A 43,011-nucleotide genomic window follows, 5' to 3' on the forward strand; every position below is an offset into this window, starting at 1 on the left:
GGGCTGCGCCCCCTGCACCCCCGGTTCGGGGCTCCGCCCCGGACCCCGTATCGCGCCTTAAGGGCGCTCGTCCTCAATCGCCGGACGGGCTGAAGGTGCCCGATACCGGCCAGCACCAAGACATTCGGGGCCGCCTACAGGGGCGCGAGGAACTGCGCGAGCAACCCCACACGGTGCGAGGCGACAGGAGGTCAGGGGCGCGGGGAACTGCGCGAACGGCCCCCGTGGCCCGCAGACGAAAACAGGACCTTGAGGGCGCGGGGAACTGCGCGAGCAACCCCATACGACCACACGATCCGCAGACAAAGGCACGTTCAGGGGCACCAGCCTGCGACACACGCCCGCCTCCGCCGCACCGGGCGTGACCAGCCGCCCACGGCCCGCGGGCGCAAAGGGGGCTGGGGGCGCGGGGAACTGCGCAACAAACCGCGCCCGGCCTGCGGGCAGAAGGGGGTTGGGTGGGGAGGGGGGGGCGGGCCCGGCGCTACGGCTGCTCTGCCGTTAGGTAGCGCTGCACCGTCGGCCCCAGCCAGTCCACGATGTCCTCGCGGGACATCGTGACCGCCGGCGGGAAGCGCAGCACATAGCGGGCTATCGCCATGCCCAGGATCTGCGAGGAGACCAGCGCCGCCCGGCGGGGGGCGTCCTCCGGGTCCGGGCAGATGCCCGCGACGACCGGGACCATCTGCCCCGTGAACACCGCCCGCACCCGCTCCGCCCCGGCCGCGTTCGTGACGCCGACGCGCAGCAGCGCGGTCAGGACGTCGTCGTTCTCCCAGCGGTCCAGGAAGTGCTCGACGAGCGCCGCGCCCATCCCCACGGCAGGCAGCGTTTCCGGCCGCGGAATGCGCAGGTCGATCTCGGAGGCCGCCGCGAACAGCCCCTCCTTGTTGCCGTAGTACCGCATGACCATCGACGGGTCGATCCCCGCGTCCCGGGCGATGGCCCGGATGGTCGCGCGCTCGTAGCCGTCCGCCGCGAAACGCTCGCGAGCGGCGTCGAGGATCGCGGCCTTGGTGGCTCCGGAGGTCCGGCGCGGGCCTCCGGCGGGGGCTTCGGTCGTCATGTCAACGACTGTAGGCCAACAGTTGTTGACATGCCAGTTCCGGCGGTTCTACATTTGCCAACAGGCGTTGACCAACAGGTGTTGACCAACAACTGTTGGCCCACACCCGTTGACCAGCACGCACGGGCATCGAGGAGGCAGCCATGAACCACACCCCGCACGCGTCCGGCTCCACCAGCTCACCCCGCACCCCGGGCTCCGGCCGTGCCGACTCCGGCTCGGCCCGCACCTCGGAGTCCGTTGATCCCGTAGGTCCCACAGACCCCGTAGGCCCCACAGACCCTGTAGGCCCCACAGACTCCGTAGAGCCCGTAGAGCCTGCGGGGTCCTCGCAGCCTGCGGCGCACGCGGAGCACGCCGGATCCATCCGCGCGCCCCATCCCCAGCAGCCATTAACCGCCGGCACCCCTCGCACCACTGACCCCACCGACGCCACTGACCCCACCAACGTCACTGACGCCGCTGACACCCCTGACGTACTCGTCGTCGGTGCCGGTCCGACCGGGCTGCTCCTCGCCGGCGACCTGGCCGCCGCGGGGCTGCGGGTCACCCTCGTCGAGCGTCGGCCGCGCGGCATCAGCAACATGACGCGCGCCTTCGGCGTCCACGCGCGCACCCTGGAGGCGCTCGACGCGCGCGGTCTGGCCGAGGAGTTGATCAAGCGGGGCACGCCGGTCGAGCACATGGACATGTTCGGCCACGTCACCCTCGACATGACCCGGCTGCGCTCGCGCTTCCCGTTCCTGCTCATCAGCCCGCAGTACGAGGTGGAGCAGCTCCTAGAGCAGCGTGCCGTGGCCGAGGGTGTTCAATTCCGTTACGGCGCACGGTTATTGAGCCTTCGTCAGGATGGTTCTGGGGTTACCGCGGAGCTGCGCGAGCGCGATGCCGCCGGCCAGGGCAAAGCTAAAGCCGACGGTGACGGCGAGCGGCACGTCGCGGTCCGGGCCCGTTATCTCGTCGGCGCCGACGGCGTGCACAGCGGCGTCCGCGAGGCGCTCGGGCTGCCGTTTCCCGGCGCGGCCGTGATCCGCTCGATCGTCCTCGCGGACGTACGGCTCGCCACGGAACCGGACGTCATGCTCCAGCTCAGCGGCTCGGGCGACTCGTTCGCCCTCATCGCCCCGTTCGGCGACGGCTACTACCGGGTCATGGGGTGGAACCGGAAGCGCCAGGTCCCCGACACCGAGCCCGTGGACCTCGACGAGTTGCGCACCATCGCCGGGGAGGCGTTCGGCACCGACTACGGGATGCACGACGCCCGTTGGATCTCCCGCTTCCACAGCGACGAACGCCAGACCCCGTCCTACCGGGTCGGCCGGGTCTTCCTCGCCGGGGACGCCGCGCACGTCCACTCCCCCGCGGGCGGCCAGGGCATGAACACCGGCCTCCAGGACGCCGCGAACCTCTCCTGGAAGCTGGCCGCCGCACTGCACGGCCGCGGCGCCGACACCGACGCACTGCTCGACAGCTATCAGGCCGAACGTCATCCGGTCGGCGCGATGGTGCTGCGCAGCAGCGGCGCGCTCGTGCGGCTCGCCATGGCGCACAACCCCCTTCAGCGCGCGGTCCGTTCGCTGGCCGTACGCGTCCTCGACCTCGTACGGCCGGCCTCCGACAAGGCGATGGGGATGATCAGCGGCCTCGACATCGCCTACCGGGCGGAGCGCGGTTCGCATCCGCTCACCGGAAAGCGCGCGATCGACCTGGACCTCGTCGAGGGCCGCCTCTACGAGCTGTTGCGCCGCGGCGAGTTCGTCCTGGTGGCGCCCCGGGACGGCCGGGTCGCGGCGCCGCGCGGGGTGGTGGCCGCGCACTGGCGGAGCGGGCGCGGCAGCACGCTGCTCGTACGGCCCGACGGGTATGTGGCGTGGGCCGCCGAGGGGCCGGACCCGGCCGGGCTGCACGCCGCGCTCGGCCGCTGGACCGGGCACGCGTAACGGCGCATCGGGGCTTCGGGGTAGCCCCGTCTCAACTTCCTTGCGCCGCGCTGCGATTCAGAAGCTGTACGGGTCACCCGTGGCCGGAGCGAGGACCCGGTGCGTGTTGTTCGCCGGGTTACGGTCGTCCTTGCCGCCGTTCCAGGCCGTGTCGATGTCCAGGCCGACCTCGGCCGGCTCGCCGACGACCGCCACGTCCAGAGCGATCCGTACGCCGCTGCCCGCCGCCCGCATCGAGCCGGAGCCGCACTGCACGGTCGCCGCGCCGGTGCGCAGACAGCTGGACGGCAGGGTGGCAGCGGGGTCGAGCGGCACCGAGAAGCGCAGCCGTACGGTGGCCCCGGAGACCGGCGCCGGCCCGTGGTTCGCGGTGGTGAGCCAGACGCCGACCCGGCCGCTCCACAGGGAGACGTGCCCGTGGTACGCCACATCCGCCTCGCCCGTGACACCGCTGCCCATGTCCGCACCCGCACCCGGGACGGAGACGGGGGCCGGAGCGGGTGCCGACGCCGCCGGGCGCAGGCCCTCCTCGCCGGGCCCGCTCGCCCCGCTCGTCCCGCTCGCCCCGCTCGGCGTACCCGTGGCGATCAGCGTCGCCGCGGCCAGTACCGCGACGGCGACGGTCGCCAGGATCCCGCGGGCCCCGGCCTCACGAGCCGCCCTCGCGCCGGCGGGCCGGGCCGGTGCCGGTCCGGCAGAGCCGTTCGACCTGCCCGATCTGTTCATCACACGAACCAACATGAGCGAAAGGTACCTTTCACCCCTTATTTGCCCAGCGCGCCACCCCGAGCGCCCGCCACGAACCCGTGGACGCCGAGCTCCGGCACCCCTCGAACCGAACGGCCGCACCGTCCGGAACGGCCGCGCCGAATGAAACGTCCGCGACCAGCCGGACGTCCACCACCCCCTGCCTCCCCTCGCCTCCCCGCGCAGCCCCATGCCTCCCGGTGCCACCCCGTGCCACCCTGATCCCATGCTCGTCGCACGCTCGGTCCTCCTCTTCGTTCTGGCCGCCCTCTTCGAGATCGGCGGTGCCTGGCTCGTCTGGCAGGGCGTCAGGGAGCACCGGGGCTGGGTGTGGATCGGTGCCGGAGTGCTGGCGCTCGGCGTCTACGGGTTCGTGGCGACGCTTCAACCGGACGCCGAGTTCGGCCGCATCCTCGCCGCGTACGGCGGTGTCTTCGTAGCGGGCTCGATCGCCTGGGGCATGGTCGCGGACGGCTACCGCCCCGACCGCTGGGACGTCACCGGCGCACTGATCTGCCTGGCCGGCATGGCCGTGATCATGTACGCACCGCGCAGCCGCTGAGGACGCCCGCGCCGCCGCGACCGGGCCTGCGTACCCGCCCCACCGGGACCGGGGACGGAGAGCCCGCCCCACCGGGACCGCGGGCGAGCCCGCCCCGCCGAGACCCGGGCCGCAGGGACCGCCCCGGCCGGACGCGTCCGGGCGCGCCTATCCTGGCCGCGTACTCACCACACGCGCGAGGAGCACGACATGACTGCCGCCGGGACCCCGATCGCCGTCGTCACCGGAGCGAGCAGCGGGATCGGTGCCGCCACCGCCCGCGGGCTCGCCGCCGCCGGTTACCGCGTGGTGCTGACCGCCCGCCGCAAGGACCGCATCGAGGCGCTGGCCGCCGAGATCAACGAGGCGGGCCACCAGGCGACGGCGTACCCGCTGGACGTGACCGACCGGGCCGCCGTCGACGAGTTCGCCACCGCCTTCCGCACCATCGGGGTGCTGGTGAACAACGCGGGCGGCGCGCTCGGTGCCGATCCGGTCGCGACCGGCGACCCGGACGACTGGCGGCAGATGTACGAGACGAACGTGATCGGCACGCTCAATGTGACCCAGGCCCTGCTGCCCGCCCTTGAGGCGTCCGGCGACGGTACGGTCGTGATCCTCTCCTCCACGGCGGGCCACGCCACGTACGAGGGCGGCGCCGGCTACGTAGCCGCGAAGAACGGCGCCCGCGTGCTCGCCGAGACGCTCCGCCTGGAGATCCTGGGCCGTCCGGTGCGGGTCGTCGAGATCGCGCCCGGCATGGTCAAGACGGACGAGTTCGCCACGACCCGGTTCCGCGGCGACACCGAGAAGGCCGCCAAGGTCTACGCGGGCGTCGCCGAGCCGCTCACCGCCGACGACGTGGCCGACACCATCACCTGGGCGGTCACCCGTCCCAGCCACGTCAACATCGACCTGCTCGTGGTCCGCCCCCGCGCCCAGGCCTCCAACACCAAGGTCCACCGGGAGTCCTGACCGCCGAAGCCGGGCGGGCGGCCGGGCGGACGGGCGGACGCGTCCGGGGCCTGCCGCGGACGCGTCCGAGGCCTGCCGCCCGTACCGAACAGCCTGCCGCCCGTACCGAACAGCCTGCCGCCAGCGCCGGACGACCTGCGGCCCCACCAGGCCCACCGCCCCGCCAAACCGGCCGCCCCACCGCGCCTACCGCGCCTACCGCGCCTACCGCGCCTACCGCGCCTACCGCAGTTTGGCCCGCAGTATCGGCGTCCGCGGGTGGCGGCGCTCCTCGCCCGCGTGGAAGACCAGGATGATCAGCCGTGCGCCGGGCGCGGCCACCGGCTGGGCGGCGCACATCGTGACCCAGCCGGGGCCGAGGGACGCGTGGTTGAGCGGGCGTTCGTCACCGTCGAGGTGGAGGTAGCCGCTCGGCCGGTTGTAGATCCCGGCGGCGAGCGGGTCCGCCAGGACCTCCTTCTCGATCTGCGCCAGCGTCTGGTCGGTGGGGTCGGCGGCCAGGGCGGCGCGCAGCTGGGGCAGGACCAGGGGCGCCCACGCGTGCTCCCAGTCGGTCAGGGTCTCGCGGGCCACGGGATCGAGCGTCATCCACCGCATGGTGTTCCGCGGTACCCGGCCGCCGGGGAACAGCGCGGCCCAGGGCTGGTTGTGGGCCAGCAGGTTCCAGGAGCGGTCGGTGGCGTACGCCATGTGCTCGATGCCGTCGACGGCCTCCTGCCACACGCCGGGGATCTCCTCGCCGGACTGCGAGTGCAGCGGGAACGGCGGATCCTGTCCCAGGCAGTAACGCCACAACGCCACCCACTCCTGCTCGTTCATGCCGAGCAGCCGGGCCACGTCCTGGAGCAGGTCCGCGGGCGGGTTGGGGTAGCGGCCGGACTCCAGGCGTCCGTAGGTGTCGGGGGCGCGGTGCAGGATCTGGTCGATCTGGGCCTGCGAAAGCCCGGGCGCACGACGCCCCTGCCGGGTCGGTCGGCTCAGCCCGTGGCTCTCGGGTTTGATCAGCGCGCGGCGCTCGCGCAGCAGGGAACGCAGAGCGGACTTGTCCATCTGTGGTTCTCCCCCGGTTACGGGCGGCCGTCGACTGACGCCGTCGGCCGCGCGGTTGGAACAGCCGCTCCCGACCTCGGTCCCGACTCTGCGATCGGCTCCGGGCCGGGTGCTCGGCGTGCACCGGGTGACCGGTGCGCATCCCATCGTCGGCGTACGTTCCATTGTGGGCGCACGTGCCCTGACCGGAGCGGCTGAAATCCTCGCTCCCCCTGGCGACCGCGAGGCGACCGCCGGGTGTGGATCCTCCTGCGGGCCGGTGAGAACCCGGCCGCCGTCCGCACGGACGAATCCGGACGCGGGCGCCGGGGCCGGGACAGCGGCTCGGTGCGGGCGGGGCCCGGGACAGCCGTCGGTGCGGGCGGCCCCCGGGACAGCGGCTCGGTGCGGGCGGGGCCCGGGACAGCCGTCGGTGGCGGCTCGGCCGGGGACGGTGGTCGGCGCGGGCAGGGGCCCATCCGGCCACCTGACCTCGTCTTTACCGTCCGACGGGCCGGATCTTTTCCCATCCCGCTTTTCGGCGGATAAATCTTCAGCGGAAAACTAGCGGCGTTTGTTGCATGCTGAAGGAGGACGATCAACTGCCCTGTGAGGGGCGGGAACCGATCGCCTGACGTCCGCTTTCACGAGGGCGTTGTCCGCGTACGCCAGAACCGGCAGTGCAGGGCATGGGCAGACGATGCCCTGCCGGGCGTCCCGCGGACACCGGGCGGTCTCTGCCACCGCCGCCCGGACAAAGCCGGACCCTCCCCGGTACGTCCTCGTGGTGCGGGCGCAGTGTCCGGCAGCCCTCGGCTCGCCGAAGGCACAGCCGCGCGCCCCTTCTGGCGCTTTCCCGGCATGCGGGCCGGGAAGAGGCGGCGGCCGGGGGCTCACGCCCCCGGCCCGGCCGCGTTCCCCCGAGCCCTGTCGAGCCGGCTCACCCCTTGACGCACACCACCTGCTTCAGCTTCGCCACGACCTCCACCAGGTCGCGCTGCTGGTCCATGACCTTCTCGATCGGCTTGTAGGCGCCCGGGATCTCGTCCACGACCCCCGAGTCCTTGCGGCACTCCACGCCCCGCGTCTGCTCGACCAGGTCCCGCGTCGAGAACGCCCGCTTCGCCGCGCTGCGGCTCATCCTGCGACCGGCGCCGTGCGAGGCCGAGTTGAAGGACGCAGCGTTGCCGAGCCCCTTCACGATGTACGAGCCGGTGCCCATCGAGCCGGGGATGATCCCGAACTCCCCCGCCCCCGCCCGGATCGCCCCCTTGCGGGTGACGAGCAGGTCCATCCCCTCGTACCGCTCCTCCGCCACGTAGTTGTGGTGGCAGGAGATGACCGGCTCGAACGTGACCCGGGCCTTCTTGAACTCCTTGCGGACCACGTCCTGGAAGAGCGCCATCATGATCGCGCGGTTGTACTTCGCGTACTCCTGCGCCCAGAACAGGTCGTTGCGGTAGGCCGCCATCTGCGGGGTGTCCGCGACGAAGACGGCGAGGTCGCGGTCGACCAGGCCCTGGTTGTGCGGCAGCTTCTGCGCCTGCCCGATGTGGAAGTCCGCCAGCTCCTTGCCGATGTTGCGCGAACCGGAGTGCAGCATCAGCCAGACCGAGCCCGACTCGTCCAGGCAGAACTCCACGAAGTGGTTTCCGCTGCCCAGCGTTCCCATCTGCTTGGCGGCCCGCTCCTCACGGAACCGCACCGACTCCGCGATGCCCCCGAACCGCTCCCAGAACCCCTCCCACCCGGAGGTGGGGAAGCCGTGCAGCCTGGACGGGTCCACCGGGTCGCGATGCATGCCGCGGCCCACCGGAATGGCCTGCTCGATCTTCGAGCGGAGCCGGGAGAGGTCGCCCGGCAGGTCGTTGGCGGTCAGCGAGGTCCGCACCGCGGACATGCCGCAGCCGATGTCGACCCCCACCGCGGCCGGGCACACCGCGCCGTGCATCGCGATGACCGAGCCGACCGTGGCGCCCTTGCCGTAGTGCACGTCCGGCATCACGGCGAGGCCCTTGATCCAGGGCAGCGTGGCGACGTTGCGCAGCTGCTGCATCGCTCCGTCGTCGACCGACGCCGGGTCGGTCCACATCCTGATGGGCACCCGCGCGCCGGGCAGCTCCGCGTACGACATGATTCCTCGATCCCCCGAAAACCGAAAACGGCACCAAAGCCGGAAAACGCACGTATGGCAAAAACAGGCACCGAAACCCACAACCAGGACAGTGGACCGGCGTTCACAGGTTCACGTGCGATACACATTGTGTCCGGCCACCGCCCTCGGGCGGCAACTACTTTTCCCCCAGCCGTCCCGCTGAAAGGAGCCCGGAAACCGTGCAGCGAAAGGCGTACGTGCCTGGTCTCGCGCTCCTGGTGGCGCTCGCCTCCGGCTGTTCCGGAGGCTCCGGAGGCGACGGCTCGGCCACCGATTCCAAGGCCGGCGACGCCAAGACGGCCGCGGCGCCCGCCGGTAAGTACCGCACCCTCCCCGAGCCCTGCCGGGCCGTGAGCAAGGGCGTGCTCAAGGACATGCTGCCGGGCGCGGCCGCCCTCGCCGAGGCGGACGCCACGAAGGAGTACGCGGGCAGCGCCGACCTCACCTACGACACCGACCGCCGGGTCGGCTGCCGCTGGAAGGACGAGACGCCCGACGGTGTGCGCAGGCTCACGGTCGACTTCGAACGGGTCGTCTCCTACGACCCCACGATCAGCGACGACGACCAGACCAAGCAGCTCTACGCGAAGAAGGAGACGGCGGCGAACCTGCCCGCCCCGCGGAGCGCCTCGCCCACGCCCGCCGCCTCCAGCACCCCGAGCCCCAGCGGCTCCCCGTCCGCCGGAGCCCCCTCCACGATGGCCGGGCCGCCCACCGGCGCCCCCGTCTCGGCGGGCACGGCGAGCGGCACGGCCACCACCTCGCCGAGCCCCTCGGACAGCACCGGCAAGGACGGCCTCCAGCCGCGCAGGCTCAGCGGGCTAGGCGACGCCGCGTTCCTGAACGACGTATCGTCCCCGTCCGGCACCGGCGGCGCCTCGGCGGCCGGACAACGTACCGTCACTGTGGTGTTCCGTACGTCCAACGTCATCGTGACCATCGAATACACCGACCAGGCCACGGCCACCGCCGCGGCCCCCGACAGCAAGGAGCTGCAAGAGCAGGCCCAGGCCCTGGCCGGCAAGCTCGTCGAGCAGTTCAGCGAATAGCGCGCCAGCGCGAGAGACGAAGAGCGAAGGAAACATGCACCGATCAGCCCCGGCCACCCCCGAAAAGGCGCACGCCCCGGCCCCGCGCATCCGGCTCGCCCGTGTCCTCGCCTGTGCCGCCGTACCTGTGATGCTCGTCGCAGTGGGCTGCTCCTCCGGTTCGGGCGGCGGCGACGCCAAGAAGTCGGACTCGCCGTCGTCGTCGGCGTCCTCCAGCGGTGGCAAGCAGGCCTCCTCCTCGCCCTCGCTCGCACCGGCGAAGTTCACGAAGCTGCCCGACGCGTGCCCGTCGATCAGCGCGAAGTCGATCGACAAGTACGTGCCCAAGGCGAAGACGAAGGCGGGCGAGGTCGGCAAGACCTCCGACCCGCAGTCCCAGGCCAGCTGCACCTGGAACGGCCTGGAGGACAAGGGCGTCGACGGCTCGAACTACCGCTGGCTCGACATCGACTTCAAGCGCTACGACTCCACGCCGGGCCTCGGCAGCGGCGACTCGCTCGCGCAGAAGCAGTTCGACCGGGCGGTCTCGGGGGCCAAGTCGACGGGTGACGCGAAGAACGTGAAGACCTCGCCGGTCTCCGGCCTCGGCGACCAGGCGACGGCCATCACCTTCGACCTGAAGAAGGACGACGCGAACTTCCGTTACGGCGTCGTCGTGGTCCGCACCGCCAACGCCGTGGTCGCCGTCGACTACAACGGCACCGGCTACGAGGGCGCCGACGCCCCCGCGGCAGGCGACGTCCAGGACGGCGCGACCGCCGTCGCCAAGGAAGCCGTCGCGGCCGTGGCCACCGCGAACAACAAGTAACCCCCGCGCGACCGTACGGAGTCCGGCCCTCCCCTGTGGGCCGGACTCCGTACGCATGTGCCAGGCTGTGCCCGCCAGTTGCTTGACAAGGGGAGGGGACGCGGGTGGCCGCGACTCAGCTGACACGGACGCACCGCATTCTGATCGGGGTGGTGGTCGCGGGTGCCGTGGTGATCGCCGGGATCGGTTTCGCGGGTTCGTACGCCGCGGTCCGCGAGCTCGCGCTGCAAAAGGGGTTCGGGAACTTCTCCTACGTCTTCCCGATCGGCGTCGACGCGGGCATCTGTGTGCTGCTCGCCCTCGACCTGCTGCTGACCTGGATGCGCATCCCGTTCCCGCTGCTGCGGCAGACGGCCTGGCTGCTCACGGCCGCGACGATCGCCTTCAACGGCGCCGCCGCCTGGCCCGACCCGCTGGGCGTGGGCATGCACGCGGTGATCCCGGTCCTGTTCGTCGTCTCGGTCGAGGCGGCCCGCCACGCGGTCGGCCGGATCGCGGACATCACCGCCGACAAGCACATGGAGGGCGTCCGCCTCACCCGCTGGCTGCTCTCGCCCATCCCCACCTTCCGCTTGTGGCGCCGCATGAAGCTGTGGGAGCTGCGCAGCTACGAGCAGGTCATCAAGCTCGAACAGGACCGCCTGGTCTACCGCGCCCGCCTCCAGGCCGTCTACGGCCGCGCCTGGCGCCGCAAGGCCCCCATCGAGTCCCTGATGCCGCTGCGCCTGGCCAAGTTCGGCGTGCCGCTCGCCGAGACCGCCCCCGCGGGCCTGGCCGCCGCCGGCATGGAGCCGGTGCTGCTGCCGCCCGCGCCGCCGGCCCCGCGCCCCGAGCCGCAGCCGGAACTCCCGCCCTCGCACACGCACACCCCGCCCGAGGAGCCCCCGCTCCAGGCGCGGACCGAGGCGCGGACGCAAGCCCAGGCCCAACCGCCGTCCCAGGCCCAGGCACAGGCCCAGGCACAGGCACAGGCCGCCCACCCGGGGCAGGAACAGCCGTACGCCGAGCAGGAGCAGCCCACCACGCACGAGAGCCCGTGGTTCGCCGCTCAGCACATCTCGCCCGAGGAGTACGCGGGCACGTACGACCCGGCGTTCGCGGCGGACGAGCTCCAGCCGCAGCCCGAGCAGCAGCCCGAGCCGCAGCAGGAGCCGGTGATGGTCCCGTCCGGCCCCGGCCGCGAACGCCCCCTCGGCGTACCCGGCCCGCGCGCGGCGGGCCCGCAGACCGCGCCCGAACGGCGGCCCGCGCCGGAGCAGGAGCCCTACGCCGAACCCGAGCCGACGGAAGAGGGGTTCACCCAGTTCGCGGAGCTCGCCTACGACGTCTTCCGCCAGCACGTGAACACCGAGGGCGACTACCCCAACGTCGAGACGCTCGACATAAAGCTCACGGACGAGCACGGGGTGCGCTATCCCGGCAGCGCCGCCGTGCTGCGCAAGCTGTACCCGCAGTTCAAGCAGCACTTCGAAACCCAGGCCGTCGAGGACCACATTGCCTGACGGTACGTCAGCAGGCTGAGGGAAAGCCCCACTTGGGGACAACACCGAGGGCCGTCACCCGCTGTGGGTGACGGCCCTCGGTGTGTACGGGGACGGGATCAGGCGCCGAGCAGCTTGCGCACCCGGTCCGCGCCCACGGCGAGCAGCAGCGTGGGCAGGCGCGGGCCCGTCTCGCGGCTCACCAGGAGCTTGTAGAGCAGCGCGAAGAACGAGCGCTGGGCGACCTTCAGCTCGGGCGTCGGCTTGGCGTCCGGCTCCAGGCCCGCCATCACCTTCGGCACGCCGTAGACCAGCGTGGTCAGCCCGTCGAGCGACCAGTGCGAGTCCAGGCCCTCGACGAGGAGCCGCAGCGACTCGCGGCCCTCGGCGTCGAGCGAGCCGAGCAGCTCGGTGTCCGGGGTCTCGCGCACCAGGGTGCGCTGGTCGGCCGGGACCTGGGTGGTGATCCAGTTCTCGGCGCGGTCCAGGCGCGGGCGCACCTGGTCGAGCGAGGTGACCGGGTTCGCCGGGTCCAGCTCGGTCAGGATGCGCAGCGTCTGGTCCTCGTGGCCCGCGGTGACGTCGACCACCGAGGCCAGCGTGCGGTACGGCAGCGGGCGCGGAGTGCGCGGCAGCTCACCGGCCGCGGTGCGGGCGGCCCTGCTGTACGCGGCCGCGTCGGCCGGCAGCACCGAGCCGTCCGCGACCTTCGCCTCCAGCTTGTCCCACTCGTCGTAGAGCCGCTGGATCTCCTGGTCGAAGGCGATCTTGAAGGACTGGTTGGGCTTGCGGCGGGCGTACAGCCAGCGCAGCAGCTGCGGCTCCATGATCTGGAGCGCGTCGGCCGGGGTCGGCACGCCGCCCTTGGACGACGACATCTTGGCCATGCCGCTGATGCCGACGAAGGCGTACATCGGGCCGATCGGCTGGACGCCGTCGAAGATCGACACGATCTGGCCGCCGACCTGGAACGAGGAGCCCGGCGAGGAGTGGTCGACGCCGGACGGCTCGAAGATCACGCCCTCGTAGGCCCAGCGCATCGGCCAGTCGACCTTCCAGACCAGCTTGCCGCGGTTGAACTCGCTGAGCCGGACCGTCTCCGAGAACGCGCACGCGGAGCAGGTGTACGTCAGCTCCGTGGTGTCGTCGTCGTAGGCGGAGACGACCGTGAGGTCCTTGCCGCAGCCGCCGCAGTACGGCTTGTACGGGTAGTAGCCCGTCGAGCCGGTGCCGTCGTCCTCGGCCGCGGCGCCGGAGCCCTCGGCGGCCTCCAGCTCGGCCTCGTCGACCGGCTTCTGCGACTTCTTGCCCGGGGCCTTCTTGGTCCGGTACTGCTCCAGGATCGCGTCGATGTCGCCGCGGTGCTTCATCGCGTGCAGCACCTGGTCGCGGTAGACGCCGCTGGTGTACTGCGCGGTCTGGCTGATGCCGTCGTACTCGACGCCCAGCTCGGCAAGGGCCTCGGTCATCGCGGCCTTGAAGTGCTCGGCCCAGTTCGGGTACGCCGAACCCACGGGCGCCGGGACCGAGGTCAGCGGACGGCCGATGTGCTCGTTCCAGGACTCGTCGACGCCGGCCACGCCCGCGGGCACCTTGCGGTAGCGGTCGTAGTCGTCCCAGGAGATCAGGTGCCGGACCTCGTAGCCGCGGCGGCGCACCTCGTCGGCGACCAGGTGCGGGGTCATGACCTCGCGCAGGTTGCCCAGGTGGATCGGGCCGGAGGGAGAAAGACCGGACGCGACGACGACCGGTTTGCCAGGCGCACGTCGCTCCGACTCGGCGATGACATCGTCCGCGAAACGGGAGACCCAGTCGGTCTCGGTGCTGCTCTGAGCCACGGTCGGCACGTCCTTCTTTCTCGTAATGCCCTCGTCTGCCCTGGAGAGGCCGGCACGCTCATTCTCCCAGACGGAAGGAGCTCCTCCGGGGTTGCCCGCATCTCGGGAGAAAGGCAAGGGGGCCGCGTGGGAGAATCGCAGGGCAATCGTCCTCACTCCCGACAGGAACGGCACCTCATGGCCTCGGTCCATTCCCTCGCTTCCACTGTCCAGCAGCGCCTGGCGGACGCCCTCTCGGCTGCCCTGCCGGAGGCCGGCTCCACCGACCCGCTGCTGCGACGAAGCGACCGGGCCGACTTCCAGGCCAACGGCATCCTGGCGCTCGCGAAGAAGCTCAAGGGCAACCCGCGCGAGCTCGCGACGAAGGTCACCGACGCGCTGGACGCGGGCGACCTCCTGAAGGACGTCGAGGTCTCGGGCCCCGGCTTCCTCAACATCACGCTCACCGACCGGGCGATCATCGAGACCCTCGCCGCGCGCGCCGCGGACGACCGGCTCGGCGTGCCGCTGAAGGAGAACCCGGGCGTCACGGTCATCGACTACGCCCAGCCGAACGTGGCGAAGGAGATGCACGTAGGCCACCTGCGCTCGGCGGTCATCGGCGACGCGCTGCGCGGCATGCTCGACTTCACCGGCGAGAAGACCATCGGCCGTCACCACATCGGCGACTGGGGCACCCAGTTCGGCATGCTCATCCAGTACCTGATCGAGAACCCCGGCGAGCTGGCCCCGGCCGACGCCGTGGACGGCGAGCAGGCCATGAGCAACCTGAACCGGGTCTACAAGGCCTCCCGCGCGGTCTTCGACTCGGACGAGGAGTTCAAGGAGCGCGCCCGCAGGCGGGTCGTCGCCCTCCAGTCCGGCGACAAGGAGACCCTGGAGCTGTGGCAGCAGTTCGTGGACGAGTCGAAGGTCTACTTCTACTCGGTCTTCGAGAAGCTGGACATGGAGGTCCGGGACGACGAGATCGTCGGTGAGTCCGCGTACAACGACCTGATGCCGGAGACCGCCCGCCTCCTTGAGGAGTCCGGCGTCGCCGTGCGCTCCGACGGCGCGCTCGTGGTCTTCTTCGACGAGATCCGGGGCAAGGACGACCAGCCGGTCCCGCTCATCGTGCAGAAGGCCGACGGCGGCTTCGGCTACGCCGCCTCCGACCTCTCGGCGATCCGCAACCGCGTCACCGACCTGGACGCCACGACGCTGATCTACGTCGTGGACGTACGCCAGTCGCTGCACTTCAAGATGGTCTTCGAGACGGCCCGCCGGGCGGGCTGGCTCGGCGACGACGTCACCGCGCACAACATGGGCTACGGCACGGTGCTCGGCGCGGACGGCAAGCCGTTCAAGACCCGTGAGGGCGAGACGGTCAAGCTGGAGGACCTCCTGGACGAGGCCGCCGAGCGGGCCACCGCGGTCGTGCGCGAGAAGGCCGAGAAGGTGGGCCTGAGCGAGGAGGAGATCGTCGAGAACGGCCGGTACGTCGGCATCGGCGCCGTGAAGTACGCGGACCTCTCCACCTCGGCGAACCGGGACTACAAGTTCGACCTGGACCAGATGGTGTCCCTGAACGGTGACACGTCCGTCTACCTCCAGTACGCCTACGCCCGGATCAAGTCGATCCTGCGCAAGGCCGAGGGCGTGGCCCCCACGGCCCACCCGGAGCTCGAACTCGCCCCGGCCGAGCGGGCGTTGGGCCTGCACCTGGACGCGTTCGGCGAGCTCCTCACCGAGGCGACGGCCGAGTACGCCCCGCACAAGCTGGCCGCGTACCTGTACCAACTGGCCTCGCTGTACACGACGTTCTACGACCAGTGCCCGGTCCTGAAGGCCGACACCGAGGCTCAGGTCGAGAACCGCCTGTTCCTCTGCGACCTGACCGCCCGGACGCTCACCCAGGGCATGGCCCTGCTCGGCATCCGGACGCCCGAGCGCCTCTGATCGCGTCAACTCCCGCGCGGGACCGGCTGGTTCACTGCCGGCCGGTTCGCCGCGAGGTTCCCCGGGCGCGGTTCACTGCTCCCGGGCTCAGCGCTCCCGGGTTCAGCGCTCCCGGGTTCACTCGCCTTGGAGGCTCTTCCACGCGTTGTCGATCGTGTCGTACTCGTACAGCGGCCGGCCCTTGACCGCACTGGTGCGGAACGGCTTGCCTCCGTCGTCCACCTTGACCGTGCCGGAGCGCTCCCCGCTGCTCCAGCCGACCTCCAGGTACCAGCTGACGTCGTGCGCCTCGACGTGCACGTCGAGGTCGAAGACCTCCGGGTCGTGCGTGGACACCTTGAACGGGAAGCCCTTGGCCGGCACCACCGAGTCGCCCTGCTTTCCGGCGACCGGCTTGGTGACCGGCTGCGGCGCGTCCAGGTCGACGTCGAAGGTCTGCGGGACGACGCCGCCGCCGCAGCCGCTGCCCATGGAGTACGCCGTCCAGTTCAGCGGCGCCTCGCGCCCCACCACCCGCACGTCGACCCCGGTGATCACCACCGCTTCCTCGCTCTTGCCGGTCGTGGTCAGCTCCAGCTTCAGGTTCCCGCCGTCGACCCCGCCGAGCGCCCGCGCCCAGGAGCGCCGGTCCTGCGCGCTGGGCGGGGGCGGCGGAACGGCGCTGGGCTGCTGGTCGAGCAGGTAGAACTTGCCGCACGGCGTGTCCCAGTCGTACGAGCTGATGCCCGCGCTGATCGGGGTGCCGAGGGCTGCGCCCGGCTTGGCCGACGGCCTCACGTGCGAGGCGGAGGCCGACGGGCTCGCCGAGGCCGATGCCGACGCGCTGGGCGTGGGGCTGGGTGAAGCGCTCGGCGTGGGGCGCCCGGCCGCGCTCTTGGTGGCCGCCGCCCGGCTCTCCTCGGCGTCCGCGACCGTACCGCTGGGCTTGTCGCCGGGACCCGACAGCGCGGCGACGGCCACGGCGGGCACGGCGAGCGCCACGACGGCGGCCCCGATGAGCACGAGCCGCGCCCGCCTGCTGCCGAACCTGCCTGGCCCGGAGGGCCGGCCGGCCGACTCGGACGCGACGACGTACGGCAACTGCCCGGCCGGCCCAGCACCGGACTGCCGCTCGGCGGCCGGGACTTCGACGGGGGCGGTCGGAGTGCCGGCCCCGGAAGCGGTGCCGGGCTCGGAAGCGTTGCCGGGCTCGGGAGCGGGGGCAGGCTCGGAAGCGTTGCCGGGCCCGGGAGCGGGGGCGGCCTCGGCGGATCCGGCCGCAGCGGCACTCGAAGCGGGGGCGGCCTCGGCGGATCCGGTCGCAGCGGCACTCGGAGCCGTACCGGCGGCGGCACTCGCCGGGTTCGCTCCGCGCGAGCGGCGCCGCGCCTCGTCCGCCAGGATCCAGCGCCGGTGCAGTTCGACGGACTCCTCGGGGCTCGCCCCGCACAGCCGCGCGAGCCGCTCGACGGGCGCGTACTCGTTGGGCACGGCGTCACCGTTGCAGTACCGGTGGAGCGTGGACGTACTCATGTGGAGCTTGCCCGCGAGCACTCCGTAGCTGCGCCCCGAGCGGTCCTTCAACTCCCGCAGCAGCGCCGCGAACTGCTCGGACTCCGTTGTCGCCATGCCCCGGTCCCCTCCCCATCCGTCCCAGGAACGCATTCCAGGGACAGGTTGTTTCCCCAGGTCAAAGGGTGTTCCAGCGTTCCAGCTTCCCCTATTGTCCCTTGCTCGTTGCCGGGCCTTCGGACCGGCCCGCAAGGTAGGTGCAGCAAGCAGCCGAACAGCCCGTTCCGGGAGCACACCATGCGAATCCGCATCCGGTTCAACCTCGCGGACTCGGTGGCCGTCGTCGTCCTGGCGGCATCCATCGCGACGCTCATCACGCTTCTCCACCAGTACCGCCGCTGACGCGTCCACTCCACTGGTCGGGTGGCCGGACCCAACGCACCACTCGCGATTCACCCTTCACGATGCACACGGGGAGCACCTTTCACATGCGTACCACCTTCCGTATCGCCGCCGCCGCGACCACCACCCTCGTCGCCGCTCTCGCCCTGACCGCCTGCGGTGGCGGAAGCGGTTCCGGCGACACCAAGGCGGGCGACAAGCCGGCCGCGTCCTCGGTCGTCACCCCGGCGACCGGCGACGGCCAGGCCCCGGCCGCGAACGACTCGGCGGGCGCCACGGCCGGGGACAGCAGGAACTCGGGCTCGGGTACGGGCTCGTCCGGTACCGGCTCGTCCGGTACGGGTTCGTCCGGTACGGGTTCGTCCGGTACGGGTTCGTCCGGTATGGGCTCCGGCAAGCACGCCGGCACCCCCGCCAAAGCGGACGGCAAGCCCACCAAGAAGCCCTCGGCCGGGGGCCGCACCGTCGACACCCCCTGCACCGGGGCCAACGTGAAGCTGACGGCGACCCCGGTGACCCGCCCGATCAACCACATCCTCCTGACGGTCACCAACACCGGCAAGACGCTGTGCAACGCCTACGGCGCCCCCTCCATCTCCTTCTCCAAGGACGCGCAGTCCCCGGTCCAGATCGACCGGGACACCATCCCGCAGGCCGTCGTCACGCTGTCCCCCGGCGCCTCGGCGTACGTGATGGTCCGCACCCTGGGCGAGGACGACGGCGGCAAGGCGTACAACGCCGACCACGTCACCGTGTACTTCCACGGCCGCTCCGGCAACGAGTCCACCGGGCCGTCCGCCTACGCGGCCCTCTCCAAGAGCGTGGCCGTCGTGGACAGCCAGGCCATGGCGACGTACTGGCAGTCGGACCTCTCGACGATCGACGGCTGGTAGCCGACCCCGGGCCGAGCGAGCCTGGGCCCCGGAAGGCGTCAACTCGCCGTCGCCGGGCGCCGGGTGAGAGCGCGGCCCGTGGCCGCGAGGGCGAGGGCGGCGAGCACCAGGGCCGCCGCGACGGCGAAGGTCACCCGCATGCCGGTGGCCACCGCGCCCGAATCCGCCGTGGTGACGTCATCCGCCGCCGCGGCGAACGCGAACACCGCGCCCATGACCGAAGTCCCGGTGATGAGGCCGAGGTTGCGCGAGAGGTTGAGCATTCCGGAGGTGACGCCCCTCCGGTCCGCCGGGACGTCGGCCAGGACGGCGGTGTTGTTGGCCGTCTGGAAGACGGCGTATCCGCCGGTGACGACCACGAGCGGGCCGACATAGCCGAACACCCCGAGCGAGGTGGGCGTCACGGCGAGCAGGACGCACCCCGTGGCCGAGGCTCCGAGTCCGGCGACGGTCATGCGGTACGCCCCGAACCGGTCCGCGACCCGCCCGGCCGGCACCCCGGTCAGCGCGGCGACGAGCGGACCGGCGGACAGGACGAGCCCGACCAGCGCGTCGTCGAGCCGGAGTGCGCGCGAGAGGTAGAACGGCCCGACCACCAGCGTCGCCATCATCACCGTCGACACCAGGGTGCTCATGGCGAGGCTCGTGCTCAGCGCCGGATCGCGGAACATGGCGGGCCGGACCAGCGGGGACGCGGCCCGGGACTCGACCCGTACGAACAGGACGACACCCAGCGCGGCGGCCGCGAGCAGCACCGCGGTGAGGGTGCCGAAGTGGCCGTGTCCCAGCGTCATCGCCAGCGCGTACGCGGCGAGGGTGAGGGCGAGCACCGCGGTGCCGGGGTGGTCGAAGCGGGGCCGGGCGCCATCGGCGCGCCCACCGTCGGCGGGCGGCCGCCCGTCCGTCAACACACGGGCGTCGGCGGGCAGATGGCGACGGACCAGAACCAGGGTCGCGAGCCCGAGCGGCACCGTGGCGAGGAAGATCGCCCGCCAGCCGAACCCGGAGACGAGCACACCGCCGAGCGAGGGCCCCAGGGCGGTGCCGATGGCGGACATCGTGCCGAGCAGCCCCATCGCCCGGCCGGTCTGCGCCCTGGGCACGGTCCCGCCGACGAAGGCCAGGGTGAGCGCCATCATCGCGGCCGCCCCGAGTCCCTGAGCGGCACGGGCCGCGATCAGCAGCCAGAGCGTGGGCGCGGCCCCGCACAGGGCCGAGGCCACCGTGAAGAGCAGCACGCCCGCGAGCAGCAGTCGCCGGCGCCCGACGAGATCACCGAGCCGCCCGACGCCGACGATCAACGTGGTGACGGCGAGCAGATAGGCCAGCACCACCCACTGAACCTGCTGGAACGACGCTCCGAAGGCATGCGCCAGGGCCGGCAGGCCGACGTTGGCGATGCTGGTGCCGAGCGACGAGAGCAGCATCGAGAGCGAGAGCCCCGCCAGCACCCACCGCACCGGCCCACCGGGCCCCCCTCGCCCCGTAACCACCTCGGACGTCCCCACGCCTGTGGACTTCACCATGGACCCCGCTCTCCGGCCGGAGCCCGCCGAAGGGGCTCATGCCGCAGAAGGTCCTCCGGAACGTCGAGAACGGCAATCAATGTTGCCGATTCCGGGACGGCCGGATGGAATGTGACCATGCCCCGACCCCAGAGCAGGCCGCCCCACGCGGAGCCGCCCCCGACGACCTCCGCCCACCAGGCGGTACTGGACGAGGTCGGCCCCCGGCTCAAGCGGCTGCGCACCCAGCGCGGCCTCACGCTGGCGGCGCTCGCCGAGACGACGAACATCTCCAAGAGCACCTTGTCCCGCCTGGAATCCGGCCAGCGCCGCCCCAGCCTGGAACTGCTGCTCCCGCTGGCCGGCGCGTACGGCGTGCCCCTGGACGACCTGGTCGGCGCGCCCGAGGTCGGCGACCCCAGGGTCAGGCTGAACCCGCGACCCCATGCCAACGGCGGCACGTTCGTCCCGCTGACCCGCTCGCCCGGCCCCCTCCAGGCGTACAAGCTGGTCATCCCGGACCGGGGCAGCGAGCCTGAGCTCCGCTCGCACGAGGGCTACGAGTGGCTGTACGTCCTCGACGGCCGGCTCCGGCTCGTCCTCGGCGCCCACGACCTGGTGCTCGGCCCCGGCGAGGTGGCCGAGTGGGACACGAAGGTGCCGCACTGGTTCAGCAGCGCGGACGGCCGCCCGGTCGAGGTGCTGAGCCTGTTCGGCAGACAGGGCGAACGGATGCACGTACGGGCGAAGCCGAAGGGCTGACCGGGCACGTCCACCGCGCCCGCCCGCCCGCGAGGTCCCGAGCCCCTGAACCCCTGAACCCAGCCTCAACAGGCTTACTTCCAGACGGAGTTGAACGCCCGGCCGAGCCGCCCAAGCCCCTCCCGGATCTCATCCGGCGAGGAAGTGACAAAGCACAGCCGAAGCGCCGCCGCATCGGGCACACCGGCAAAGAAGGGCGCCCCGGGAACGTAAGCCACATCGTGCTCAACCACCGTGCCCAGCAAGGCAGTCGCATCCCACCCCGCCGGCAGCCGAACCCACAGGAACATGCCCCCCTCGGGCCGATTCCAGCTCGACCCCGAGGGCAGCGCATCGCGGAGCCCCGCAAGCATGGCGTCCCGGCGCTCCCCATAGGCGCCCCGCACCGTGGCGAGGTGCGCATCCAGATCCCGGTCCGCCAAGTACCGCGCGGCGGCGAGCTGGTTGACGGTCGGGGTGTGCAGGTCGGAGGCCTGCTTGGCGATGACGCAGGCCCGCAGCAAGGCGCGGGGCGCCCTCAGCCAGCCGATGCGCAGCCCCGGCGCCATGATCTTCGAGTAGCTGCTGAGCAGCACCGTGCGGTCGGCGGCGTCCTCGTACGAGGAGATCCAGGGCACGTCCTCGCCCTCGTAGCGCAGCTCGCCGTACGGATCGTCCTCGACGATCCACAGCCCGCGCCGCACCGCCACATCGGCCACCGCCCGGCGCCGCTCGGCCGTCATGGTGCGGCCGGTCGGGTTCTGGAAGGTGGGCACGCAGTAGAAGAGCTTGGGCCGCTCGCGCGCGACGATCTCGTCGAGGGCGACGGGGTCCGGCCCGTCCTCGTCGCACGGCACGGCGACGACCCGCGCCCCGGCGAAGCCGAACACCTGCAACGCGGCGAGGTAGCAGGGGTCTTCCACCACGACCACGTCGCCCGGTTCGAGCAGCGCGGCGGCGAGGAGCGTGAGCCCCTGCTGCGACCCGGTGGTGATGAGGAGGTCGTCCGCACCGGTGGCGAGCCCGCGCTTGCCGAGCCGCTCGGCGGTGGCGGCCCGCAGCACCGGGCTGCCCTCGGTCGTCGAGTACTGGAGCGCCGTGGCGGCCTGCTCGGCCAGGACCGCCCGGAACGCGGCGGCCATCCCCGCCCCGTCGAACAGCTCCGGCGCGGGCAGCCCGCCCGCGAACGAGATGACCTCGGGCCGGGCGGTCAGCGCGAGGATCTCCCGTACCGGCGAAGCCCCGACGGAGGCGGCGCGCGCGGCGAGCGGCGGAACAGGGGCGCCTGCGGCGGGCTCGGCGGCTCGGGTCGGCTGTGCGGCGGGCTCGGCGGCCATGGGGCGGCTCCTGTCAGTTGCTCGGACGTCCAAGTACCGGCACCCTACGCAGCGCCCCCTGGCCCGAATCCGGCCATTCCAGGATCCGAGCCGTCGCCGGATTCACCGCCCGGGCAAATGAACTCACACCACACGAATTTGCCCGGATCCCGCTCCCCCACACCCCACTTGTCGGCCAGCACGTCCACGAGGACCAGCCCCCGCCCGCCCTCGTCCGTCCCGCCCGCCCCCTCGGCAACCCGGGGCACCCCACCCCCGCTGTCGTGCACCTCGACCCGCAGCACGGCCCCCTCCTCCAGCCGGAGCCGCAGCAGGAACCCCCGCCCCGGCGGCACCCCGTGCAGCAGCGCGTTCGTGGCCAGCTCGCTGACACACAGCGCGATGGCGTCGAGCCGGTGGAGGAACCCCCAGTCGACAACGGCTCCGGTCGCGAACTCCCGCGCGGCGGGCACGGATTGGCGCTCGCGAGGGTAGAACTTCTCCCGCATTTCGTTCTCACTCATGGTCATGGGGGGAGAGTTACGGAGTACGCCTGCCGTGGCGCAGTGGCCCGACCCGTACACAAATTCTGTACGGGTCCCCGAGGCGTAACGTACGGGCCCCTGTGGGGAGTTGGCAGGCATGCGCCCCAGCAAGCGAACCCGGAAGAACGCGTCGACGATGAAGATGGTCGGCGCCCTCCTGGCCGAGTTCCGCGCGGCCGCCGCCCTGACCCAGCGCGAACTGGGCCAACGCGTGCTGCTGCACACGGAGATGATTGCCTCGATCGAGCAGGGCCGCCGCCCCCTGAAACCCGACCTGGCCCGCTCCCTCGACGCCCTCCTGGACACCAAGCGCGCCCTACAGACAGCCGTCGCCAACATGCCGGACATCGACCTGATCCCGGCGTGGGCCGAGGAGTACATGGACCTGGAGCGCGAGGCCATCGCCCTGTCCTGGTTCGAGAACCAGGTACTGCCCGGCCTGCTCCAGACCGAGAACTACGCGCGAGCGGTGTTCCTCAGCAAGGTGCCCGCGATGAGCGAGGACGAGATCAACGCGCAGGTCGCTGCGCGGCTTGAGCGGCAGGAGATACTGCACCGGAAGGAGCCGCCGACGATCAGCTTCGTCATCGCGGAGGCGGTCCTGATGGCCCGCCTCGGTGGTGATCAAGTATTTCGCGAGGCGCTGGAACATCTGCGGCGGTGCGCCGACCTCCCCGGCCTGACTCTTCAGATCATGCCCGTGAACCTGAAGCGCCACGCGGCCCTGGACGGCCCATTCACCCTGGTGGAGACGCCGGACCACCAGCTCCTTGGCTACACCGAGACCCAACGTGGAAGCCAAATCATCACTGATCCCGACGAGGTGAGCATCCTGGCTCAGAGGTATGCGATGCTGCGAACACAGGCCCTCAACACCGAGGACACCAAGGGCCTGTTGGACCGTTGGCTAGGAGAGCAATGAGCATCGCCTCACTGAAGTGGTTCAAGTCCAGCTACAGCGGCAGCGACGGCGGCCAGTGCCTGGAAATGGCCTGCGCCTGGCGGAAGTCGAGCTACAGCGGCGACGAGGGCGGGGCCTGCGTCGAGGTGGCGGCCCACCCGGCGGCCATCCACGTCCGGGACTCCAAGAACCCGGACGGCCCCGCGCTCACCCTGAACCCCACCGCATGGCGGACCTTCGTAGCGGAACTCTGAACTCCGCCCCATCGCACGGGCGTTGTCAGTGGCGGGACCTACATTCGGGGCATGGCGATGCTTGCGAATCCACTCCCTCAGCTGACGGCCGACCCGACGGGCAAGGCGCTGGGTCTCGACCTGCCGCCGGGCAGGGTGATCGGCCCGGCGGCCGAACCGCTGCTCTGGTACGCGGACGGTCCGGCGGGCCCGGAGGACTGGGCACGCCTGACCCCGGCCCGACGGGCGGCGGGGCTGCACCCCGTACTGCTGTGCGGGACAAGGGAGTTGGTGGACTGGGAGCTGGCCCCGGAGGAGATGTCGTACCCGGGCGACCATGACGCCGAGGACGTCCTGGAAGAGTTCTGGGCGGCGTACGCGGAGGACGAGCTGGGTCTTGAGGCGGCGGCCTGGCCCGGCCTGGCGGAGGCGCCCGAGCTCCAGGAGGACCCCGACCGCAGGGCGGCGGAGGTCGCGGTGAAGGCCGAGGGGCATCTGAAGAGTGCCCGCGCGGCACTGGTCCCGGCCCGCCGCAGCGCGGATGTGCCGGCGGCCCTTGGCTGGTGCGGACCGGCGGACCACGAGCAGGACGTGGCCCGGCTGTGCGCGGTGCTGAGGTCGTGGGAGGACAGGTTCGGGGTGCGCGTGGTGGGCCTGAGCCCCGAGGGCCTGACGGTGTCGGTGGCGGCCCCGCCGACGGACGAGGTCGAGTCGCTGGTGCTCGCGGCGGAACACTTCGCGTTCTGCCCGAACGCGATGGAGACGGACCTGGCGCCGTACGCGAAGTCCCTGCAAGGGAAGCCGAGTTGGACGTTCCGCTGGTGACGACCCGGCTCCCCCCCGGCGACGGGCCCGGCGGCTACCTGTAGTCCTCGCACTGGTGGCCGGGGGGCTGGGGGGGGGGCGGGGGGCTGGGGGGCCGGGGGGCTGGGGCAGATCTTGAGGACCTCGCGGGGAGAACCACGATCGACCCGGGTCCGAAGCTGCCGGAGGGGAGGTTCGCAACACCTGTCCCGGCGTGACCCGTGTGCCGATCCGGGACGCCCCCGCGACCGAGTGGGCCCTGGTCTGGCGAACCAGCGAGGAGACCGCCCGCATCCGCGCCTTCGCCCGCGTCGCGGAGGAGCCGGCCGCCGCACCCGTCCCGGCTCCCGTGCCGCGCTGAGCCTCGAAGGAGGCTGCCCGCCCGAGGTCAGAGACCCCGGGCCACCTCGGTCGCCCAGTACGTGAGGATCATGTGGGCGCCGGCCCGCTTGATGCCGGTCAGGGTTTCCAGGATCGCCCGGTCGCGGTCGATCCAGCCCTTCTCCGCCGCCGCCTCGACCATCGCGTACTCGCCGCTGATCTGGTACGCCGCGACCGGCACGTCCACCGACGCGGCGACCTTCGCCAGGATGTCGAGGTAGGGGCCGGCCGGCTTGACCATCACCATGTCCGCGCCCTCGGCCAGGTCAAGGGCCAACTCCCGCATGGATTCACGGGTGTTGGCGGGGTCCTGCTGATACGTCTTGCGGTCGCCGCGCAGCGAGGAGCCGACGGCCTCGCGGAAGGGGCCGTAGAACGCGGAGGAATACTTCGCGGTGTAGGCCAGGATGGAGACGTCCTCGTGGCCGGTCTGGTCCAACGCGTCGCGGATGACGCCGACTTGGCCGTCCATCATGCCGGAGGGACCCACGACGTGGACGCCCGCGTCGGCCTGGACCTGGGCCATCTCCGCGTAGCGTTCCAGGGTGGCGTCGTTGTCGACGCGGCCGTCGGCGTCGAGCACGCCGCAGTGGCCGTGGTCCGTGTACTCGTCCAGGCACAGGTCGGACATGATGACGAGGTCGTCGCCGACCTCTTCGCGCACGGCGCGGACGGCGACCTGGAGGATGCCGTCGGGGTCGGTACCGGCCGTGCCGGCCGCGTCCTTCTTCTCGTCCTCCGGCACGCCGAAGAGCATGATCCCGGCGACGCCCGCGCCGACCGCCTCGACGGCGGCCTTCCGCAGGGTGTCCAGGGTGTGCTGGGCCACGCCCGGCATGGCCTGGATCGGGACGGGCTCGGTGATCCCTTCCCGTACGAACGCGGGGAGGATGAGGTCGGCGGGGTGCAGCTGGGTCTCCGCGACCATGCGGCGCATGGCGGGGGTGGTGCGCAGCCGACGGGGCCGGGCCCCGGGGAAGGATCCGTACTCAGTCATGTCCCCTACGCTACGCCGCCCGCAGGGGGTGCTTTCCCCACCCCGCCCCTACCGGGGAGGCACCCCGGACCCCGCGGTTCGACTGCGGCCCGCACACGGCTGGTCACGCAGTTCCCCGCGCCCCTGAACCCGCTCTCGACTGCGGACCGTCGTGGCCGTTCGCGCAGTTCCCCGCGCCCCCAACCCCGTTTCCGTCCGTCCACCGTGCGTGGTTGCTCGCGCAGTTCCCCGCGCCCCCAACCCCGATCCCGTCCGTCCACCGTGCGTAGTTGCTCGCGCAGTTCCCCGCGCCCCTAAGGCCTCGGTGCTGGGGCACCTACAGCCCGTCCGGCGTTTGAGGACGAGCGCCGTTCAGGCGCGAACGGGGTCTGGGGCGGAGCCCCAGGGGGCCGGAACCAACCAACCCCGAGCCACGGGCGGGAGGGTGGGCAAATCCCCCGGGGCCCGGGGCTCCGCGTACCCCGGACTACGTCGTGCGGCGGCGCCGAGCGCCGGGGCGGCGCTCGCTCGGACGGGTCACGTGCTCGCCCGCCGAGACCGCCGCGTCACGACGCGCCGCACCGAAGTCCGCGAGGGCCTGGGCCAGCTTGTGGACGGACGGCTCCGGAGCCATGACGTCCACCCGCAGCCCGTGCTCCTCCGCCGTCTTGGCCGTGGCGGGGCCAATGCACGCGATGACGGTCACGTTGTGCGGCTTGCCCGCGATGCCCACCAGGTTCCGCACCGTGGAGGACGAGGTGAACAGGACCGCGTCGAAGCCGCCGCCCTTGATCGCCTCACGCGTGTCGGCCGGCGGCGGCGAGGCCCGCACCGTCCGGTAGGCCGTGACGTCGTCGACCTCCCAGCCGAGCTCGATCAGACCGGCCACCAGCGTCTCGGTGGCGATGTCAGCGCGGGGCAGGAAGACGCGGTCGATCGGGTCGAAGACCGGGTCGTAGGGCGGCCAGTCCTCCAGGAGACCGGCGGCCGACTGCTCACCGCTGGGCACCAGGTCCGGCTTGACGCCGAACTCGACCAGCGAGGCCGCCGTCTGCTCGCCCACCGCGGCGACCTTGATCCCCGCGAAGGCGCGGGCATCGAGCCCGTACTCCTCGAACTTCTCGCGGACCGCCTTCACCGCGTTGACGCTGGTGAACGCGATCCACTCGTACCGGCCGGTCACCAGGCCCTTGACCGCGCGCTCCATCTGCTGGGGCGTGCGCGGGGGTTCGACGGCGATCGTCGGCACCTCGTGCGGCACGGCTCCGTACGACCTGAGCTGGTCGGAGAGCGAGGCCGCCTGCTCCTTCGTACGGGGTACGAGCACGCGCCAGCCGAACAGCGGCTTGGACTCGAACCACGAGAGCTGGTCGCGCTGGGCGGGGGCACTGCGCTCGCCGACCACGGCTATGACCGCCTGGTGCCCGTCCGGCGAGGGCAGCACCTTCGCCTGCTTGAGCACCTGGGCGACCGAGCCGAGCGTCGCGGACCAGGTCCGCTGACGGGTCGTGGTGCCCGCGATCGTCACGGTCATCGGGGTGTCGGGCTTACGGCCCGCCGACACCAGCTCGCCGGCCGCGGCCGCGACCGTCTCCAGGGTGGTGGAGACGACCACCGTGCCGTCGCTCGCGCCGACCTCCGTCCAGCACCGCTCGGAGGCGGTACGGGCGTCGACGAAACGGACGTCGGCGCCACCGGCCCCGCTCAGCGGCACACCGGCGTACGCCGGCACACCGACCGCGGCGGCCACGCCCGGCACCACCTCGAAGGGGATGCCCTCGGAGGCACAGGCCAGCATCTCGCCGGCCGCGTCGCCGTCCAGGCCCGGGTCACCGGACACCGCACGGACGACCCGCCTGCCGGAGCGCGCGGCCTCCATGACAAGATTGGCGGCATCCCGCAACACAGGGATCCCGGCGGTTGTTGACGCCTCGTCAATAACCGTCAGCTGAGGCGTGTCCACACCTGCCCGCGCATGCGCGCGAACAACGTCGAGCACAGCCGGCTCGGCGATCAGGACGTCGGCGGACGCCAGCGCCTCCACGGCGCGCAGCGTCAGCAGCCCGGGGTCACCGGGTCCGGCACCGAGGAAGGTGACGTTTCCGGCTGCGGTGGGGTGGGTCGTGGGGCTCAAAGTGCTCGCTCCCCCATAAGACCGGCCGCACCCTTGGCGAGCATCTCGTCCGCGAGTTCGCGTCCGAGGGCCATCGCCTCGTCGTGCGACGTGGGTACGGGACCGGTGGTGGACAGCTGCACCAGCGAGGAACCGTCGGTGGTACCGACAACTCCGCGCAGGCGCATCTCATGAACAACCTGCCCATCGGCCAGCAGGTCGGCCAACGCACCCACAGGTGCGCTACAGCCGGCCTCCAGGGCGGCGAGCAGGGACCGCTCGGCGGTGACGGCGGCCCGGGTGAGCGGGTCGTCGAGCTCGGCGAGCGTGGCGGCGAGGTCGGCATGGGCCGCCGTGCACTCGATCGCCAGTGCCCCCTGGCCGGGGGCGGGCAAAACGGTGTCGACCGACAGGAAGTCGGTCACGACGTCGCTGCGTCCGATGCGGTTGAGCCCGGCGGCGGCCAGGACCACCGCGTCGAGCTCGCCCTTGGTGACGTAGCCGACGCGGGTGTCGATGTTGCCGCGGATCGGCACGGTCTCGATGGTGCGGCCGTGGCTGCGGGCGTACGCGTTGAGCTGCGCCATCCGGCGCGGCGAACCGGTGCCGACGCGGGCGCCGTCCGGAAGCTGCTCGAAGGTGAGACCGTCGCGGGCCACCAGCACGTCCCGCGGATCCTCGCGGACCGGGATCGCGGCGAGCACCAGATCGGGGTGCTCGGCGGTCGGCAGGTCCTTGAGGGAGTGCACCGCGAAGTCGACGTCGCCGCGCAGCAGCGCCTCGCGCAGCGCCACGACGAACACACCGGTGCCGCCGATCTGCGCGAGGTGCTCGCGGGAGGTGTCGCCGTACGTAGTGATCTCCACCAGCTCGACCTGACGGCCGGTCAACTGCCGTACGGCGTCGGCCACATGGCCGGACTGGGCCATGGCGAGCTTGCTGCGCCTGGTCCCGAGTCTCAGTGCTTTCTCGGTCATGACCGCCCTCGGTTCTTGACATCGGCGTCGTTCAGATCGGCCCGGGAGACGGCGGCCACCGTCTCGGGGTCGAGGTCGAAGAGAGTGCGCAGCGCGTCCGCGTACCCGGCACCGCCGGGTTCGGCCGCGAGCTGCTTGATCCGCACGGTCGGGGCGTGCAGAAGCTTGTCGACGACGCGGCGCACGGTCTGGGTGACCTCGGAGCGCTGCTTGTCGTCGAGGTCCGGCAGCCGGCCTTCCAGGCGCGCGACCTCACCGGCCACGACCTCGGCGGCCATGGCGCGCAGCGCGACCACGGTGGGCGTGATGTGCGCGGCCCGCTGGGCGGCGCCGAACGCGGCCACCTCGTCGGAGACGATCGCGCGCACCTGGTCCACGTCGGCGGCCATCGGGGCGTCGGCGGAGGCCTCGGCGAGCGACTCGATGTCGACGAGCCGCACCCCGGGCACCCGGTGCACGGCGGCGTCGATGTCCCGCGGCATCGCGAGGTCGAGCAGCGCCAGCTTCACGGGCCCGGCCGGCACGGGAACGTCGCGGCGCTCGCGCGAGATGCGCCGCTGGGTGTTCTCCGCCCAACTGCCGTGCAGCTCAAGGGAGTCGGCGTCGGTACCCGCGGTGGCGTCGGCCGCGCCGTCGGCCCTGAGCGCCTCGTCGACCACCCCGAACCCGGCCACCGCGGCACCCGCGGCAGCCGAACCGGAGAAGCCCACGGGACACCCCGGGGCCGCGGCGGCCTCGGCGGGAGCGACCGGCGCCGGGCCGGTGAGGCTCTCGCCGAGGGCGACGGCGACGGCCTCGCCGGTCAGCACCAGACCCGTGGCGCCCGTACAGGACACCGCGACGTCGACTCGTGTCAGTTCCCGCGCCACATCGGCCATCGGCACGGCACGGGCGGCCGTGCCCGACTCACCGAGGATCTCGGCGAGGCGCTCGGCGCGGGCGTGGGTGCGGTTGGCGACCACGACCTCGTCGATGCCGATCCGGCCGAGCGTCGCGGCGGCGAGCGAGGACATCGAGCCCGCGCCGATGACCAGCGCGCGCTTGCCCTTGGCCCAGTCCTCGACGGGCGCCCCGGCGGCCAGCTGCTCCAGACCGAAGGTGACGAGCGACTGGCCCGCCCGGTCGATGCCGGTCTCGCTGTGGGCGCGCTTGCCGACCCGCAGCGCCTGCTGGAACAGATCGTTCAACAGCCGCCCGGCGGTGTGCAGTTCCTGCCCGAGCGCGAGGGTGTCCTTGATCTGGCCGAGGATCTGGCCCTCGCCGACGACCATCGAGTCCAGGCCGCAGGCCACCGAGAAGAGGTGGTGGACGGCCCGGTCCTCGTAGTGCACATAGAGATAGGGGGTGAGCTCTTCGAGGCCGACGCCGCTGTGCTGGGCGAGCAGCGTGGAGAGCTCGGCGACACCCGCGTGGAACTTGTCCACGTCCGCGTACAGCTCGATGCGGTTGCAGGTGGCGAGCACCGCCGCCTCGGCGGCCGGCTCGGCGGCGAGGGTGTCGTGGAGCAGCTTGGCCTGCGCGTCCGCGGAGAGGGAGGCCCGCTCCAGGACGCTGACGGGGGCGCTGCGGTGGCTGAGGCCGACGACCAGGAGGCTCATGCCGGCATCACGGCGGGCATGTCCCCGTCCGGTCCCTTCCGGCCATTGCCCGCGGCACGCACCGGCGGCACCACGGCGGCGGCCGCGGCGGCCGCCTCGGCGACGGCGGCTTCCTCGCCGGCCTTGCGCTGCTCGTGGAAGGCGAGGATCTGGAGCTCGATGGAGAGGTCGACCTTGCGCACATCGACGCCGTCGGGCACCGAGAGCACGGTCGGCGCGAAGTTCAGGATGGAGGTCACCCCGGCCGCGACGAGCCGGTCGCAGACCTGCTGAGCGGCGCCCGCCGGGGTCGCGATGACCCCGATGGAGACGCCGTTCTCGCTGATGATCTTCTCCAGGTCGTCGGTGTGCTGCACCGGCATCCCGGCCACCGGCTTCCCGGCCATCGCGGGGTCGGCGTCTATCAGGGCGGCGACCCGGAAACCGCGCGAGGCGAAGCCACCGTAGTTGGCGAGGGCCGCGCCGAGGTTACCGATACCGACGATCACAACCGGCCAGTCCTGGGTCAGACCCAGTTCCCGGGAGATCTGGTAGACGAGATACTCGACGTCATACCCGACGCCACGGGTGCCGTACGAGCCGAGGTACGAGAAGTCCTTGCGCAGCTTCGCGGAGTTGACCCCCGCCGCGGCCGCGAGTTCCTCCGAGGAGACCGTCGGCACGGAGCGCTCGGAGAGACCGGTGAGCGCGCGCAGATACAGCGGAAGCCTGGCGACGGTGGCCTCGGGGATTCCTCGGCTTCGGGTCGCCGGTCGGTGAGTTCGGCCAGTTGCCACGGTGCTCCTGCGGGATGAGCGGGGCTGTAGGCGGCCACATGTCCCAAGGCCGCCCCGTCGGATGCAGGCTATGTCTTTGTGAACGCGTGCACAAAGATGGTGTCCGCTTTGTCCGAGCAAAGTGACCGGGCTCACGCGAGCCGAGGAGAGAATCGCGGAACCGCAGACGGGTTCAGTCCGTTCAGGACCCGAAGGGGGCAAAGCCGCACACTCTCCTCACAGCGATACCCCCGAATCACAGCAAAACGACCACGATGGTAACCGCAACTATTGCGATCCCCATCATTTGGCTGCTCAGCCGCTCACGGCCGAGCACCCCGAAAAAACCGGCCGACCGCCCGGATTCAACGGGCCGACCGCCCGACCCCAGCCCGGCCGACTCCCCGGGCCCAACCCTCCTGCGGCCCGACCCCAGCCGGCCGACTCCCCGGGTTCTCCCTCCGGCAGCCCCGGGTTCAACCGGTCAGCGCGGTCTTGAGGCGTACGGGGTCCACGCGCCAGAAGGTGTGCTGCTCGCCGTCGACGAGCACGACCGGGATCTGCTCCCAGTACTCCTTGTGCAGCGCCTCGTCCTGCGTGATGTCCTTCTTCTCCCAGGCCGCACCCGTCTCGGCGCACACGGCCTCGATCACCTCCTGGGCGTCGTCGCACAGATGGCAACCGGGCTTCCCGATCAAGGTGACCACCCGGTCGGCAGGGTTCCCGCCCGGCTTCTTCTTACGTCGCAGCAAGGGACTCATGCCTTCCATTCTCCCGCCCCGGGGCAGCTCGGGGCCCCATAAGCCCGGATCGTCCGCTTAACACGACGGCCTCGGAGAGTTCACGCCATCGCATACCGGCGCGTCGGGAAGTCCCGAACAGACTGGCTATGCTCACGGCATGGCCGCACTGGGATGGCTCACCCCTCGTAGGCGCTCGGCGACAGCACGCAGTGTGCTGGCCGGCGAGGCCGCAGCCGAGGCAGCCCGCAAGTCCTCGCAGGAACTGGCAGAGCTGGCGGAACTGGCCCAGGCCAACGCCGACGAGACCCCGTCGGAGCCCGAGTTCCCCGTCGTGGGGGACGACCTGGCCGCCGCCTTCTTCGACCTCGACAACACCGTGATGCAGGGCGCCGCCCTCTTCCACTTCGGCCGCGGCCTGTACAAGCGGAAGTTCTTCCAGCGCCGCGAGCTCGCCCGCTTCGCCTGGCAGCAGGCCTGGTTCCGGCTGGCCGGTGTCGAGGACCCCGAGCACATGCAGGACGCCCGCGACAGCGCGCTGTCCATCGTCAAGGGCCACCGCGTCTCCGAGCTGATGTCGATCGGCGAGGAGATCTACGACGAGTACATGGCCGACCGCATCTGGCCCGGCACCCGCGCGCTCGCCCAGGCCCACCTGGACGCGGGCCAGAAGGTCTGGCTGGTGACGGCCGCGCCGGTCGAGACCGCCACGATCATCGCCCGCCGCCTCGGCCTGACCGGCGCGCTCGGCACGGTGGCCGAGTCCGTGGGCGGCGTCTACACCGGACGCCTGGTGGGCGAGCCGCTGCACGGGCCCGCCAAGGCCGAGGCCGTCCGGGCGCTCGCCGCCGCCGAGGGGCTCGACCTCAGCCGGTGTGCCGCGTACAGCGATTCGCACAACGACATCCCGATGCTCTCGCTCGTCGGCCACCCCTACGCCATCAACCCCGACGCCAAACTCCGCAAGCACGCCCGCGAGCGCGAGTGGCGGCTGCGGGACTACCGCACCGGCCGCAAGGCCGCGAAGGTCGGCATCCCGGCCGCGGCCGGGGTCGGCGCGCTGGCGGGCGGCACGGCCGCGGCCGTCGCCCTGCACCGCCGCCGACGCTAGCCGGAGCCGTTCGGCCGGGCCGGGGCCTGCCCCGCGAGCACGGCCTGCCGCGTGCGGCCGCTCCGGACTCGGGGCCGCCTCGACCCGCGGTCCGCCGCGATGACCCGCGCCAGGCCGCTCGCGCGGGTCGCCCCGGCCCCGTTCGCCACTGTCCGCAGCCGTGAGCGGTCACCGGCCGCCGTCAGCCCGCCGGAATATTCGATTGTGTGGGTTTCGCCCCCACCCCCTTGGCCCGCCAGCCCCGTTGCCCACACCCGGGCACAACAGATCTCCGTCGCGGACAGATCCGAAAGCAACCCGATCAACTTCCGCTCACGATGTGCGACTTGAACAGACGCATAGACGTAACAAGAGCGACGGAATCGACGATTTGAGCAACTGGGTGTAGCGCTCCCTGCACGAAGCGTTATTCTCCTCAGACGCAATCCGGAACCCGCACATCGCCACGATGGGTGAACAGTTCCGCACTGCACGTGATGGAAGCTCTGCCTCTGGGAGTCCCGTGTACCCACACGTCGGGGTTGACGCCTCGGGCCTGGCTACGCTGCGCGGGGCGGTCGTCGACCGCCTGCGCGTCTTCGTCCCCACCGCGTACGCCGGCGCCCCTGCCTTCGCCACCGCAACACCCGTCGGGCCCTGCTACGCCCTGGCCGACGGTGGTGCCGCAGTCGGTAGACGGAGCGGCGGCCGCAGCACGGGCACGTCCGCGACGCCCACCGCCCGCCGGCCCACCGCCGACAGCGACAGCGCCCGCATGATGGACCTCGTCGAGCGCGCCCAGGCCGGTGAGGCCGACGCCTTCGGCCGGCTCTACGACCAGTACAGCGACACCGTCTACCGCTACATCTACTACCGCGTCGGCGGTAAGGCGACGGCCGAGGACCTGACCAGCGAGACGTTCCTGCGCGCCCTGCGCCGGATCTCCACCTTCACCTGGCAGGGCCGCGACTTCGGCGCCTGGCTGGTCACGATCGCGCGCAACCTGGTCGCCGACCACTTCAAGTCGAGCCGTTTCCGGCTCGAAGTGACCACCGGCGAAATGCTCGACGCCAACGAGGTCGAGCGTTCCCCCGAGGACTCCGTCCTGGAGTCGCTCTCCAACGCCGCGCTGCTCGAAGCCGTGCGCAAGCTCAATCCGCAGCAGCAGGAGTGCGTCACCCTGCGCTTCCTCCAGGGCCTCTCGGTCGCCGAGACCGCCCGGGTCATGGGCAAGAACGAGGGCGCGATCAAGACCCTCCAGTACCGGGCCGTACGCACCCTGGCCCGGCTCCTGCCGGACGACGCGCGCTGATCGCCCGGCCTTTCCGGAACCACCCGCCGACCCGCCTCAGGCGGGTCCAACTCACCATCCGTGAGCATTCGATGACGCTGTGGTCCGATCATCTTTCGTCTCATCTTTCGTCCGTAACCCAAGTGCCGCGTCCGTCGTTGTGCGGGATGCAGGCTCCCTGTGGTCACGCCATGCCCACAGCCGCTCACTCGATCGTGTGGATGTGCTCAAGGCGTGCAACCTTCCAGGCCCCTTGGGGAGTCGACCGTGATGACGAGAGGAGGTGCCGCCAGTGATCGCGAACGTATCGGCGCACCGGCGGGCGAACGCCTTCGCCCAGGCCCTGGAAGAAGCCTCGGCGGCCGACCAGGAGACACCCGAGACCGGGCCGGCCGAACAGGCCGACACCGGCGGGCTGTTGACCCTGGCGGGTGGGCTCGGCGAACTGCCGAAACCGGAGATGGACCCGCAGGTCAAGATCGAGCAGCGAGCGCTGCTCATGGCCGAGATGGAGCGAATGTTCGCCGGCGGCGGTGCCGCCGACCCTCAGGTGCCCGAGCAGCGGACCGGCCGCGGCGCCCACCGGGCGACGTCGCTCCGGAAATTGCGACCCCGCTCCCGCTGGTCCAAGGGCATTGCGGCGGGGGGGCTCAGCATCGGCGTGGCCGCGGGCGCGTTCAGCGGCGTGGCCGCTGCCAGTTCCGACGCCCTCCCCGGTGATTCCCTCTACGGGCTGAAGCGGGGCATGGAAGACCTCAAGCTCGGCATGGCCGACGACGACGCCAGCAGAGGTGAGCTCTACCTCGACCAGGCCTCGACCCGGCTCTCCGAGGCGAGACGCCTGCTGGAAAGAGGCCGCTCCGGCGACCTCGACCACGAGCAGCTCGGCGAGGTCCGGCGCGCCCTCAGCGGCATGGAGCACGACGCCTCCGAGGGGCACCGCCTGCTGCACCAGGCCTACGCCCGGGACGGCTCCCTCGGCCCCATCGCCGCGCTCAACTCCTTCTCCCAGGCGCACCGCGAGACCTGGAGCAAGCTGCGCGGCAAGCTGCCCCCGCAGCTGAACGACGTCGGCAACAAGGTGACGTCGGTCTTCACCGCCATAGACGAAGAGGTCCAGCCGCTTCAGTCGCTGCTGCCCAAGACGTCCTCCAAGACGCACACCCGGCGGGACACCACCTCGCACCCCGGCGGCACCTCGGGCGCGACCCGCCCGTCCACGCCGTCCTCGTCCAGCGCCTCCGGCCACAGCACCCCCGGCCAGAGCGGAAAGCCGCCTCAGCACCCCTCCGGTTCACCCTCCGACGAGGGCCTCCTCGGCGGCAACACCGGCGGCCTGTTCGAGCCGGGCACGGGCAGCACCGCGCCCGCCCCGCCCCACAAGTCGGCCAAGCCCCCGGTGCCGGACGTCACCCTGCCCCCGCTGCTGCCGGGCCTGCTGCCGGGCCTGGGCATCGACGAGGAGAAGGCGGACTAGCCGGACTGGCCGGGCGAGCGGCAGAGAAGTACGTGCGCCAACGCGAGACCGCGAGAACGTGAGAGGGGCCGGGAAGCATCCCGGCCCCTCTCGCCGCGTACCAGCCCGCAGCCCGTCGCGTACCGGCCCGCAGTCCGCCGCGTCCCGGCCCGCAGTCCCTCGCGTACCGGCCCGCAGTTCCTCGCGTACCGGCCCGCGGGATTCGCCGGAAAGGTTCGGAAGGACTCAGAAGAACACGGACCGCCGCTGCACGAGCAGCTTGTACAGCGTGTGCTGGATCTGTTCGCGCACCTGGTCGGTCAGGTTGAACATCAGCATCGGGTCCTCCGCCGCCTCCGGCGGATAGCCGTCCGTCGGGATCGGCTCGCCGAACTGGATCGTCCACTTCGTCGGCAGCGGCACCAGACCGGCGGGACCCAGCCACGGGAACGTCGGCGTGATCGGGAAGTACGGGAAGCCGAGGAGGCGGGCCAGTGTCTTGGCGTTGCCGATCATGGGGTAGATCTCCTCGGCCCCCACGATCGAACACGGCACGATCGGCGTGCCCGTCTTCAGCGCGGTCGACACGAAGCCGCCCCGCCCGAAGCGCTGCAACTTGTACCGCTCGCCGAACGGCTTGCCGATGCCCTTGAACCCCTCGGGCATCACGCCCACGACCTCGCCCCGCTCCAGGAGCGCCTCGGCGTCCTCCGTACAGGCAAGGGTGTGCCCGGCCTTGCGGGCGAGCTCGTTGACGACCGGCAGCATGAACACCAGGTCCGCCGCGAGCAGCCGCAGGTGCCGGCCCGCCGGATGGTGGTCGTGCACGGCCACCTGCATCATCAGGCCGTCCAGCGGAAGCGTCCCGGAGTGGTTGGCGACGACCAGCGCCCCGCCCTCGGCCGGGATGTTCTCGACGCCCTTCACCTCCACCCGGAAGTACTTGTCGTAGAACGGCCGGAGCACCGACATCAGGACCTGGTCGGTGAGCTCCTTGTCGTAGCCGAACTCGTCGACGTCGTACTCGCCGGTGATCCGCCGCCGCAGGAACGACAGGCCGCCGGCGATCCGCCGGTCCCAGCCGCCCTGCTCCCGCGGTGTCTCCGTACGGGCCCCGGAAGCCTGCTCCCCGGCCTCCTGCGCCCCCGGGAGGGCACTGACCGGGGAAGCGGGTGCCGCGGCCGGCTGCGGCCCCGGCTCGGCCTTGCGGCGGCCCGGGATCGGGCGCCTGCGGCCGCTGCGCTGCGCGCTCTGGCGCGAGCGGTCGTCGTCGAACGGGATGACCTTGGCGTCCGCCATCGTTGGTGCGCTCCTCATTCCGCGTTCGAAGGGGTGGTGGCCCGGGCCCCGGTCCCGCCCGGGAAGGGCGCGAACGGCAACCCCGCCACCCGGTCCACAGCCCTGGCCAGCGAATCCGGCGGCAGCAGCCCCGGCCCCCGGCTGCGGGCGAAGTCGGCGAATGTCTCGGCCGTCGTGTACTTGGGCTCGTAGCCCAGTGTCTCGCGCATCTGGAGGGTACTGACCACCCTGCCGTGCGTGAGCAAACGAATCTGCTCCGGCGAGAAATCGGTCACCCCGACCGTTCTGAGCGCCGTGCCGACCCAGCGCACCGCCGGGAGCAGCACCGGCACCGTGGGCCGGCCGAGGCGCCGCGAGCACTGGGACAGGAGCAGCACACCCTCCCCCGCGACATTGAAGGTGCCGCTGTTGAGCGTGCCCCGCCGCGGCTCGCCCGAGGCGATCCGCAGCACGTCGATGACGTCGTCCTCGTGGACGAACTGGAGCCGCGGATCGTAGCCGAGGACGGTCGGCAGCACGGCCAGCGAGAAGTACTCGGCGAGCGGTGAGTCGGCGCTCGGCCCCAGGATGTTCGCGAACCGCAGGACGCACACCGCGACGTCCGGCCGGCGCCGGGCGAAGCCGCGCACGTACCCCTCGACCTCGACGGCGTCCTTCGCGAAGCCGCCGCTGGGCAGCGACTTGGGCGGTGTCGTCTCGGTGAACACCGCGGGATCGCGTGGCGCGGACCCGTACACGCTGGTGCTCGACTTCACGACGAGCCGTCTGACCGTCGGGGACTTCTGACAGGCGCCGAGCAGCTGCATCGTGCCGATGACGTTGGTCTCCTTGACCGTGGCACGCCCGCCGCCGGAGCCGAGCGGCGTGCCGGTCACGTCCATGTGCACCACGGTGTCCACCGCGTGCTCGGCGAGCACCTTCGCGATCGCCGGCTGGCGGATGTCCGCCCGCACGAAATCGGCACCACCCAAATGGTGCTCCGGCCGGACGACATCGACCCCGATCACCCGGTCGACCTCGGGATCACGCTGGATCCGCCGCACAAGGCGACCGCCCAGCTGCCGGGCCACTCCGGTGACGAGCACGACCTTCCCCAAGATCAGCGCCTTCCTTCGGCCTTAGGTACGCCCCTACGCCCTGTGCGCCACCGTAGCGGCTGGATGTTGCGCGGCGATGACCCCGTGCCCGCGCATGGCCGAGAAACCGCCCCGGGGACCGCGTCCGGATACGCCACAGCCCTCCCACCGACAATCCGGCGGGAGGGCTGCGAACTCACGAACAGCGCTCGCTTACTTCTTGTTGCGACGCTGAACGCGCGTGCGCTTGAGCAGCTTGCGGTGCTTCTTCTTGGCCATCCGCTTGCGCCGCTTCTTGATAACAGAGCCCACGACTACCCTCGCTCACTTCTTCTCACTCGGTGCGGGGCGTCTGGGCCCACACGACCTACGTCGGCCTAGCCTACCTGCCGCCGAGTGAGGGACGTAATCCGAGGGGAGCGCGGAGCCCCGTCAGGCCGTTTCCACCCCCACAAAGGACTCGCGGAGATACTCGTGAACTGCTTGCTCCGGGACCCGGAAGGACCTGCCCACCCTGATCGCCGGCAGATGACCGCTGTGCACCAAGCGGTACACGGTCATCTTCGACACTCGCATCACCGAGGCGACTTCCGCCACGGTCAGGAACTTGACCTCGTTGAGAGGCCTGTCACTCCCAGCAGCCATGACCCACCTGTACCTTCCGCACCGAACGCGCACCGGCTTCCCCTCCGGTGACTCAACGTCGCTGTGCGCTCACTCCCCAGACTAGGTGCGGGTGGTGCGAGTGGGGAAGAGGAGCTGCGATCGGCCGCCTACTGTGACAGACACGCTCGATTGAGTACATAGCGAGTAAGCGGGCGGTAGTAATCGGACCGCACGGCGTCATCAAGCGGAACGGCCACGGCCACCCGCCCCTCGGCCTCCCCGACGAACAGCGCGGGGTCGTCCGTATCGGCCAGACCGACCGCCTCAATACCGAGCTGACCTGCTCCGCAGACCCATCCGTGATCTCCGATCACAAGGTCGGGAACCCCTCCGGAACCCCCCGCCGCGGCCCCCAGAGCGAGCCGAATCGGGAGCGGTGAATGGGTGTGTGCGCCGGTCTCGCCACCGGCTCCCCGCGCGCCGGGTTCCCGCACCAACGCGACTCCCCGTACGTAGTCAAGGTTGTACGTACGTACCCCGAACCGGGTCGTTATGTCGACAGAGCTACCCTGCGCGGGGGTGAGGACAGGGCATCCCGCCGCCGACAAAGCGTCCGCCAGCGCGGCGTAGAACCCGAGCAGCCGATGCGGATGCCCGGTACCGAGCAGCACCGCGCCGCGCCGCGCGGCCACCTCACCGAGCCGCGCGGCGAAGGCGTCGAGCCCCGCCAACGTCCGCTCCGGGTCGATGACATCGGGCCCGCTCACATGCCGGGGATCGTCGCTCACCCCGCACTTGTCCGCCATCAGCCGCAGCAAGTCCCTTTCGCCCCAACCCCATTCGGGGTCGAGCCCGAGCATGACCCGGGGGTCACGCGCCGCGAACAGCCGGTAGCTCCGCAGGCTCTCCTCCCGCGAGGTGGCCACCGGCCCGGCCAGCCTGGTCGCCAGAAGATGCGCCCGCAGCGCCCCGATGCTCAACACCCGACGATGCTCCCGCAGCGCGCCCGTCGAGGCATCAATTTCCTTGCTCTGCCCCACAGTTGGCGTAACGGCGCAGCACATCCCGGCACTCCTAAGGCAACAGCCCCCGCAGCGGGAAGGCCGCCCGCCGCGTGGCGAGCACCGCCTGGTCGAGCCGGTTCGCCGGGTCGTACCCCTCGTCCCACGAGCGCCACGCCACGGTCCGCCCGTCCGTCATCCGGCCCGGGCCCAACTCCCTCGTGCGCGCGTACACTTCATCGCGCCAGGACGAGGGCACCACCGACTCGGGATCGACCGGCGCATGGCCCGCGATCCCCACCAGGTGCGTCCAGGACCGCGGCACCACGTCCACCACCGAGTAGCCGCCGCCCCCGAGCGCCACCCACTTCGCCCCCTCGACGTACTCGTGTGCCAGCGAGTGGCAGGCCGCCTGCACGGCCCGCTGGGCGTCGAGCGAAACGGCCAGGTGGGCCAGCGGATCCTCGAAGTGCGTGTCGGCCCCGTGCTGGGTGACGAGGACCTGTGGCCGGAAATCGGCGATGAGCTCCGGCACCACCGCGTGGAACGCCCGCAGCCACCCCTCGTCCCCCGTCCCGGCCGGCAGCGCGAGATTGACCGCGGACCCCTCGCCGGGCCCGTCCGCCCCGGTCTCCTCGGGCCAGCCGGTCCCGGGGAACAGCATCCGGGGATGCTCGTGCATCGAGACGGTAAGGACCCTCGGGTCCTCCCAGAACGCCGCCTGCACCCCGTCCCCGTGGTGCACGTCGACATCCACGTACGCGACCCGCTCGACCCCCAGCTCAAGCAAACGCGCGATCGCGAGAGCGGCGTCGTTGTAGATGCAGAACCCGGCCGCCCCGCCCGGCATCGCGTGGTGGAGGCCGCCCGCGAAGTTGACCGCGTGCGAGGCCTCCCCCGCCCACACCGCCTCGGCCGCGGCCACGGACTGCCCGGCGATCAGCGCGGACGCCTCGTGCATCCCGGCGAAGGCGGGATCGTCGACCGTCCCGAGCCCGTACGCGATGTCGGCCGCACGCGGGTTCGCGGACGCGGCCCGCACGGCGTCGACGTAGTCCTGCCGGTGCACGAGCCGCAGCGTCGAGTCTCCCGCGGGCGGCGCGGCGACGACGTCCACCTGCTTGTCCAGCCCGTACGCCCGCACCAGACCCATGGTCAGCGCGAGCCGCACCGGGTCCATCGGATGGCTCGACCCGAAGTCGTAGCGCGTGACAGCTTCATCCCACATCAACAGTGCGCGGCCGCTCATGCCCGCCACCGTATCGGGCGGCCTCCGAGCCGAACGAACGGGCGTACACCAGCGTCAGGAGCACCAGGACCATCGGCACCAGCATCGCCCCGCGATAGCTCCAGGCGTCCCCGAGCGCCCCCACGAGCGGCGAGCCCACGAGGAAGCCCACGTAGTTGAAGATGTTGAGCCGGGCGACCGCGGCATCGCTGGCCTCCGGGAACAGCCGCCCGGCCGCGGCGAACGTCTGCGGCACGATCACGCAGAGCCCGAACCCAAGCAGGGTGAATCCGGCCATCCCCACCCAGGGCCCCGGCGCGAGGGCCACCACGCCGAACCCGGCGGCCGCGAGCACCGTCCCGAGCCGCACCACGGCCACCGCCCCGAACCGCCGCACCCCGAAGTCCCCGGCGGCCCGCCCGAGCAGCGTGGTCACCATGTAGACGTTGTACGGAACGGTCGACAGCTGCTCGGAACTGCCCAGCGTGTCCTGGAGGTACTTGGCACTCCAGTTGGAGACCGTCGAATCCCCGATGTACGCGAAGCTCATCACCAGGCACAGCGGCAACAACAGCCGGAAGACAACGGGCTTGCCCGCAGCCGCAGCGCCCTGCCCCACCTCACCGGCCGGCTCCCCGTCCACGTACCACCGGCTCGCCACCAGACACACCGGCAGCAGCACGGCCACGACGGGCAGATACGACACGAGCAGCGACAGGTGCCAGTGCGCCCCCACCCAGGCGAGCGAGGCTCCCCCGATCCCGCCGAGACTGTACGAGGCGTGGAACCCGAGCATGATGCTGCGCCCGTACGTGCGCTGGAGGCTGACCCCCAGCATGTTCATGGAGGCGTCGAGGGCCCCCACCGAGAGCCCGAACGCGCCGAGCGACAGCGCGGCCTGCCACATCCGGTCGCCCGCGCCGGCGCCGAGCAGCGCCAGGAGCACGGCGGGCTGAGCGAACCGCAGCACGACGCTCGGCCGCACCCGCTTGATCAGCTGCTCGGTGCAGACGCTGCCGACCCCCGCGAGGATCGGCACGGCCGCGAGGAAGACGGGCAGCAGCCCGTCGGATATCCCGTACCGGTCCTGGATCGCGGGTATGCGGGTCACCAGGAGGGCGAAAGCCATGCCCTGCGCGAAGAAACTGACCGCCAGGGACGCCCTGCCGTGCCGCAGGCGTGGGTCTGTCATGGCGGCACAGCCTAGGGCCGTTACTTACTCCTGGGTAGAGAGATCACCCGAGCAATTCGAGCAGCTGCCGCATGTCGCCGAAGTGCCCGTTGGCCCCGGGAAGCCGCTCGGCCGGCGTCATCGCGGTGAACGCGTACACGTCCATGCCGGCGGCCCGCGCGGCCTCGACGCCGAGGGGGCTGTCCTCGATGACGACGCACCGCTCGGGGGCGACGCCCATCCGCTCGGCCGCGTGCAGGAACAGGTCCGGCGCCGGCTTGCCCCGCCCGACGTCCTCCGAGGAGAAGATCCACTCGTCCTCGAACCACTCGTCGAGCCCGGTCCTGAGGTGCCCGACCCTGATCCGCTCGTGGGACCCGGAGGATGCCACGCAGTACGGCACGCCGTCCGCCACGAGCTTTCCGAGTACGTCGGTGACGCCGGCGACGGGCTGGAGCTCCCGCTCGAATGCGGCGAAGATCCGGGCGTGCAGCGTCTCGTCGAAGTCGGCGGGCAGCGCCTGCCCGGTGCGCTCCTGGATCAGATCGTGGACGCGGTGGATGGCGGCCCCCATGTAGTCACGGAGGGAGTCCTCGTACGAGGTGGCGTGGCCCAGCTCGGTCAGATAACCGGACAGGATGGTGTTGGAGATGGGCTCGCTGTCGACGAGCACGCCGTCGTTGTCGAAGATGATGAGGTCATAGCGCATGACTCGACCTTAAACGCAGAAAAGCCCCGCACCGTGACCCTGAGGGTCTGGTGCGGGGCTTTTCCCAAAAATTGTTCGGCGGCGTCCTACTCTCCCACAGGGTCCCCCCTGCAGTACCATCGGCGCTGAAAGGCTTAGCTTCCGGG

Annotated in this window: 39 protein-coding genes; 16 read left to right on the forward strand and 23 right to left on the reverse strand. The window is 71.6% G+C overall.

What is annotated here, in order from left to right; translation table 11 throughout:
* Window positions 1-484 precede the first annotated feature (484 nt).
* Entirely contained in the window at window positions 485-1,066 is a 582-nt protein-coding gene (locus ACFYNP_RS36635) for a TetR family transcriptional regulator (protein WP_388420540.1), read from the reverse strand.
* Window positions 1,067-1,431: 365 nt separating this feature from the next.
* Here ACFYNP_RS36635 and ACFYNP_RS36640 point away from each other — a divergent pair, with 365 nt between their 5' ends.
* The gene (locus ACFYNP_RS36640) at window positions 1,432-3,006 is read left to right on the forward strand and encodes an FAD-dependent oxidoreductase (RefSeq protein WP_388791659.1); all 1,575 of its coding nucleotides are present in this window, start codon (window positions 1,432-1,434) and stop codon (window positions 3,004-3,006) included.
* Window positions 3,007-3,063: 57 nt separating this feature from the next.
* On the opposite strand, the gene ACFYNP_RS36645 is transcribed toward ACFYNP_RS36640, so the two are convergent.
* Window positions 3,064-3,747, reverse strand: a complete 684-nt coding sequence (locus tag ACFYNP_RS36645; RefSeq protein ID WP_388791615.1) for a hypothetical protein — start codon at window positions 3,745-3,747, stop codon at window positions 3,064-3,066.
* A 232-nt stretch (window positions 3,748-3,979) separates the two neighbouring features.
* Between ACFYNP_RS36645 and ACFYNP_RS36650 the strand changes: the two genes are divergently transcribed.
* Complete coding sequence (locus tag ACFYNP_RS36650) at window positions 3,980-4,315, forward strand: YnfA family protein (RefSeq protein WP_388791617.1); 336 nt, start codon at window positions 3,980-3,982, stop codon at window positions 4,313-4,315.
* A 189-nt stretch (window positions 4,316-4,504) separates the two neighbouring features.
* On the forward strand, window positions 4,505-5,269 hold the full coding sequence (locus ACFYNP_RS36655; protein ID WP_388420536.1) for an SDR family NAD(P)-dependent oxidoreductase: 765 nt from the start codon (window positions 4,505-4,507) through the stop codon (window positions 5,267-5,269).
* Between the two features lie 222 nt (window positions 5,270-5,491).
* Here the strand turns inward: ACFYNP_RS36655 and ACFYNP_RS36660 are convergent, their stop codons facing one another.
* Window positions 5,492-6,319, reverse strand: a complete 828-nt coding sequence (locus ACFYNP_RS36660) for a helix-turn-helix domain-containing protein (protein ID WP_388791619.1) — start codon at window positions 6,317-6,319, stop codon at window positions 5,492-5,494.
* A gap of 919 nt (window positions 6,320-7,238) precedes the next feature.
* Complete coding sequence (locus ACFYNP_RS36665; protein ID WP_388791621.1) at window positions 7,239-8,432, reverse strand: RtcB family protein; 1,194 nt, start codon at window positions 8,430-8,432, stop codon at window positions 7,239-7,241.
* 200 nt (window positions 8,433-8,632) lie between these two features.
* On the opposite strand from ACFYNP_RS36665, the gene ACFYNP_RS36670 reads away from it, so the two are divergent.
* The 3 genes from ACFYNP_RS36670 (at window position 8,633) to ACFYNP_RS36680 (ending at window position 11,812) form a co-directional block, all read left to right on the forward strand.
* Complete coding sequence (locus ACFYNP_RS36670; protein WP_388791623.1) at window positions 8,633-9,502, forward strand: DUF3558 domain-containing protein; 870 nt, start codon at window positions 8,633-8,635, stop codon at window positions 9,500-9,502.
* Window positions 9,503-9,536: 34 nt separating this feature from the next.
* Window positions 9,537-10,310 carry a DUF3558 domain-containing protein gene (locus tag ACFYNP_RS36675; RefSeq protein ID WP_388420532.1) on the forward strand — a complete coding sequence of 258 codons (774 nt, stop codon included), beginning with the start codon at window positions 9,537-9,539 and terminating at the stop codon, window positions 10,308-10,310.
* Window positions 10,311-10,414: 104 nt separating this feature from the next.
* Window positions 10,415-11,812 (forward strand): DUF2637 domain-containing protein, encoded by a 1,398-nt coding sequence (locus tag ACFYNP_RS36680; RefSeq protein WP_388791625.1) that lies wholly within the window; start codon window positions 10,415-10,417, stop codon window positions 11,810-11,812.
* Window positions 11,813-11,910: 98 nt separating this feature from the next.
* On the opposite strand, the gene lysS is transcribed toward ACFYNP_RS36680, so the two are convergent.
* Window positions 11,911-13,629, reverse strand: a complete 1,719-nt coding sequence (gene lysS / locus ACFYNP_RS36685) for a lysine--tRNA ligase (protein WP_388791627.1) — start codon at window positions 13,627-13,629, stop codon at window positions 11,911-11,913.
* A 177-nt stretch (window positions 13,630-13,806) separates the two neighbouring features.
* On the opposite strand from lysS, the gene argS reads away from it, so the two are divergent.
* Window positions 13,807-15,567, forward strand: coding sequence for an arginine--tRNA ligase (argS, locus tag ACFYNP_RS36690; protein WP_388420529.1), 1,761 nt, complete (start codon window positions 13,807-13,809; stop codon window positions 15,565-15,567).
* A 117-nt stretch (window positions 15,568-15,684) separates the two neighbouring features.
* On the opposite strand, the gene ACFYNP_RS36695 is transcribed toward argS, so the two are convergent.
* Complete coding sequence (locus tag ACFYNP_RS36695; protein ID WP_388791629.1) at window positions 15,685-17,175, reverse strand: helix-turn-helix domain-containing protein; 1,491 nt, start codon at window positions 17,173-17,175, stop codon at window positions 15,685-15,687.
* A gap of 371 nt (window positions 17,176-17,546) precedes the next feature.
* Between ACFYNP_RS36695 and ACFYNP_RS36700 the strand changes: the two genes are divergently transcribed.
* A complete protein-coding gene (locus ACFYNP_RS36700; RefSeq protein WP_388791631.1) occupies window positions 17,547-18,353 on the forward strand; it encodes a DUF4232 domain-containing protein in 807 nt (268 codons plus the stop codon).
* 38 nt (window positions 18,354-18,391) lie between these two features.
* Here ACFYNP_RS36700 and ACFYNP_RS36705 read toward each other — a convergent pair whose 3' ends face one another.
* On the reverse strand, window positions 18,392-19,813 hold the full coding sequence (locus tag ACFYNP_RS36705) for an MFS transporter (RefSeq protein WP_388791633.1): 1,422 nt from the start codon (window positions 19,811-19,813) through the stop codon (window positions 18,392-18,394).
* A 183-nt stretch (window positions 19,814-19,996) separates the two neighbouring features.
* Here ACFYNP_RS36705 and ACFYNP_RS36710 point away from each other — a divergent pair, with 183 nt between their 5' ends.
* Window positions 19,997-20,620 carry a helix-turn-helix domain-containing protein gene (locus ACFYNP_RS36710; protein ID WP_388420525.1) on the forward strand — a complete coding sequence of 208 codons (624 nt, stop codon included), beginning with the start codon at window positions 19,997-19,999 and terminating at the stop codon, window positions 20,618-20,620.
* 74 nt (window positions 20,621-20,694) lie between these two features.
* Here the strand turns inward: ACFYNP_RS36710 and ACFYNP_RS36715 are convergent, their stop codons facing one another.
* Both ACFYNP_RS36715 and ACFYNP_RS36720 read right to left on the reverse strand, forming a co-directional pair.
* Window positions 20,695-21,936 (reverse strand): PLP-dependent aminotransferase family protein, encoded by a 1,242-nt coding sequence (locus tag ACFYNP_RS36715; RefSeq protein WP_388791635.1) that lies wholly within the window; start codon window positions 21,934-21,936, stop codon window positions 20,695-20,697.
* A gap of 44 nt (window positions 21,937-21,980) precedes the next feature.
* Window positions 21,981-22,439 carry an ATP-binding protein gene (locus ACFYNP_RS36720; RefSeq protein ID WP_388791637.1) on the reverse strand — a complete coding sequence of 153 codons (459 nt, stop codon included), beginning with the start codon at window positions 22,437-22,439 and terminating at the stop codon, window positions 21,981-21,983.
* Window positions 22,440-22,557: 118 nt separating this feature from the next.
* On the opposite strand from ACFYNP_RS36720, the gene ACFYNP_RS36725 reads away from it, so the two are divergent.
* The 4 genes from ACFYNP_RS36725 to ACFYNP_RS36740 all read left to right on the forward strand — a co-directional run bounded on the left by ACFYNP_RS36725 (window position 22,558) and on the right by ACFYNP_RS36740 (window position 24,759).
* Window positions 22,558-23,382, forward strand: a complete 825-nt coding sequence (locus ACFYNP_RS36725) for a Scr1 family TA system antitoxin-like transcriptional regulator (RefSeq protein WP_388791639.1) — start codon at window positions 22,558-22,560, stop codon at window positions 23,380-23,382.
* Window positions 23,379-23,615 carry a DUF397 domain-containing protein gene (locus ACFYNP_RS36730; protein ID WP_388791641.1) on the forward strand — a complete coding sequence of 79 codons (237 nt, stop codon included), beginning with the start codon at window positions 23,379-23,381 and terminating at the stop codon, window positions 23,613-23,615. The genes ACFYNP_RS36725 and ACFYNP_RS36730 overlap by 4 nt, the downstream gene beginning before the upstream one ends.
* Before the next feature lie 51 nt (window positions 23,616-23,666).
* A complete protein-coding gene (locus ACFYNP_RS36735) occupies window positions 23,667-24,419 on the forward strand; it encodes a DUF4253 domain-containing protein (protein ID WP_388791643.1) in 753 nt (250 codons plus the stop codon).
* Window positions 24,420-24,612: 193 nt separating this feature from the next.
* Window positions 24,613-24,759 carry a hypothetical protein gene (locus ACFYNP_RS36740; protein ID WP_388791645.1) on the forward strand — a complete coding sequence of 49 codons (147 nt, stop codon included), beginning with the start codon at window positions 24,613-24,615 and terminating at the stop codon, window positions 24,757-24,759.
* Between the two features lie 27 nt (window positions 24,760-24,786).
* Here ACFYNP_RS36740 and hemB read toward each other — a convergent pair whose 3' ends face one another.
* The 6 genes from hemB to ACFYNP_RS36770 all read right to left on the reverse strand — a co-directional run bounded on the left by hemB (window position 24,787) and on the right by ACFYNP_RS36770 (window position 31,959).
* Window positions 24,787-25,776 carry a porphobilinogen synthase gene (gene hemB / locus ACFYNP_RS36745; protein WP_388420518.1) on the reverse strand — a complete coding sequence of 330 codons (990 nt, stop codon included), beginning with the start codon at window positions 25,774-25,776 and terminating at the stop codon, window positions 24,787-24,789.
* Window positions 25,777-26,242: 466 nt separating this feature from the next.
* Window positions 26,243-27,889: a uroporphyrinogen-III synthase gene (locus ACFYNP_RS36750; protein ID WP_388420517.1), complete on the reverse strand. Its 1,647-nt coding sequence runs from the start codon at window positions 27,887-27,889 to the stop codon at window positions 26,243-26,245.
* Window positions 27,886-28,845 carry a hydroxymethylbilane synthase gene (gene hemC / locus ACFYNP_RS36755; protein WP_388420516.1) on the reverse strand — a complete coding sequence of 320 codons (960 nt, stop codon included), beginning with the start codon at window positions 28,843-28,845 and terminating at the stop codon, window positions 27,886-27,888. Before hemC ends, ACFYNP_RS36750 begins: the two co-directional genes overlap by 4 nt.
* Entirely contained in the window at window positions 28,842-30,443 is a 1,602-nt protein-coding gene (locus tag ACFYNP_RS36760; protein ID WP_388791647.1) for a glutamyl-tRNA reductase, read from the reverse strand. The genes hemC and ACFYNP_RS36760 overlap by 4 nt, the downstream gene beginning before the upstream one ends.
* Entirely contained in the window at window positions 30,440-31,219 is a 780-nt protein-coding gene (locus tag ACFYNP_RS36765) for a redox-sensing transcriptional repressor Rex (protein ID WP_388420514.1), read from the reverse strand. The genes ACFYNP_RS36760 and ACFYNP_RS36765 overlap by 4 nt, the downstream gene beginning before the upstream one ends.
* Before the next feature lie 455 nt (window positions 31,220-31,674).
* Complete coding sequence (locus ACFYNP_RS36770; protein ID WP_388420513.1) at window positions 31,675-31,959, reverse strand: glutaredoxin family protein; 285 nt, start codon at window positions 31,957-31,959, stop codon at window positions 31,675-31,677.
* Window positions 31,960-32,098: 139 nt separating this feature from the next.
* Between ACFYNP_RS36770 and ACFYNP_RS36775 the strand changes: the two genes are divergently transcribed.
* From ACFYNP_RS36775 to ACFYNP_RS36785, 3 genes are all read left to right on the forward strand, one after another.
* A complete protein-coding gene (locus ACFYNP_RS36775; protein ID WP_388420512.1) occupies window positions 32,099-33,049 on the forward strand; it encodes an HAD family hydrolase in 951 nt (316 codons plus the stop codon).
* A 502-nt stretch (window positions 33,050-33,551) separates the two neighbouring features.
* Entirely contained in the window at window positions 33,552-34,340 is a 789-nt protein-coding gene (locus ACFYNP_RS36780; protein ID WP_053724590.1) for an ECF subfamily RNA polymerase sigma factor, BldN family, read from the forward strand.
* A gap of 271 nt (window positions 34,341-34,611) precedes the next feature.
* Window positions 34,612-35,796, forward strand: coding sequence for a DUF5667 domain-containing protein (locus ACFYNP_RS36785; RefSeq protein ID WP_388791649.1), 1,185 nt, complete (start codon window positions 34,612-34,614; stop codon window positions 35,794-35,796).
* A gap of 225 nt (window positions 35,797-36,021) precedes the next feature.
* Here ACFYNP_RS36785 and ACFYNP_RS36790 read toward each other — a convergent pair whose 3' ends face one another.
* From ACFYNP_RS36790 to ACFYNP_RS36825, 8 genes are all read right to left on the reverse strand, one after another.
* On the reverse strand, window positions 36,022-37,074 hold the full coding sequence (locus ACFYNP_RS36790; protein ID WP_388791651.1) for a lysophospholipid acyltransferase family protein: 1,053 nt from the start codon (window positions 37,072-37,074) through the stop codon (window positions 36,022-36,024).
* A gap of 14 nt (window positions 37,075-37,088) precedes the next feature.
* Window positions 37,089-38,171: an NAD-dependent epimerase/dehydratase family protein gene (locus ACFYNP_RS36795; protein ID WP_388420509.1), complete on the reverse strand. Its 1,083-nt coding sequence runs from the start codon at window positions 38,169-38,171 to the stop codon at window positions 37,089-37,091.
* A 192-nt stretch (window positions 38,172-38,363) separates the two neighbouring features.
* A complete protein-coding gene (locus ACFYNP_RS36800) occupies window positions 38,364-38,462 on the reverse strand; it encodes a 30S ribosomal protein bS22 (RefSeq protein WP_003948845.1) in 99 nt (32 codons plus the stop codon).
* 120 nt (window positions 38,463-38,582) lie between these two features.
* A complete protein-coding gene (locus tag ACFYNP_RS36805; protein WP_159030439.1) occupies window positions 38,583-38,795 on the reverse strand; it encodes a helix-turn-helix domain-containing protein in 213 nt (70 codons plus the stop codon).
* Window positions 38,796-38,923: 128 nt separating this feature from the next.
* Window positions 38,924-39,739 carry a phosphatase gene (locus ACFYNP_RS36810; RefSeq protein WP_388791661.1) on the reverse strand — a complete coding sequence of 272 codons (816 nt, stop codon included), beginning with the start codon at window positions 39,737-39,739 and terminating at the stop codon, window positions 38,924-38,926.
* 91 nt (window positions 39,740-39,830) lie between these two features.
* Entirely contained in the window at window positions 39,831-41,006 is a 1,176-nt protein-coding gene (locus ACFYNP_RS36815; RefSeq protein ID WP_388791653.1) for an acetoin utilization protein AcuC, read from the reverse strand.
* On the reverse strand, window positions 40,975-42,177 hold the full coding sequence (locus tag ACFYNP_RS36820; RefSeq protein ID WP_388791655.1) for an MFS transporter: 1,203 nt from the start codon (window positions 42,175-42,177) through the stop codon (window positions 40,975-40,977). The genes ACFYNP_RS36815 and ACFYNP_RS36820 overlap by 32 nt, the downstream gene beginning before the upstream one ends.
* A 43-nt stretch (window positions 42,178-42,220) precedes the next feature.
* Window positions 42,221-42,865: an HAD family hydrolase gene (locus tag ACFYNP_RS36825; protein WP_388791657.1), complete on the reverse strand. Its 645-nt coding sequence runs from the start codon at window positions 42,863-42,865 to the stop codon at window positions 42,221-42,223.
* Between the last annotated feature and the right edge of the window lie 146 nt (window positions 42,866-43,011).

The organism is Streptomyces sp. NPDC006691, assembly GCF_042869955.1.
Taxonomy (GTDB): Bacteria; Actinomycetota; Actinomycetes; order Streptomycetales; family Streptomycetaceae; genus Streptomyces.

What these genes read in the sequence shown, in the direction of transcription:
- ACFYNP_RS36635 (WP_388420540.1), bottom strand. Translation starts at nt 1,066, where the DNA reads ATGACGACCGAAGCCCCCGCCGGAGGCCCGCGCCGGACCTCCGGAGCC.
- ACFYNP_RS36645 (WP_388791615.1), bottom strand. Translation starts at nt 3,747, where the DNA reads ATGTTGGTTCGTGTGATGAACAGATCGGGCAGGTCGAACGGCTCTGCC.
- ACFYNP_RS36650 (WP_388791617.1), top strand. Translation starts at nt 3,980, where the DNA reads ATGCTCGTCGCACGCTCGGTCCTCCTCTTCGTTCTGGCCGCCCTCTTC.
- ACFYNP_RS36655 (WP_388420536.1), top strand. Translation starts at nt 4,505, where the DNA reads ATGACTGCCGCCGGGACCCCGATCGCCGTCGTCACCGGAGCGAGCAGC.
- ACFYNP_RS36660 (WP_388791619.1), bottom strand. Translation starts at nt 6,319, where the DNA reads ATGGACAAGTCCGCTCTGCGTTCCCTGCTGCGCGAGCGCCGCGCGCTG.
- ACFYNP_RS36665 (WP_388791621.1), bottom strand. Translation starts at nt 8,432, where the DNA reads ATGTCGTACGCGGAGCTGCCCGGCGCGCGGGTGCCCATCAGGATGTGG.
- ACFYNP_RS36675 (WP_388420532.1), top strand. Translation starts at nt 9,537, where the DNA reads ATGCACCGATCAGCCCCGGCCACCCCCGAAAAGGCGCACGCCCCGGCC.
- argS (WP_388420529.1), top strand. Translation starts at nt 13,807, where the DNA reads ATGGCCTCGGTCCATTCCCTCGCTTCCACTGTCCAGCAGCGCCTGGCG.
- ACFYNP_RS36695 (WP_388791629.1), bottom strand. Translation starts at nt 17,175, where the DNA reads ATGGCGACAACGGAGTCCGAGCAGTTCGCGGCGCTGCTGCGGGAGTTG.
- ACFYNP_RS36700 (WP_388791631.1), top strand. Translation starts at nt 17,547, where the DNA reads ATGCGTACCACCTTCCGTATCGCCGCCGCCGCGACCACCACCCTCGTC.
- ACFYNP_RS36710 (WP_388420525.1), top strand. Translation starts at nt 19,997, where the DNA reads ATGCCCCGACCCCAGAGCAGGCCGCCCCACGCGGAGCCGCCCCCGACG.
- ACFYNP_RS36715 (WP_388791635.1), bottom strand. Translation starts at nt 21,936, where the DNA reads ATGGCCGCCGAGCCCGCCGCACAGCCGACCCGAGCCGCCGAGCCCGCC.
- ACFYNP_RS36720 (WP_388791637.1), bottom strand. Translation starts at nt 22,439, where the DNA reads ATGAGTGAGAACGAAATGCGGGAGAAGTTCTACCCTCGCGAGCGCCAA.
- ACFYNP_RS36725 (WP_388791639.1), top strand. Translation starts at nt 22,558, where the DNA reads ATGCGCCCCAGCAAGCGAACCCGGAAGAACGCGTCGACGATGAAGATG.
- ACFYNP_RS36730 (WP_388791641.1), top strand. Translation starts at nt 23,379, where the DNA reads ATGAGCATCGCCTCACTGAAGTGGTTCAAGTCCAGCTACAGCGGCAGC.
- ACFYNP_RS36735 (WP_388791643.1), top strand. Translation starts at nt 23,667, where the DNA reads ATGGCGATGCTTGCGAATCCACTCCCTCAGCTGACGGCCGACCCGACG.
- hemB (WP_388420518.1), bottom strand. Translation starts at nt 25,776, where the DNA reads ATGACTGAGTACGGATCCTTCCCCGGGGCCCGGCCCCGTCGGCTGCGC.
- hemC (WP_388420516.1), bottom strand. Translation starts at nt 28,845, where the DNA reads ATGACCGAGAAAGCACTGAGACTCGGGACCAGGCGCAGCAAGCTCGCC.
- ACFYNP_RS36760 (WP_388791647.1), bottom strand. Translation starts at nt 30,443, where the DNA reads ATGAGCCTCCTGGTCGTCGGCCTCAGCCACCGCAGCGCCCCCGTCAGC.
- ACFYNP_RS36770 (WP_388420513.1), bottom strand. Translation starts at nt 31,959, where the DNA reads ATGAGTCCCTTGCTGCGACGTAAGAAGAAGCCGGGCGGGAACCCTGCC.
- ACFYNP_RS36775 (WP_388420512.1), top strand. Translation starts at nt 32,099, where the DNA reads ATGGCCGCACTGGGATGGCTCACCCCTCGTAGGCGCTCGGCGACAGCA.
- ACFYNP_RS36790 (WP_388791651.1), bottom strand. Translation starts at nt 37,074, where the DNA reads ATGGCGGACGCCAAGGTCATCCCGTTCGACGACGACCGCTCGCGCCAG.
- ACFYNP_RS36805 (WP_159030439.1), bottom strand. Translation starts at nt 38,795, where the DNA reads ATGGCTGCTGGGAGTGACAGGCCTCTCAACGAGGTCAAGTTCCTGACC.
- ACFYNP_RS36815 (WP_388791653.1), bottom strand. Translation starts at nt 41,006, where the DNA reads ATGAGCGGCCGCGCACTGTTGATGTGGGATGAAGCTGTCACGCGCTAC.
- ACFYNP_RS36820 (WP_388791655.1), bottom strand. Translation starts at nt 42,177, where the DNA reads ATGACAGACCCACGCCTGCGGCACGGCAGGGCGTCCCTGGCGGTCAGT.
- ACFYNP_RS36825 (WP_388791657.1), bottom strand. Translation starts at nt 42,865, where the DNA reads ATGCGCTATGACCTCATCATCTTCGACAACGACGGCGTGCTCGTCGAC.